Here is a 57,671-nt window from a genome sequence, read left to right on the forward strand (position 1 = left end):
ATGAGCGAATTTTGCTCCGTTTTTCTTAATTAGTTTATTTGGATCAATCTTTATTATCCATGCCATTTTTTCCACGGATCTAATGATGGTAATTCCTCTAACAGTGATAATCTGGACTTGCTTCTATTACGTGGTCAAAAAGAAACCGAAAAAATTTGTAGAAGAAGCGAAAATTTACTTTCAGCAAAATATGACAAATCAATCATATCAGCTTAGCATTATGCTCGGTGCAGGAGTATTAATTTATGCGTTAAATCAAACAAATTTTGGTGATTATGTAGTGGATGGTGTTTATGCGTTGCAAGAGATGCTACCATTTATTAATATCCTATATCTTCTTCCATTTATTGTGATTTTCCTTGGGTTTATTGGAATGGGACCATTAACCGTGATGGTTTTAGTAGCAGGAATATTAGAAAATATCGCTCTACCATATCCTCCTGAGTTAATTGTATTAGCAGTCACATCTGGTAGCGTCATCTCTATTTTAATTTCACCTCTGATAATGCCAGTAATTATTTTAAGTGCCTCGAACGGTTTAAATGGTTTTAAAAATGGGATTCGCTTTAATTTTAAATATGCAATCGTATTTTATATTATGGTACAGATTTATGTACAAACGATGATACATCTATGGTGAACAACTGCTGAATTCGTTGGCTACGAATTCAGCAGTTTTTAAAATAAAAGGCTGTAGTGTTTTAAATAATCATCGCTTTATAACTTCTTTACTTTAGTTAGTTATTAAAGAAGCCCTGTTTTTCATAAATATAAAGGAGTAAAAGCCCTTTTCAGTTCCATCATTTTACAATGATGTTTATATAGTAACTACCACTAATATTCTGAATGGGGGAGAAGAGATGACGATTCGACTGCTCGTTATGTTTCTTTTCGGTTTACTTGTAATATCCATTCCGTGTTATGTAGCAGCACAAGCAAAAGGTATAGCTAGTCCACGACTTGTAGGCAAGGGTGACGACATAACGGTATTTGGAAAAGGAAATAACGGTAACGATGAAACACCAGGAGAATGGTTTGTTGGGGAGACACCTGAACATCCACAAGAGGGAGCACCTGTCTTACTATTTGTCCCAGGATTAAATAATGTGGCTCAGATCTTTTGGGAAGACAATGGTTTGTATGAGGCAGCCTATGAGGCAGGCTATCATACGGCATTTGTTCAGCTATACGATGCTGGTGGGGCTTCGGCTGATATGTGGGATAACGGAAGACTACTTGCTGACAAAATTGAAGAAATAGCCGCGCATTTTAATGGCCAGCCAATTACATTAGTTGCCTATAGTAAAGGAGGAGTTGATGCTCAGGCTGCAGTAACATATTATGATGCATGGCAATATGTAGATAATATTATTACGCTTTCTAGTCCACATCATGGCTCACAGCTAGCAGATTTGGCAAATAGCTCCTGGGCTGGTTGGCTGGCAGATTTACTCGGTATGCAAGGGGAAGGCACTACTGCAGTGGAGACAGGATATATGGAGCATTTTCGCTCCATCACTGATTCTGAACCATATGCATACTACAACGATATTTATACGCTTGGAGGAACGGATTGGGGGTCCATATTCTCTGCTACTTGGTATGGTGGCGTCTATCTCTCTAGTTATGGAGATAATGATGGTGTAGTAACAGCTGTTAGTAGTAATTTACCGGGTGGTCAAGAAATTGCTATAGGAGACTGGAATCATACTTCAGTTCGCAGTGAAGTCATATTTCCTGTCTTTGAGAGCTTCATAGCGGATGAATTGGTGCCTGGAAGAAGCTTCTCACCAAGCTCCTATAGAATGCCATTACCCACCTCAGACCATTTAGTACGTGGTAATTCGCTAGTTCAAAATAAGAGCGATCAGCTTTCTCTACCGATTGAAGATGGTGTAGACGAGATAACAGTGCAAGTTTATGCGGCTCATGAATTACATCAGCTTGCATTAATAGATCCATCGGGCAAATCGTATATAGCTACGCAAGCAACAACTCAAGAATCCGGAGGGATATTTACAGGAGCTACTGCATATACAATTCCAGTAAAAAATCCTGTCTCTGGAGAATGGATGGTTGAACTAGGGAGTAAACAGGATAGTGCCTATTTGCTTGTTGCCAATTATGATACTCCAAGGAAGTGGAATCTAGTATCGAATATGAATAAGAATAGTAAAAATAAATCATTTTATTATCAATTAAAGACTGATGATTCCTTCATTCAAGAAGATAGCTTAAAAGCCAGCTATAAAATAGTGGAGTCTGGAACGATGAACGAAGTAAAGTCATTTTCAACGAAAGGAAATGTAGATATGTCTACAAATCTAACATTTCCAAAGAAAAATCAAGCTTATAATATTACCGTAGACATTAGTGGAAAAACAAAGAAAGGTTCTACTTTCGAACGAACCATTATCGATTCTGTATATATTGAGGATTGATGCAAGGAGGCTGGGAGAGACGAATTTTATCCAGATCCTAACCCGAACGGTTTCATTACTTAAAATAGGTTCTATCGTCGCACCATTAAAATACTATGATTTCCGCGGGCGAGGTTTTGTCTCTAGTAAAGCATACTGACTCTTAGGGCTTCACAAAATTTTCTTCTCCCATAGCCTTTTCTATACCAGTCCCTATAAATTGTTTATTTAAGAGGTATATCTTTCTCGGTTTTCTGTAATATTTTTCGAGTTAAGCTAATGAATTAGTTGAAAGCTGATGAATGTTACTAGTCGTTCTAATAATAATTTGTTGTAGCTATGAATAATATGGTAGCAAGCATAAAAAGGAGATGAAACTTTGCATAAACTATTACTATTGCTTTTTATACTTGCTATTGCTGTTGCGGGCACCATATATTTTGTTGTTGCATCATCACCAGAGCATCAAGCAGAGGAGGCTGCCGAGGAATTTTACGCCTATGAGCAAAGAGGAGCTTTTTCTGAGTCCTGGGAAATGTTGCATCCAATGATGAAAGAAAAATTTCCAAAAGGAACGTATATTCAGGATCGATCAGATGTCATTATGAATTATTTTGGAGTACTCCATTTCACATATAGCTTTGGAGATATCGAGGAAATGAAGAATTGGCTTCCTACAGTAGAGGGAGAACCAATTCCGACCGTTTATCGAATCACCGTCTCTCAACATTTTAACGGGAAATACGGTAATTCTACCTTAATACAGGATGTTTATATGGCAGAGGTTGATGGAGAATGGAAGTTGCTATGGGATTATCAAAATATGGATAGTTAATGCATGGAAATGGAGAATAGTCCTGTATATATACTGCTCACTAGAAATCACACATTTCATAAAAGGTCGCGCAGCTCTGCCGTTGAGCTTGCGCGATTCCACTAATCTACATGATAAAGCCAAATCTTCCATGCAGCATTAGGGTGTTCGAATGTCTTCTCTAGTGTGAGATGAAGTTCCTCTGCATTATTAATAGGTACAGCTGCTAAGATATACTCTCCTCCCAGATCTTTCAATGCCTTCGTATTTATATCCAGATCTTCAATTGGGTCATTCCGATTTTTGGTATAGAGATAATTTTCACCGTGTTCAGCTACATACATATATAATCTACCGCCCCACGTATCAAAATAATTCTCTAACACTGGATTTTTTTCAAGTTCGTCCGCAATAATTCTCCTAAACGCTTGTTTATAACCCAAAGGAAAACTGTTATTGTATGTATCCAGCGTATAAAACCCATTGTACTGTGCGATAGTTGGATGCATTCCAATACTTACCACTCGGTAATCTTCGAGATTCTTACCAATATATAACTGAATTTCAGTAAACAATTCTTCAGAATAAAATTCTTTAAATGTCGGTGTGCCAATGGAATTATATTTACTTTCCTCATTTAATGGAAATAAAACCAGCCCGCATTGAGCAATAATTAAAATAACAGCAATGAATCTACCAAAGCGAAGGTGTTTCCAAATAATTGCCAATGCTAAAGCAAAGCAGATGTACCAAATAGCTGGATCGAAAAAGTGAATCCGGGCAAAATTGAAGGTGTTGGCAATCATAAAATTATCCTTCACTACACGCCATCCCTCCCAATACCAAAATGCATACCAGATGGAAAGGGAAAAATTAATAAAAAATAATCCTAATAACCATGTTGGTTTAATAGACCGATAGCCTGCAATGATAAAGGCAAACCCAATTACCGGTATAATAATCCAGTAATGCTGTGCCATATCATGGGTATGACCATAGAGGAAATTTTCAAATGATAACTCTACACTTCGTTGCAAGGAATTATGCCCTAAATTTAATGCGTCGCGATGAGAAGTGAATCCCGAACTAAAAAACATGGACGTGATTAATAGGTAATTTTTTAGTACATAAATACTTGTCATTGCTGCAATTGCCCCAAAAAACGGCCAATGAAACTGCTTCAAGCGAATCCAATCGATAAGCCAAATTAGACCCATGATGGTTAAAAAGAAAACAAAGGTTAGCACAAAACTAGACAGAAATGGGATAAGCAATAGGGTTAGCCAATAATACCAAGGTGTTGCTTTCCCATATTTCCGAATGGATAAAAATAAGAACAAGGCTAGTGGTAATCCAGCAATCGATAGCATACCTGATGGCCAATAGGGTAATAAAGCAAACCCTAACGAGGAACCAACAGTAATGATTGGTATCTTCCTACCAAACGAAGTGAAATGCTTTAATAATAGATACATACCGAAAAAAGCCACGAACCGCATGATAGTTTGCCCAATGCTGTACGCTGTCATGGGTTCAAACATGGTATATAGCCATACCATTGCATCTAATCCAGAAGGTAGGGAACTTCTTGGTAACCCATTAATGATGTTGGGAAATGTCGTATCCGTTAAGCTAAAAATTTGGCCACTTTCTGCAAGCAAGTGATACCATACGATATTGGAGTCTAAATTATCGTGTACACGAATATGTGTGTCTTCACCTAGAATGTAATACGGCATCAGGTAGGTAACGATAACTAGACAAGCAATGCCTACCAGAAGCTTATGGTTGGAAAAACAGTTGTATTTTGTTGACCACATCATTAATTGCCTCTTCTCCTATCCCATAGTAAAGCGGTAAGCGTAATAAGCGATTACTTTCCGTTGTAGTATGCGTATCCTCACCAATAAATGCACCGAATTGTTTCCCAGCATGTGCGCTATGTAAGGGAACATAATGAGTAGCTGTCACAATCTCATGTTCGTCTAAAAACTGTTGCAATTGATATCTTTCTGACTGGTTTTTCATTTTAATATAATACATATGTGCATTATGTTCACATGGATTGGGAACGGTTGGTAAATCAATCTTTCCAGCCAGCTGTAAGTTTAGTAAACCGTGATTGTATTGGTTCCAACTATGTAGACGATCGTGATGGATCTTACTAGCGTGTTCAAGCTGTACGGATAAATAGGCAGCATTAATTTCACTTAATAAATAGGATGAACCAACATCTCTCCATGTATATTTGTCGATCTCTCCACGAATAAATTGAGAACGATTCGTTCCTTTTTCCTGGATCATCTCTGCCCGTTCGCTAAGGGAAGGATCGTTAATGAGTAATGCACCGCCCTCACCACACGTATAATTCTTAGTATCATGAAAGCTAAGTGTTCCCATGTGTCCAATCGAACCAAGTGCTTTTCCTTTATATGTACTCATTAAGCCTTGTGCGGCATCTTCAATAACCCATAAATTATGGCTGTTTGCTAACGTTAATATTTCATCCATATCACAGCTTACACCAGCATAGTGAACGACCACAATGGCTTTGGTCTGATCGGTAATCGCCCGTGCCACTTCCTTTGGATCAATATTCATGGTGCCTGGATCAATATCAACAAATCGAATCGAAGCACCGCGTAATGCATAGGCATTGGCAGTAGAAACAAATGTATAAGAAGGCATAATAACTTCATCATCTGGTTGAACATTCAATAATAAAGCGGTCATCTCTAATGCTGCGGTACAGGAAGGGGTCAGTAATGCTTTATCACAAGTTAACTGGTTCTCTAACCAGTTCGTACATTTTTTTCCAAATGAACCATTACCCGAAATTTTGTTGGACGTGATAGCTTGTTGGATAGCGGTCATCTCTGAACCAATCACACAAGGTTTATTAAACGGAATCATAGAATCACCTCATTATAATAATACCTGCAATTACAAGGGAAAATCCGACTATTTTTGGAGGAGATACTGGTTCCCCAAATAGTACAGCAGAAAGTATAAATACAAGTACAAAAGAAAGACTCATAAAAGGATATGCATAGCTAATATCAAACTTAGTCATCGCTGCCATCCAGCATAGCGCTGCTAGAAAAGCAGAAAACAAGCCAGATAGAATCCATGGATTTAGTAATAACTGTAGTAGGAAATTGATTTTCCCCATAAATGCATTTGGTAAACTTCCATATTGATCAATTTTCCATTTTAGAATTAATTGGCCATAAACTGTGAACCCAATGGTCCCAAGAATATACAGATATCCCATTGTTACACCCCAACTGGTAAAGAGCCATTTAATTTATGATAGACATCTACAGCACCATTTAATCGGAAGCCTAATGAAATAAAAACATTTAATGATGCCGGATTCGAAGGAGAAATCGATGTTCTGACTTCCTCATAATTGCCAATACGAAACAATTCATCAACACAATGGCTGGTAAACGATTTTGCAAGACCTCTCCCGCGATAGGATTTATCCATCGCTAGTAGAAGGACTTTATTAGAATCATAAGCAAAGAAGCCAGCTAAATGATTTCCGTAGATTAGCGCAACAATTTTATCTGCTTGAATTAAATCATTTACCCAGTTTTTATAGCGATGATCAGCCATGAAATTAGGAATATTAAAGTCACGATGAAATCGTCCATTTGTAAAGACTTCACCAGCGATTTCTAAAATATGTGCTTTATCATAATCTCTAGAAAGCTCCATACCATCTTGTTTGAATAATTTCAATTTGCTTTTTTGGCATACTGGTTCTATTAACGTATCTGTATAATAAAAGCCGTATTTATACAACTTCTCTGTATTGATAGTTGGATCAATCTTTAGAGTGAAATGTCCTTCTATTTGATTCGTTTCCTGTAAGGCTTCCTCTGAAGCGCTGGTGAGCTCATACGTATTAATATGAAAATTCCGTTTATCCCAAGGGGTTGGTTTTAAGTATGTGTCCATGCTATCAGCTCCGTTTGTTTGTTTCATATTCTTTACTGTCTGTTGTTTCTCTTATCAAATAAAGCGGCCGATCTTTTGTTTCATTAAATACCTTTCCGATATATAATCCTAGAATTCCAAAATTAAAGAAAATCAATCCACCAATGAAATAGATAGAAACCATGACACTTGTCCAACCTTGTACAGGTTCAGCAAGGAAAAAATATCTACCAAATAAGTACATACCGTAAATAAAGGATACAGAAGAAATAAGAAATCCGAATTGAATGGATAGCCTCAATGGCTTATTAGATTGGGAAATAATCGCATCCGTTGCTAACGTAATTAATTTCTTTAGATTATAGGAAGATTTCCCTTCTTTTCGTGCGTCATGTTCAATTGGAATAGAGGTGCTTTCATATCCCATCCACTGCAAAAACAAGGGAAAAAAACGATTTTGTTCTCGCATTTGTCGATAGCCTACTACTACTTTTTGAGATACGATACTGTAATTGGCAATTGTATAATCAGATGTCCCACCAGAAAAATAATCATAGATGCGGTAGAAAAATTGTGATGACTTCTTCTTCAACCAATTATCTCTGCGTTCCATACGTTTTCCGAAAACCACCTCATAACCTTCTTGACTCTTTTCATACAATTTTTTTATTTCTTCTGGTCGATCTTGTAAATCACAATCCATGACGACAACCCAGTCTCCGTTTGTGTAATCAAGTCCTGCCGTTATTGCATGGTGTTGTCCAAAATTTCGAGCTAAGTTCAATCCTCTAATTTGTTTATCTTTATTATTCAAATCTTTAATGGTCTGCCAAGCATTATCCGGACTAGCATCATTAACTAGAATGATTTCGTATTGGGCTGGAATCTCTTCTATCGTAGTTTTGATTCGACTGCATAATTCACGGAGGCATTGTGTACAGCCGTAGACCGGAATAACGACAGAAATTAATGGACTTTGCTTTTCGCCCATTGCCTTATATACCATTTTATAGTCTTCTGAAGGCCGGTATGAAAGTCCTCTACCGGTTTCCAGCCCAATTCTGTTCGTATTTTTTGATCGTCAACGGCATAACGTTGATCATGTCCAGGGCGATCTTTTGTATACGTGATAAGCTCCCCATGCGAAGAAAGGCCATTTTCCCTTTTAGACTCAGGAGTTAGCTCATCTAAAATGTGACAAACCTTCTTAGCAATTGCTATGTTTGTCTGTTCATTGGAACCACCAATATTATATTTTTCCAAAGATTTCCCATGATGAAAAACAAGATCGAGTGCACCACAGTGGTCTGACACATATAACCAATCACGAATATTAGATCCGTCACCATAAATAGGAATTGCTTCCCCTTTTAGTGCTTTTCGAATAATGGTTGGAATTAATTTTTCATCATGCTGTTTTGGACCGTAATTATTTGAACTACTCGTCACCACTACATCCATTCCGTACGTGTATCCAAAGCTTTTAACGAGCATATTTGCCCCAGCTTTTGATGCACTATAGGGATTTCGAGGATTATAAGGTGTTGTCTCCGTAAATTTCCCTTTTTCACCTAATGAACCGTAAACTTCATCTGTAGAGATATGATGGAATCGTCTGTGTTGTAATTGCCGCTTTCTTTGCCAATCATTTTTGGCAATTTGTAGTAACACCATGGTTCCAAGCACATTTGTTTGAATAAAATGGTTAGCATCTTCAATAGATCTATCTACATGTGATTCAGCTGCAAAATGAATAACACCACCGATATCATAGCGATTGAATATAGTTGTAACAAGTTGTTCATCCGTAATATCTCCATGAATAAAATGGTAGTTAGGTGAATCACTTACCTCGGTTAAATGTAATAGATTACCTGCATACGTCAGTTTATCGAGATTGATAATAGTATAGTCTGGGTGTTTTTTCATGAAATATGGAATGAAATTAGCACCGATAAACCCTGCGCCGCCAGTAATTAAGATAGTAGATTTATTTGTTTTCATTATTCAACCAGCCCTAGCATTGGATTACGATCAATAGTATCCCAATATTGTTGTGTGTGTTTACGGTCAGCGATTTCTAATAGATAGGCTCCATAATCGTTTTTTTTCATCGCTTTTCCTTTTTTATATAATTGCTCCCTAGAAATATACCCTAGGTAATAGGCGATTTCCTCGAGACAAGCTAACTTAAACCCTTGACGTTGTTGAGTAATTTTAACAAATTCCGATGCGTCAAACAGTGATTCATGGGTTCCAGCATCCATCCAAGCAAATCCTCTGCCAAGCAGTTCTACATCTAGCTGCCCTCGTCTTAAATATGCTTTATTTAAATCTGTGATTTCGAGTTCTCCTCTTGCTGATGGTTTTAATGTATTTGCTAGTTTCACAGCTTGATTGTCGTATATATAAAGTCCAGTCACGGCAAAGTCAGATCTTGGCTCCTCCGGTTTTTCTTCGAGTGATATTGCCTTTTGTCGATGGTCAAATTCTACGACACCGAAACGACCTGGGTCCTTTACACGGTAACCAAAAATAGTTGCATGCTTATGATTTCTAAGCGCATGGCGAAGTAGTGTTGTAAACCCTTGTCCGTAGAATATATTATCTCCTAGAATTAACGTGACAGCGTCATTCTTTAAAAAATGTTTAGAAAGTGTTAAAGCTTCTGGAATGCCATTAGGTTGTTTTTGTTCACTATACTTCAAGGTAATACCTAGTGATGAACCATCTCCGAGCAGTTCTTCAAATCTTGGCTTAGCTTCGGGTGTACTAATAATCATGATTTCCTTAATACCCCCAAGCATGAGAACAGATAATGGATAGTAGATCATTGGCTTGTCATAGACTGCTAGCAAGTGCTTATTTATACTGTCTGTGCTAGGAGAAAGTCTTGAACCACTTCCCCCAGCTAAAATGATTCCCTTCATGTACGACACCCCTTATCTCGATATCAATGCATCCATATTTTAACAATAGTATCTTATATAGTATTACCTCAAATGTCTTCATTCTAATCTTACATTTTTATTTCAAAAGTATGTCAAAGATAAAAAAGGGGGAATGAAGGAGTTGAAGAAGTAGAGAAATAAGTATATCATTTGATAATTAGCTAGATTTTAAGTTTTTATTTCGAACAACAAACTAGTATCACATATCTACAAGTGAAAGCTAAATTGTTTTAAATGGTTCATTTTCTATACGTAGTAGTCTGTTATGAAGTCGTTGAAAACTAGAAAAGATTGCCTCTCATCTAGCCTAGAAGGTCAAGAGAGGGGCAATCTTTTCATGTATCTCGTAAATTGCTATAAGCGTGGCATAGAAATAGTTTATCTAAAAATAGAAAAACAGAAGCTCTGAAAGAATCGTAAAATAAACATGTTCTTTGCTAGTGTACGAATGACTTTTAAAATAATTATAGGTTGTTTCTAAATTCGCTTATACTTTTTGATGCTAATTGTATAATGGTCATATCATCCATTGGTGGATTATGCAATCCAGCACGAACATCTCTATAGTATCGTTGAAGTGGGTTACTGCTAGATAGGCTACGCGCTCCGTTAATTCGCATCGCTAAATCAACTACTTCAATGGCTTTATTAACAACGGATAGTTTTACTGCGCCTAACAGAGGTTTCATTTCTGAGCGCTGATCTATCGTAGCATGGTCCCATTTTTCTGATACACCATAGAGAAAGTATTCGCTTTCCATTAATAGAAGTTCCATTTCTCCTAGTTTTTGCTGTACGTTTGGTAAGTCGGAGATGGTCCCCTTAATGCTATTTGGAGAGTAGCTAGAAGCAAATTGTAGGGCAGTTTCCTGGGCTGCTCTAGCAATACCTAAATAACATGCAGGAATATGGAGCAGCCAACCAGCTGCTGGTTTTTTCTCTGATGAAAGCTCCTCGACAAAATCGCTGTCGTCCAATTTCACTTGATCTAAAACTAAGTCGTGACTTCCTGTACCTTTCATCGCAATAGAGTCCCAAGTCTCATCAATAGATACACCGTCACGTTCGCGTTCTACTAAAAAATTCCCTGTCTTATCCGTTCCCTTTATAGAAGCACTTACTATAAAATATGAAAGCACTGGTGCTAATGTTGTAAATGTTTTTCTTCCATTAACAAGCCAGCCGTCATTGGTTCGTTCTGCTGTAGTTTCTGGTCGCCCACCCCTAGTAGGACTACCAGTGGCTCGTTCAGACGCTGCATTATTTAATAATGCACTATTTGTCAATACATCTTTCATAACGGATTCATACTTTTGAGGTTCCCAAGCGTCTGTTTCTCCTAAATGCTTCGTAATTCCCATATGCCAACCTATTCCTAAAGCCGTTGAGCCATCCATTTTAGCAATGATTTCTTGCATCTTGAGCATTTCAGTTAGTGAAATGCCTAATCCTCCATACTTTTTTGGAATGGTTAGTGAAGGGTAGCCAATTTCTTTTAAATCGCGGAAGTTTTCGAAAGGAAATACATCATCCTTATCCAGTTGGTATGCACGCTCAGCAAACACGCTTACCTTATCTTGTAAGATTGCTACCCTTTCCTCTGCCGTTTTAAAATCTGCAAGCTTCATTATAATGCCTCCTCATGTTTTGTTGCCTGGAACTGCCTTTACATTGTATAGTTCCGTTAAAATTCATGGGCTATTTTCACTTATTAGCATTCAATGGTTGATTTTTGTGCTTATCTTTATTATTCCATTAATCAAAACATCCTGTAAAGCAATCAGAATAGTAAGGATTTAGAAAGGAAGCTTCCATTTACTATTAGATATAAACGAAAATAAAGAAAAGTAATATTATTTAAATTTTTAAATAATATATATCATAGTCAACTATTACAATTACGTTACATTTCCATAACAGCAAAAAGGGGGCAATATCATTGATGAAAAATAATAAAACACTACTAGAAATAAAAAATTTACATACTGGTTTTTCAATTAATGGACAAATATATCATGCTGTTGATGATGTGAGCTTTGAGATTCAAGAGAAGGAAGTTATTTGTGTTGTTGGTGAATCTGGCTGTGGAAAGAGTGTGATGTCCTTATCCATTATGCAATTACTTCCGCAAGAAAATGCAAAAATTACAAAAGGAGAAATAAGGTTTAATGGGATGCCATTAACAAATAAAACGGATAAAGAGATGAATAACGTCCGCGGAAAAGAAATAAGTATGATCTTCCAAGAGCCTATGACAGCGCTTAATCCGGTTTTTACAATTGGTTCACAAATACAAGAGGTACTACATAATCACTTAGATATCTCTAAACAAGCAGCACGTAAAAAATCGATTGCATTGATGAAGCAGGTTGGAATTTCTAGACCAGAGAAGGTAGTAGATGAATATCCCCATCAATTATCTGGGGGAATGAGACAGCGTGTGATGATAGCGATCGCCATTGCTTTAAATCCGAAATTATTGATAGCTGATGAACCTACAACTGCGCTAGATGTAACTGTTCAAGCACAAATATTAGAATTGCTTACATCCATTCAGCAAGAAGCGAATACAGCAATTATGTTAATTACACATGATTTAGGAGTTGTAGCTGAGATGGCAGATAGCGTAATGGTTATGTATGCAGGGCAGATTGTAGAAACGAGTACTACAGTAGAATTATTTTCTAGCCCAAAACACCCTTATACAGAAGCCTTATTACATAGCATTCCTAAAATGGAAGAAGATGTTGAACGTCTCCATACAATTGGAGGAATAGTGCCTTCGTTAACGAGTATGCCGCAAGTCGGCTGTCGATTTCGTGACAGATGTCCAAAGGCTTTTGCGGATTGTAGGTCTATAACACCAAAGCTCGCTCCTGTAGGTGATGGTCATTTGGCCAGATGTCTCCTTTATCATTCATGCTATCCAAAGCAGCATAGAACAGCAGAGGAGGGAGTTGAAAAATGAAGGAGCTAAAAAAAATAGAAGAGGACCATGAACTACTGCGAGTCAAGAATCTAAAAAAATATTATCCAATTCATGGAGGATTCTTTAAACGGAAGATTGGTGATGTAAAAGCGGTTGACAGAATCTCCTTAACATTAAAGAAAGGCGAGACTTTTGGGCTTGTAGGTGAATCAGGCTGCGGAAAATCAACTGCTGGTAGGACCATACTACGTTTGACAAATGCAACAGACGGCGAAATTATTTTTGATAACCAAGATATTACAAGGTTAAGAGGTAGAAAGCTTAGAGAAGTTCGTCGGCATTTTCAAATGGTTTTTCAGGACCCTTATGCATCCCTAAATCCCAAAATGATGGTTGGTCATATTGTTGATGAGCCAATACGGAACTATAGTTCGAACAATCACCGTGACATACGGCCAAAAGTGAAACAACTTTTAAATAAGGTTGGCCTTCGGGAAGAAGATTATTATAAATATCCCCATGAGTTTTCTGGAGGCCAAAGACAGCGAATAGGTATTGCTAGAGCATTGGCTTTAAATCCAAAATTAATTGTAGCAGATGAACCAGTCAGTGCATTGGACGTTTCCATTCAATCACAGGTTTTAAATTTATTAAAGGATATCCAAGAAGTATTTGATCTAACTTATCTTTTTATTGCGCATGATCTAAGTGTTGTGAAACATATGAGTGATCGAATCGGTGTTATGTATTTAGGGAATTTAGTAGAAGTAGCTACAAAACAAGACATGTATAAAAATCCAATGCATCCCTATACACAAGCGTTAACGTCAGCTATACCTAATCCGAATCCACTTCGTAGAAAGGAGCGAATTATCTTAAAAGGAGATGTACCTAGCCCCCAACATCCGCCAAGTGGTTGTGTTTTCCATACACGTTGTCCAATGGCGATGGAGGCCTGCAAAAAGGTAGTTCCTGAATTGAAGGAGGTGAGGCCGAATCATCAGGTCGCATGTCTTTTATATGATAGATAGACTTTCTTATTTTAGGGGGGAGCTAATTTGAAGAAATATTGGTTTTCATTCATGTTATTGCTTATGTTAACAATGTTATTAGTGGCTTGTTCAGAAGAGGAGGGCGATAAGGAAAAGGAAAATAATGAGACGCAATCGGAGGAAGGGGATAAGGAAGAAGCTACAGGTCCAGTTGATGGTGGGACATTAGTTTATGCACTTGATTCGGCTCCTGAGGGATTATTCAACATTAATTTCTATGGAATAGCAGTTGATGCCGAGGTGATCGATTTTTTAGATGATGGATTAATTACGTATGATGAGGAACTAAAACCACAACCAAATGTGGCGGATTGGAAAACAGAAGATAATCAGCATTATACATTTACCTTCCAAAAAGGGGTGAAGTGGCATAACGGCGAAGAATTAACTGTACATGATTGGGTTTTTGCGATAGAAACACTAGCACACCCTGATTATGATGGACCACGATATACTAATGTCCAAACCATAAAGGGTGTACCAGAATTTAAAGCCGGAGAAGCTGATGAAATCGAGGGAATACATGTAGTCAATGATTATGAAATCGAGATTACATTTGATAAAGCTCGTGTTAATAACCTAGAAAACTTGTGGACATATCCTCTCTCTAGAAAGGAATTTGAGGGTATTCCAGTAGCCGAAATGTCGGAATCTCCGCAAGTGCGTCAAAAACCTATCGGAATTGGACCTTTTAAAGTAAAAGAGATTATTCCTGGTGAATCTATTCAGTTTGAGTCGTTTGACGATTATTGGCAAGGGAAGCCTCATTTAGATAGTATCGTGTTAAAAGTTATTGACCCAAGCTTAGTAGTTGGCGAGCTGGAGAATAATCAATTGGATATGACAGCTTTTCACCCAAGTAATTTTGAGTCTATTCAAGCACTTGATAATACGGATGTAATAAGAGCACCAGGACTCTCTTATTACTATGTTGGGTTTCGATTAGGAACGTGGGATGGAGAAAAAAATGTCATGGATTATGAGAAGTATCATGATAAGCAACTTCGGAAGGCGATGGCTTATGCTATTGATCGGGAGTCGTGGATTAACGAATTTTTCTTTGGTTTAGGTCAGCCTGTAAATCGACCAATTCCAACTGCTCACTGGATTTCAGCGGATGATTCTGATGTAACAGTGTACAATTATGACCCTGAAAAGGCAAAGGAATTATTAGATGAGGCAGGATATGTGGATGTAAATGACGATGGTATTCGAGAAGATCCAAATGGTGAAGAATTTAAAGTCAAGTTCAGTCATTATGCTACACAGAATCCGACGTTTGAAGCTCGTGCAAAAGCACTAACACAATATTGGAATGATGTCGGATTAGCTACAAAGTTAGAAATGCCAGAAGCGAACCTTTATTATGAGCAACTTGAAGAAGCAGATGAATCTATGGAAGTATTCTTTGGAGGATGGAGTACGGGGACAGATCCAGATCCGACAGCCTTATGGGGCAGTGACCAATTATGGAATTACCCACGTTGGGTAAACGAAAAAAATGATCAATTGCTTGCAGATGCAATTGATATCAATGTAGTGGGTCAAGATCAAGAGAAAAGAAAGCAAATCTATATGGAATGGCAAAAAAATGTAAGTGAAGAAGTTCCAATGATAACGATTGCTGAATTGGAAGAGGTAATGGCTGTTAATACAAGAGTACAAGGTGTTGAGATGGATGTATCAGGATTAAATAGTTCCCATGAATGGTGGATTAAACCTAACTAAAGGCTAGATTTTTAATCTGTAATAGATAAGGAGTATGGCACTATGTGGAAGTATTGCTTAAGAAGAATATTAGGTATGATTCCAATGTTGTTCCTTATCTCCATTGTGGTATTTACCCTGGCAAAAATGATGCCAGGGGATGCCCTCTCTGGAGAAATAGATCCGCTTAATACAGATCCAGTTTATATTGAAGATATGAGAGAAAAGCTTGGGTATAATGATCCGTATCATATCCAATATGGTCGTTGGATTTCTGATTTTATTCAGGGTGACTTTGGTCGTTCAGTACGTTATAAAATGCCGGTATCAGATTTAATAGGTGAAAAATTAGAAAATACTATTTTTTTAGGAATAAGCGCATTAATTATTACGTATTTCCTATCCTTTACGATGGGGATTTTCGCTGGTAGGAAACCTTATACAATAGGTGATCATATTATTGGTGCTGCTAATTATTTTGGAATGGCAATTCCATCGTTTGTTGCCGGAGTGTTTGCTATTTATTTCTTTTCTTTTCATTTAGGTATATTTCCTTCCAATGGTTCTGTTGACATAACCTTACAAAATGGAACAATGGAATACTGGCTTAGTAAACTACATCATGTTATTTTACCTGCACTCGTTTTAGGATTATTGAGTACTGCGAGCTATACACAATTTTTACGAAATGACATTATTGAAAATAGCCGAAAGGATTTTGTACGGACCGCGCGTGCTAAGGGAACAAGTAATAGAAAAATCTATCATGTACATATTTTGAGGAATTCTATTATTCCGCTCATCACGTTTTTAGGTTTTGATATTGTTTCCTTAGTTAGTGGTGCTATCATAACCGAAACTATTTTTACCTATCCTGGAATAGGACAACTATTTGTACAATCTGTTCAAACGAATGACTATGCGGTATTAATGGCATTAACAATGATGTTTTCATGTTTAGTTTTAGTTGGTAATTTAGTAGCAGATATTCTATATGGAGTCGTCGATCCAAGAATTCGATTAGATTAGGAGGGGGAGTTTGTCATGATCAATTCTCCAAAGCATTTGAAATATAGTAAGAAAATGTCACCATGGGCAATGGCAAGAAAGAAATTTATGAAAAATAAACTTGCTATGGTAAGCACATGCTTCTTATTGTTTGTGATTGTTATTTCTTTTCTTGCACCTTATATAACTACTACGGATATAACTAGAGTTAATATTGGTGAAACTTCGTTACCACCCTCCTCCGATCACTGGTTAGGTACTGATAAGAGTGGAAGAGATGTATACACACGTTTACTTTACGGTGGAAGGGTTTCTTTAATGGTAGGCATATCCGTTACTTTCATTGTTATAAGTTTTGGTTCTTTAATTGGATCTATTGCAGGCTACTTCGGTGGTGTCGTTGATAACCTACTTATGCGCTTTACAGATTTTGTCCTGAATTTTCCTTTTCTAGTATTCGTTATTGTATTAAATGCAATATTATTTGGTACAGTTTCTGGCGTATGGGTGTTAATTATTGTTATTAGCCTTCTAAGCTGGGGAGGAACAGCAAGAATTGTGCGAAGTAAAATTCTTGCTGAGAAAGAAAATGAATATATTATAGCAGCTCAATCAATCGGAACTTCATCTGCAAAGGTTATCATTCGACATTTATTACCAAATGTTATTTCGGCAATCATTGTGCAAGCAACATTATTATTTGCAGGCATGATTGCCGTTGAGGCTGCCTTGAGCTACTTAAATTTTGGAGTGCCACAAACAGTTCCTAGCTGGGGGAATATGCTTTCATCAGCTAATGAACCAGATGTACTACAAGGAAAACCATGGATTTGGATCCCACCTGCACTTGCGTTAATAGTTACGATTTTATCCATTAATTTTATTGGAGAAGGATTAAAGGACGCACTAAATCCAAAGTCCACGAGGTGATTGTTTTTCTTGAGAAAAACTTATCCATAACGGAAGTTTTGTAATTGTCAATTATGAATTTGCATATAATGGCTAGGTAAATGTAAAGCATCAAGAGAGGGGGACATCATTTTGTGTGGAATTACAGGTTATATCGATTGGCAAAAAGACGTTAGAGAAGATAGCGAAATGCTTAAGAATATGACGGAAACATTGTCATTCCGTGGACCAGATGAGTCAAACATATGGTTGGATCAGCACGTTGCCTTTGGACATAAGCGGCTTTCCGTTGTTGACCTCATAGGGGGGAAACAGCCGATGCAAAAAACTAAAGATAACTATTCTTACACAATTGTTTATAATGGCGAGTTATATAATACGGAGGAATTACGGCAGGAATTACGGAAAAAAGGATATGTGTTCCGTACGATGTCCGATACGGAGGTTTTGCTTACAGCTTATATCGAATGGGAAGAAGCTTGTGTTGATTACTTGAATGGAATTTATGCTTTTGGCATATGGGATGGAAAAAAGGAACAGTTATACATGGCAAGAGATCGACTTGGGGTTAAGCCATTGTTTTTTTATGAATCCGAAGGTCAGTTTATTTTTGGTTCAGAGTTAAAAGCGATACTAGCACATAACGATGTGAAATCAGAGGTTGATCTATCAGGTTTGGCGGAAGTTTTTGGATTAGGTCCATCTCGAACACCTGGGCATGGCATATTTAAAAATATGAAGGAATTACGTTCCGCGCATGCGCTTACCTTCTCAACGAATGGTTTAAACATATGGAGATACTGGAATGTAAAAAGTCAAGAACATACAGATTCTATTGAAGAAACGACACAGAAGGTAAGGGAATTATTTGTTGATGCGGTAGAACGACAGCTTGTTGCAGATGTACCTGTATCCACGTTTTTATCTGGTGGTCTAGACTCAAGTGCAATTACCGCTATTGCTTCGAACTATTTTACAAAGCAAGGAAAAGCACCGTTAACAACGTTTTCTATTGATTATGAAGGAAATGCAGACTATTTTGAAGCAAGTAAATTTCAACCTGCGATGGATCAGCCGTGGATCGATAAAATGGCGGCTACGTTTAAAACAGACCATCATGATGAGGTGATTTCTGGCCGAGAACTTGCTGATCATCTCAAGGAGTCTGTTTATTTACGTGATCAGCCGGGGATGGCAGATATTGACTCCTCCATGCTATGGTTTTGTAGGCGAATAAAGAAGCGTACAACGGTAAGTCTTTCTGGAGAATGTGCGGATGAAATTTTTGGTGGGTATCCTTGGTTCCATGATCCGACTACAGCCAGTGGAGCAGGGTTTCCATGGATGCGTTCATTAGATTCACGTATTGACCTCCTCCATCCTGAGTGGCAAGAAAAATTAAATCTAAAGGATTATGTTTTCCAACAATATCAGGAAACGATTGAAGAAACACCTCGATTGGACGGTGAATCAGAAATTGATGCACGTAGAAGAGAGTTATTCTATTTAAATATGCATTGGTTTATGGCACAACTCCTCGATCGTAAGGATCGAATGAGCATGGGAGCAAGTTTAGAAGTTCGTGTACCCTATGCAGACCATAAATTAGTAGAATATGTATGGAATATTCCATGGGATATGAAAATGCTTGAAGGAAGAGAAAAAGGTATTCTTAGGAAGGCAATGGAAGGGATTCTTCCTGATGAAGTGCTATACCGAAAGAAAAGTCCGTATCCTAAAACGTTTCAACCAGAATATACGAAGGCAGTAAAAGCCTGGATGGAGCAAATATTATCAGATAAAGATGCCCGTTTATTTGAATTTTTAAATCGTGATAAAGTAGAAGCTATTTTACAAAGCGAAGGGCGTGAATTCAAGGACCCGTGGTATGGTCAATTAATGAAAGGACCACAATTAATCGCTCATCTTTGTCAAATTGATTATTGGTTGCGAACATACGATATAACGGTAAGTGAATAAGTAATAGAGATATAAGGCTTTGTTAATGGAAAACAGCTTTCTAGAGACTGGGACAAAAGAATTTTTAGCAATGTAAAACCCAAACCTTATCTGAAATATTTTAGATAGGTTTGGGTTATTATTTTGGAGATAGGTAGTTCATTCATCGCTTAGTCAACATGCTTCGCTTTCCGCGGGCACGTCTGGGCACATCTTCAGGTCGAACTTTTTGCCGTAGGATAAAGAAAGCTTCGGCAACGATACATCATACGCAGAAAAAGCGTTCTTCTTTTTCAAGGAGTCTACGTATTTTGGCTGCGCTTCGTATTAACAATTATTTTATTAAATTAGAGGCTTTGCTACTGTGGTTAACGCTTTTTCTATTAGGAACCAAAACTTTGCCTTATAGGATCTTCCATTATTCGTGCCATCGAATGGTTTCCCCAATTTATTTACTTTCTCTTCAAGTCAAGTTCAGCTTGTTGTCTAGTTAAAGTCAATCAAGCCAATTGTCAAACATTATCCTTGTTTCTCTATGGATAGAATTTCATCTTTACCTGCGGAAACAAATCGTGATTCCATTTGCGAAATTCGCTGCATATCAGCGGTATTCGTAATAATAATTGGAGTAATGGCACTTGCGGCTTTTTCTTTAATTAAGTCGACATCAAAGGAAATTAATTTCTCTCCTAATTGCACGTTATCTCCTTCTTTGACAAAAACCTTAAAGCCTTCTCCTTTTAAGCTAACAGTCTCAAGACCTATATGTATGAGGATTTCTATATTATTCACGCTTTTAAGACCAATTGCATGTTTAGTAGGAAAAACCTGTATAACCTTCGCATCCACTGGTGAAACTAATATCCCGTTACTTGGCTTAATAGCGACACCATCTCCCATCATCTTCTCAGAAAATACAGGATCTGGAACATCTGCTAACTTTATTAAATTACCATCAGTTGGAGCAACTAATTTCAATTGGCTACTCCTACTATTAAAAAGTTTTTGAAACATATAATTCCCTACCTTCTATAAAAATTCAACCACAAAATTAGCTAACTTTTTTGAAAAAGCTGTCTGTAAGCGGTAAAAAACACTTGATAAAAATAGTTTACACAATTAAAATTAAAATGTAAATTATTTTCATATCAAAGAAATGAGGTGGATCGTATGAAGAATGCTTTTTTTGAAAAGGCACAACGGTTTGGTAAGTCATTCATGCTACCAATTGCCGTTCTTCCAGCTGCTGGGCTGCTACTTGGAATAGGTGGGGCATTTAGTAATCCTGCAACCATTCAAGCATATCCAATTCTTAATCATGCATGGCTACAAGCAATTTTTACAATTATGAGCTCTGCTGGAAATATAGTTTTTGCCAACTTAGCATTAATTTTTGCGGTAGGGGTAGCTATTGGACTGGCTAGATCTGATAAAGGTACAGCTGGCCTAGCTGCAGTATTAGGTTATTTAGTAATGAATGCAACGATTAACGCAATGTTAACGATTACTGGAAAGCTAGCTGAGGAAAACCTTGCAGAAGTAGGGCAAGGAATGGTGCTTGGTATTCAATCATTGGAAACGGGTGTATTTGGTGGTGTAATTTTAGGCTTGATGACGTATTGGTTGCATCAAAAATATAATAAGGTAGAATTACCAAAATTTCTCGGATTTTTTGGAGGATCACGATTTATTCCAATTATCACTGCATTTATGTCAATTATATTAGGTGTCATCTTATTTTATGGTTGGCCAGTTATCCAATCAGGAATTTTCTCTCTCGGTGGACTTGTAGAAGTAACAGGATATATAGGTACATTTATATACGGATTCATTCTTAGACTACTTGGACCTTTTGGGTTACACCATATATTTTACATTCCATTTTGGACAACGAGTTTAGGTGGATCAATGGTTATAGATGGTTCACTGGTAGAAGGAACACAGCGGATTTTCTTTGCACAGCTCGCACAACCGGATGTCGAACAATTTTTTATTGGAACAGCTCGATTTATGGCTGGTAGACATATTACTATGATGTTTGGACTTATTGGAGCATGTTTAGCAATTTATCATACTGCAAAACCGAAGAACAAGAAGAAAGTCCTTGGTCTAATGCTATCAGCGGGGTTAACTTCTTTCTTAACCGGTATAACCGAACCGATAGAATTTTCATTTTTATTTATAGCTCCAGTTTTATATGTTATCCATGCGTTTTTTGATGGACTAGCATTTATGCTAGCACATATTTTTGAAATAACGATTGGCCAAACATTCTCGGGAGGTTTTATTGATTTCCTATTATTTGGAGTGCTGCAAGGAAATGAAAAAACAAACTGGATTATCGTTCCTATCATTGGTATAGTTTGGTTCTTCCTATATTACTTTACGTTTAAGTTTATGATTAAAAAATTTAATTATAAAACAACTGGACGTGAAGATGAAAATACAGAAACACAGACTTATACAAAAAGTGAAAGAGCAGAGGCTATTATTTCAGGATTAGGTGGCGAAGCAAATATTAAAGATGTAGATAATTGTGCTACTCGCTTAAGAGTTAGTGTATTTAAAGCGGATTTAGTGAAGAAAGACGACTTAATGAAAACTGGTGCCAAAGGTGTCGTAGCTAGCGGAAATGGTGTGCAAGTTATTTATGGCCCTGAAGTATCCACCATTAAAAATCAAGTAGAAGAAGCGTTAGGAGAAATTGAGTAATGAATGTTTTAAACCAACTAGAAAAACAATTAATTGTATCATGTCAAGCTTTAGAGGAAGAGCCACTTCATTCTTCAAAAATCATGGGAAAGATGGCTATCGCTGCTCTAGAAGGAGGTGCTAAAGGGATACGTGCTAATTCCGTAGCGGATATCTTAGAAATTAAAAGTCTGGTAGACCTTCCAGTTATAGGGATTATTAAGCAGGAGTATGCAGATAGTAACGTCTATATTACTCCTACACGAAAGGAAGCAGAGGCATTATTGGCAGCGGGAGTAGACATTATTGCAATGGATGCAACAAATCGTAAAAGACCAAAGAATGAAAAGCTAGCTGATATTATACAACTGGTGAAGTCTCAATCTGCAAATGTAACTCTCATGGCAGATATTTCTACAGTTGCAGAGGCAATTCAAGCTGAAAAGCTAGGATTCGATTGTATATCGACAACACTAGTAGGGTATACCGAGGCCACTCAAGGAGCGAATATTGCCGATGATAATTTTGCGTTATTAAAGCAAATGATTCGGTCAGTTTCAATCCCTGTAATTGCTGAAGGAAAGGTCGATACGCCATTGAAGGCGGTAAAAGCATTGGAAAATGGCGCCCATTTTGTTGTGGTGGGAAGTGCGATTACAAGGCCACAAATAATTACCAAGACTTTCACAGATGCTTTAAAAAAAGGTTAATCAAGACATAGGACCGGTAATCACCGGCCCTATATTTTTTTATACTCATTTAAGGCATGTAATGTTAAGTCATGTTTTTCTTGTGCATCTTCTTTATGTAAGAGAAGTAGCATGCTTAATATATCTAATGAGAGTAGAATGGATAGTTGGCTATTCATAAAACCAATTTCCTGATATGTTTTTAAGTTTGAAGTATATAATATAAGGTCGGAACTGTTTGCTAATTTTGTTTTGGAAAAATTTGTAACAGCTATAATTTTTGCATTGTTTTTTTGGGCGAGCTTTACACCATCAATAACTTCCTGCGTTTTTCCTGAACTGGAAATCGCAATGACTAGATCCTCACTTGTAAGAATAGAAGCATTAATAATCATATCATGTGAGTCCGTGTGTGTATCTACTGTAAAACCCATTCTCGCCAGCCGAAGCTTTAATTCCTGTGCTGATAATCCTGAGCTCCCTAGTCCATAGATATGGATAGCTTTTGAAGAAACAATCCAATCACAAGCCGTTTCATACTTCTGTATAGATGTAAGAGAGTTTGTAGATTTAATGACGGAGTGATAAATTTGATCTACTTTCTCAACCGCATTATGAGTTTCTAAAGTTTCCTCTACGGCGTCTCTAAGTAAGATTTTAAATTCAACAAAGCTAGTTGCACCTATTTTTTTACAAAAACGGGTAATAGTAGCGATGGACACATTGATTCTATCGGCTAATTCCTGTATATGTATATTTAATAATGTTTCACTATGGTGTATTATATAATCAGCTATTTTCTTTTCTGTTTTACTTAGTGTTTGGTACTTTAGTTGAATTTCATCTAAAATTGACCTCATTTTCTACCTCCAGCATTTTTCCCCACTTCTAATATATACTAATTTTATTATATAGAAGAAATAAATAAATGAAAATATAACAATGCTTGGGAAAGGTGTTTTTCGATATTCCTCCCGTAAAAAGAGTGGCTGTAATTATTTGGAGAGAGGATAATAATCCATGCTTGGCGAATAGTATTACATAAAGGAAGGTGGTTAATAGTGGAAGAAAGAATACCTAAAGAACAACCAATGAAAAGAAAAAAAAGAAATAAGAAGAAAATTGTCTTATTTAGTTTTAGTGTGCTATTAATAGTGAGTATATTTTTATTTTTGTTTGTAAACGCATACATAAATCGGTCATTGGCTCTGGTGGAGGGGAAGATTGAGTTGCCAATGCTGAAAAAGGATGTTCTTGTACGTACGGATGATAACGGAGTTCCGCATATTCAAGCTGCTAATGAGCATGATTTATACATGGCACAGGGTTATGTACAAGCACAGCATCGTTTATTCCAAATGGAGATGTCGAGAAGACAAGCATCTGGTACATTAAGTGAAGTAGCTGGAGAGTCAGCAATAGATCATGATAAATATTTTCGTACTTTAGGTCTGCGAAGAGCAGCTACTAAGTCTTATGATGTATATAGTACTGAGGCCAAGCAGGTACTTGATGCATTTGCTGCTGGGGTCAACGCGTATTTGACAGAAGCGATAGAAACGAACAGTTTGCCTATTGAATTTACATTAATGGGCTTTAAACCGGAAAAATGGACGCCGATAGATTCACTTACAATAGGTAAATATATGGCTTTTGACTTAGGAGGACATTGGGAGCGGCAAGCGTTTAATTATTATTTATTACAGAATTATAATAAAGAAGAAGCATATGAATTATTTCCAAGCTATCCATCTGGAAAACCAGTTATTATGAATGAACAACCTGTTTCTGTTATCGATAGTTTCGAGAATGCAATTATACCTCATGCGTTTAATGGTAGTAATAATTGGGTTGTAAGCGGTGAAAAAACAGAATCAGGATTACCATTATTAGCTGATGATCCTCATTTAGGATTAGCAACACCGTCTATTTGGTTGCAAATGCATTTAGAAACGGAAAGTCAGAATGTTAGTGGCGTCATTTTTGCTGGTGTACCCGGTATCATATTAGGTCATAACGATCAGATTGCATGGGGGGTTACTAATACAGGTCCAGATGTCCAACAACTATATCTTGAAAAAAGAAACCCTGAAGATACTACAGAATTTTTATATGAGGAGGAATGGGAGCAAGCTAAAATTATTGATGAACCAATTAAAGTAAAAGATGGTGAAACGATCGATTATCAAGTAATTGAAACAAGGCATGGTCCAGTAGTTTCAGAGTTTGCTAAAGATAGTGGAAAAGATAACGTATTATCATTAAAATGGACTGCTTTAGAGCCTACGACAGAATTAGAAGCAATCCTTGAAATAAACCGTGCAAATGATTGGAAATCCTTTGAACAGGGCTTAGAAAAATTTCTTGTTCCAGCTCAGAATTTTGTGTTTGCCTCAACGGATGGAACAATAGCTTATAAAGCAAATGGTAATATACCAATTTATCAGAATGGCAATGATGCTTTATTACCTCTACCTGGATGGAAGGAATCTTATGAATGGAAGGGCTATATTCCATTTGATGAGCTTCCAATTATGATCAACCCCAAAAAGGGCTATATAGCAACAGCTAATAATAAAATAACTACAGATGACTATCCGTATCATATTAGTAATGTGTGGGCACAACCTTATCGTTATGAACGAATTGCAGAAGTACTAGATGCTAGTCATTCACTGACAGTGGAAGATATGAAAGGGCTGCAAATGGATGATATGAATTTGCAAGCAAAAGAATTTTTACCTCTTTTTTTAGAGGCTTTAAACCAATTAGAATTAACTACGCAAGAGGAAAAAGCTTTAGAAATACTTCGTAATTGGGATTATCAGGATGATTCTACTGCCGCACAACCGCTACTATTTCATTATTGGATGGATAAAATCGAAGCAATCATTTATCAGGATATTCCTGAAGAAATGATGGATTTGTTTGGCTCACGTGGCCAAACGACTGATCAATTGCTTAGAAAAGCTTTACATGGTGAGTCTACTTTTTGGATTGATGAACAAGGTGGAATGGAGCGTTTATTACAAGAATCCTTACGTAAAACGTTGAAAAAATTAAATGAGGATTATGGAAGTGATATGAAAAATTGGCAGTGGGGAGATTATCATCAAGTACAATTTGTTCATCCATTATCAGGAATTCATCCCGTCTTAGAATTTTTCTTTAATAATCAAGATCCTGTCCCTGTGGATGGAAGTGCAGTAACTCCAATGGCAGCTAGTTATGAAGAAAACGGCCTAGTTGATCATGGAGCATCATGGAGATTTGTCATCGATATGGCATCCCCGAAATCCGGGTATCATATTGTTGGCCCTGGACAATCTGGACATTTCAAAAGCGATTGGTATCATGATCAGGTGGATGACTGGGTGACAGGAAATTATCACAAAACGCAGTTAGATGATGTAAAAGGTAAAACACTAATACTGCAGTCGGTCAAAAATGACTGAGTTTTATAAACATAATTCGATAAAATAGGACAAATTTATTACCCGGGAAATAAATAAGAATTACTGTGATCAATACGATAAAATGTAAACGCAATAAAGTGAAACTTCAATCAGTGGAGAGGTGATGATCCCTCACTGATTGTTAGTACCACAAGGGTATGATTTAAAGGCCCTAGAACCAACTGGACCTTCACTGCCAGTTGTATACGGGATAAAGCTATATGGTAAATGGGTAATATTACCATGAATTGGTTAACTGGAGAAACCACAGTATATTCAGAGACAATTTTAAAATGTTGTTGACAGCGTTTCCATACTAAAGTAGAATAAAACTACAAGTTAATTATGTGGCGGAGAATAGGAGATCCACACTTTAATTGCAACTTCCTTGGGGAAAGTATGTCTATTAAAGTGTGGATCTTTTCGTGTCAATTGCTTTCTTTTATTTCTCAATCTGCATACCATGTGGTTTAGCTATTGATGAATTGCTAGTTATTTTGATGGGAGAGGTTGAATCAGCATCAGTTGGCCAAATCTTCGGTTTTCCATGATTAACTTATAGAATAATAGAATAAGGGGTGTTATACATGTCTGAATTTTTAGCAGAACTTATTGGAACAATGATATTAATTATCTTTGGTGGCGGTGTTGTTGGAGGCGTTGTTCTAAAACAAACCAAAGCTGAAGGTGCTGGCTGGGTAGTCATTACGATCGGCTGGGGACTTGCTGTAGCAATGGGGGTATACGCAGTTGGTAACTTTTCCGGAGCACATATTAACCCAGCAGTTACATTAGGATTTGCTGCGATTGGCGAATTTCCATGGTCCAAGGTTCCTTTGTATATAACGGCACAGATGATTGGAGCAATTATTGGAGCAGTAATTGTATTTTTAAATTATTTACCACATTGGAAAGAAACAAAAGATCAAGGTGCTAAGTTAGGTGTTTTTGCTACTGACCCTGCCATACGTAGTCCTTTTTCTAACTTGTTAAGTGAAATTGTTGGTACTTTTGTTCTTGTAATGGGACTTTTATTTATAGGTGCAAACGAATTCACAGAAGGCTTAAACCCTATTATTGTTGGCGCTTTAATTATTGCTATCGGTATGTCGCTTGGTGGAGCAACTGGATATGCAATTAATCCTGCGCGTGATTTAGGTCCAAGAATTGCACACGCTTTACTTCCTATACCAGGCAAAGGTGGATCTGACTGGGGATATTCCTGGATTCCAGTGCTTGGCCCAATTATCGGTGGAATTTATGGTGCGTTATTCTACAATGCTTTCTTCACAGGTAGTTTCTCGACTGGTTTTTGGATTATGAGTGTAATGATGGCTGTCATCATAATAGGTGCAGTTAGTGCGGAATTAAAGAAAAAGGAAACGCTTGCTGATAAAATGGAAAATAAAGCTATATAGGAGGAATGGATGATGAATAACCAATTTATTTTATCTATTGATCAAGGTACTACAAGTTCTCGAGCGATTATTTTTAACCACAAAGGAGAAATTGTCCAGACAGCGCAAAAAGAGTTTGAACAATTCTTTCCACAGCCTGGTTGGGTTGAACATGATGCCAATGAAATTTGGACCTCCGTTCTAGCTTGTATTGCAGAGGTATTACGCAAGGCTGATCTAGAACCAAATCAAATTGCTGGTATTGGTATTACAAATCAACGGGAAACAACGGTAGTATGGGATAGAAATACGGGGAAACCAGTATACAAAGCGATTGTCTGGCAGTCTAGACAAACGGAGGCTATTTGTAAAGAGCTAAGAGAAGCTGGCTACAATGAACTATTTAGAGAGAAGACAGGATTGCTGCTTGACCCTTATTTCTCTGGTACGAAGGTTAAATGGATTTTGGATAATGTGGAAGGTGCAAGAGAAAAAGCAGACAACGGTGACTTAATGTTTGGCACAATAGATAGTTGGCTAGTATACCGTCTGTCTGGTGGTAAAACGCATATTACTGATTATTCCAATGCTTCTCGAACATTAATGTTTAATATTTACGATTTAAAATGGGATGACGAGTTATTAGATATACTAACTATTCCGAAAAGCATGCTACCAGAAGTAAAACAATCCTCAGAGGTTTATGCTCATACGGTTTCTTATCATTTCTTTGGAGAAGAAGTACCAATTGCCGGTATTGCTGGGGACCAACAAGCAGCGTTATTTGGGCAAGCTTGCTTTGAGAAGGGTATGGCGAAAAATACTTATGGTACTGGATGTTTTATGTTAATGAATACAGGTGAAGAAGGAGTTGCCTCTGAGCATGGATTATTAACAACACTCGCATGGGGAGTCGATGGTAAAGTTGAATATGCATTAGAAGGAAGTATTTTCGTAGCAGGCTCTGCTATCCAATGGTTACGAGATGGCTTAAGATTAATAGAAACTGCTCCAGAAAGTGAGAGCTATGCAACAAAAGTAGAGGGCACAGATGGTGTATACATGGTACCTGCGTTTGTCGGTTTAGGCACACCGTATTGGGATAGTGAGGCAAGAGGTGCTGTATTTGGACTTACCCGTGGTACAACAAAGGGTCACTTTATCCGGGCTACACTAGAATCATTAGCATATCAAACAAAAGATGTTTTAAATGCAATGATTGCGGATTCAAAAATAGATCTAAAGACATTACGTGTGGACGGTGGTGCAGTCAAAAATAATTTCTTAATGCAATTTCAAAGTGACATCATCGGTGTCCCTGTAGAGAGACCAGTTGTTCAAGAAACAACTGCTTTAGGATCTGCATATCTAGCTGGGTTAGCCGTTGGTTACTGGAAGGATAAGGATGAAATTGCAAAACAGTGGAATATAGAGAAAACATTTACGGATAATATGGAGGAAGAGAAGCGTAAAGCTCTATATGGCGGCTGGAAGAAAGCTGTTGAAGCAACTCGAGCATTTAAATAAAGCTTTAGCAAGAAAGGGGTCATGACTATCTAAGGATAAGAATGGCCCTTTTTTATAAAAAATTTCTAAGAAATAGTATTTATTTGTGTGATTAGGCTATAAACAGGGTATTTTTATAATAAGAAGATGAAAGGGGTAGTAAAATGAAAAAAATTATTAACGATCCAGATCAAGTTGTTCAAGATATGGTGAATGGGTATATTGCTGCTTACCCTGAGAAAGTTAGGTTAATACCTAATACGTTAGTGTTAGCAAGAAAGGAAGCGCCAATTAAAGGTAAAGTAGGATTAGTAAGTGGTGGTGGTAGTGGACATGAGCCTGCTCATGCAGGATATGTTGGAAAAGGTATGCTTGATGCAGCAGTTGCTGGTGAAGTATTTACTTCACCAACTCCAGATCAAGTGCTCGAAGCGATAAAAGCTGTAGATGGAGGTGAAGGGGTTTTTTTAATCATTAAAAACTATACGGGTGATGTATTAAACTTTGAAATGGCTGCAGAAATGGCTGAAGCTGAAGGTATCCAAGTCGAAAAGGTAATTGTTAATGACGATGTTGCAGTTGAAGATAGCTCCTTCACTACTGGTCGAAGAGGGATAGCTGGGACAGTATTGGTTCACAAAATAGCTGGAGCTAAGGCAGAAAGCGGTGGATCACTGAAGGAAATCAAGCAAGTAGCGGACAAGGTTGTAGCAAATGTACGCTCGATGGGAATGGCACTCACCTCATGTACAGTACCAGCTGCTGGAAAGCCAAGCTTTACATTGAAAGAGGATGAGATGGAGATTGGGATCGGAATTCATGGAGAACCGGGAATTGAGAGGAAGCCAATTACTTCTGCTGATGAAATTGCAACAGAATTAACAAATAGAATTCTCGAAGATATCGAAATATCAAAAGGAAATAATATTGCTGTAATGATTAATGGTTTAGGAGCTACTCCAGAAATGGAATTGTATATAGTAAACGAGAAAGTTCAGGGAATACTTCATGATAATGGCATTCATGTATATCGAACATTTGTCGGAGAATATATGACATCATTGGAGATGGCTGGTATTTCCATAACTTTATTGAAATTAGATGATGAACTAAAGACATTATTAGATGCTGGATCAGAAGCACCCGCTTTTCGCAGCTAGGAGGGATTTAATATGGAATTGGATGTATCACGTACTATAAAATGGATAAAACTTGCAAATGAAAAAATACAAATGAATAAAGATTACTTAACTACACTGGATCAACCTATTGGCGATGGTGACCATGGAATTAATATGGCTAGAGGATTTCAAGCTGTGGTAACTAAGTTGGATGAAGAGGATTATCAAGAGGTATCTGACGTTTTAAAGGATGTAGCGATGACCATCATGTCAAAGGTAGGTGGTGCATCTGGTCCTTTATTTGCAACAGTCTTCTTGAAATTAACGAATGCTTTAAAGGGTGAACAAATTATTAATCAGAAGCAGTTTGCAATAGGATTAAATGAAGCTGTTAGTGGATTAAAGCAACGTGGTAAAGCAACAGAGGGAGAGAAAACAATGGTTGATGTATGGTCCCCCATTGCTGATTTATTTCAGACAAATGAGGAAGTCGATCATTCTTCCATTTTACAGACTGCAAGCAATGCTTTAGAAAAAGTAAAAGATATGATGGCCACAAAAGGACGGGCCTCCTATTTTAAAGAAAAGTCGATTGGACATTTGGATCCAGGAGCTGTGTCATCATACTATATTTTTGAAGCATTGGCTGAAGTATGGAAAGGAGCATCTAAGTAATGGCTTATGTAGGTATTGTACTTATTTCCCATAGCTCAAAAATCGCTGAAGGAGCAAAGGAGCTTATCCGACAAGTAATAAAGGACGTACCAATTGAAACAGCTGGAGGTACAGAGGATTTAGAGATTGGAACAAGTATAGAAAAGATTAATGCTGCCATTGAGCAAGCTAATCAAGGTAATGGTGTGTTGTTATTTTATGATTTAGGTAGTGCAAAGATGAACGCTGAAATGGCAATCGAAATGACAGATCTTAAAGCGATAAAGTTAGTAGAAGCTCCTATTGTAGAAGGTGCTTATGTAGCAGCAGTAGAAGCTGGTATGGGCAAAAATTTAGAAGATGTATACGACTCGGTAATACAAGCTTTCGAACATAAATAGAAAAAACCCTTTACGGTTTGAAATACTCCGTAAAGGGTTTTTTCAATCTGGTGTTAGTATATAACTTGGATTATCAGCAAAGTAGAGGAAACTATTGCTATGCTGTCTGTTATACTTGAAAGTACAAGGCATGATGGGAGGATTTATATGATTACGGTAAATGATATTTACAATGCGAGAGAAACTATTACAGATACAATAAATAATACGCCCATTTTAGAATCTACACAGCTATCTTCTATCTGTAAGAATCAAATGTTTTTTAAAGCTGAGCACCTACAACAAACAGGGTCTTTTAAGATTAGAGGTGCCACGAACAAGGTTAAACGTGCGGCTCAAGAAGGGTCATCATTTGTTACGGCAGCATCATCAGGAAATCACGGCCAGGCAGTAGCCTATATTGCAAATCAGTTAGGAATACCAGCTACGATTGTCGTTCCTGAGGATGCTAATGAAAGTAAGGTAAATGCAATTCGTTCATATAAGGGGAAAATTGAAAAATGTGGAATGACTTCCTCTGAACGGCTTCCACGTGCAGTGGAAGTCGCAAAAGAAAATAATGGTATGATTATTCCTCCTTATGATGATCCATTAATCATTGCTGGCCAAGGTACAGTTGGATTAGAGATATTAGAACAAATAGATCATGTTGACGTTGTCGTAGTACCAATTGGTGGTGGTGGATTAATTTCCGGGATACTAACTGCTATTAAAGAAACGAAGCCATCGATTAAAGTTATTGGAGTGGAGCCTGAAACTGCTAAAGATACTTTTATTTCCTTACAGGAAGGAAAAATAACGAGTATACCACCAACGATAACAATAGCGGATGGCTTACGTACAACGCACCCAGGAACCCTTACCTTCCCCATTGTGAAGCGATTTATAGATGATATTGTTCTTGTAAGTGAAGTACAAATTAAACAGGCGATGACCTTTGTTTTACAGCGTATGAAGCAGTTGATCGAGCCTTCTAGTGCTGTAACGGTTGCAGCAGCTATGTTTGATAAACTTGGTGTCTATGATAAAAATGTGGTCTGTGTATTATCTGGAGGGAATGTTGACATCCAGCTGTTGAATGCATTCATTGTCCAGTAGTCACCTATATATGTATAGATAAAAATCTATTTATCCATCGATTTCTTCGTCGTAAAAGGATCGATGGATGTTTTTAATCTATTATCCAATTCCTCCATAAATTAATAAATCTATCCATTCTTTTATGTTACAATAATTTGATATTTTTAATTATTTGTACCGTCTGTTAATATAAAAATTACGTTTCTCTACCACTTCGATTGATTCCGCATATAATTTTGCAGTAAGTCCCCACTCCGGCAATAAAGTGAACCGTTCTGGAATGAGTGGGGGCGACTGCAATAAATGTCCGATTGGTTCGAGGGCCTTTAGGTCATACCCTTAGTGGTACTAACCATCCGTGGGGCTAAACAAAAACCCCCAACTGATTGAAGTTTCACTTTTATTATTTGCAATTATTTATGCTCTTCCTAAAGGCAGCTAATAGTACTATCCCATTCATTCCGTTGTGTTCTGTGTTTAAGGAGGGGAGATATGCTTCGTGTTTCATTACAAACAAAGATACTTGTCCTAATCTGTGGATTAATTATTTGTATAACTATACTACTGACTGGGATAAATGCTTATTTTGAATCGCAAGATATTGAAAAACAAATAGGGGAAAGAGCTTTAAATGTAGCTATTACATTTTCTCATATGCCTTCGGTAAGGAGTGCTTTTGATGAGGCACATCCAGAAAAAACGATTCAACCAATTGCTGAGGAGGTTCGAGAATACATTGGTGCAGAATTTATTGTAGTAGGAAATAAGGATAGTATACGTGTAGCTCATCCTGATACAAAGAAAATCGGAAAACATATGGTTGGGGGAGATAATGATAGAGCATTAAAACATGGTGAATATTATACATCAAAAGCTGTAGGAAGCCTAGGCTATTCGTTACGTGGAAAAGCGCCTATTTTTAATAAAGATGGTGACATAATTGGGATCGTTTCTGTTGGGTTTATGGTTGAAGATATTAAGTCGATTGTTTTCAATAAATTATTAAAACTAGGTGGAGTATCGTTATTGGTATTGTTGGCTGGTATCGTTGGTGGGGTCTTATTAGCAAGAAATATTAGAAAGGATACGTTTGGTCTGGAACCATATGAGATAGCAACTCTTTATCGTGATCGGAATGCCATCCTCTCTTCGATAAAGGAGGGGATTATTGCAATTGATCAAACTGGTAGAATTAATTTAATGAATGAGTCTGCGCAAAGAATTTTAGGAATTAATAATAACAAAGCGAATCAAAAAATAGAGGATGTTTTTCCAAATACAAAAATGTACGATGTACTTCAATCGGGAAACGTAATAAAAGATGAAGAAATAGCTTTAAATAATCGACAGGTTATTGTTAACCGTAAGCCAATCATAGAAAATGAACAAGTAGTAGGCGTAGTATCAAGCTTTAGGGATAAAACAGAGCTAAATGAAATGATAAATACATTGTCCGAAGTTAGGCAGTATTCCGAAGATTTACGTGCCCAAACACATGAGTACACCAATAAACTATATGTGCTTTCAGGGTTATTGCAATTACAACATTATAAAGAGGCTATTGAGTTAATTCAAAAAGAATCAAAGATACATGCGGATCAAAATAAAATTTTGCTTGATCAAATAAAAGATCAAACCGTCCAAGCTATCTTGTTAGGAAAAATAGGAAAGGCGTCAGAAAAAAAGATTGCGCTTACAATTGATCCGAATAGCTACTTACAGCCATTGCCGAAGCAAATGGATATGGCAAAATTAATTACAATTGTTGGTAACTTAATTGATAATGCTATGGAAGCAGTTGAACAACAAAATGTTAAAGAGGTTGTAATTTTTGCAACTGATATAGGTCAAGATATTGTATTTGAAATTGCCGATAGTGGCGAAGGCATCAATGATATGGAGGTTCAGCAAATTTTTCAACAAGGCTATTCTACAAAAGGAATGAAGGATCGCGGTTATGGATTAGCTATTGTTAAGGATACAGTAGAAGAACTTCAGGGAACTGTTGAAGTACATAATCAAAAACACAAAGGAGCAGTGTTTTCTGTTTTTATTCCTAAACAGACAAAAAGTGATTAGCAGAGGGGGGATGGAATGATACGTGTCATTATTGCAGAGGACGATTATCGAATTGCAAATATTCATGAAAAGTTTTTAGAGACAATCTCAGGTATAGAGGTTGTTGGAAAAGCGTTAAACGGAGAGCAAACACTGGATATGGTTAGCAAAACTGCAACTGATTTAATATTACTAGATATTTATATGCCTGATATGTTAGGTAGTGATATTATGCTAGAAATTCGTCATCGTAATCCTAACATTGATTTTATTATGATATCTGCAGCAACGGAGACAAAGATTGTTGGTAATGTCATACGCAATGGAATCTTTGACTATATCATTAAACCAGTTAAAATGGAACGGTTTATAGAAACTATCAAACGCTATAAAAATATGAAACAACAATTAGCAGCAAAAAATGAGGTAGATCAGTCATTTTTAGATGATTATTTTGGACAGAAGCTAAGTACTAGAGAACCAACACCAAAAGGAATAGACCCATTAACGCTTGAAAAGGTTGAAGGAATATTACATCAAGTAAATACTGGTATTACTGCTGAGGAAATGGGTTCTAAAGTTGGCGCCTCACGAACAACAGCAAGGAGATATTTGGAGTATTTAATATCCATTAATAAGGTTACGGCTGAATTAGAGTATGGTATCGTAGGAAGACCAGAGCGAAGATATCATTTAAAGTAGGAATTATGATGAAGGCTAGGCTCCGATAATTGATAATCTAAGGAAGCAGCAATGCACAAAGAATGAACTAATCATATAGTGTAACATGTTAGTTGTATAACACTGCTGGAAGTATGATGGAAGCAATCCCCATATGTATACGCCTGAGAAGGCTTGCCACTCATTTTGAAATAGCCACCATTCAGCAGTTGATAAATTCCCTCTCCGTTATTATGCTTGTCTGTATCGAAGAGGGAATTTTTGTCATCTTTTCGATAAACAGCTGATAAAAGATGAATAAACAATACATAGAAGTTAATCTCCTATTCCCGTGAACAAAATGCTCAAAATAGACAAAAAATTCTTATTGCATCTTATTTTGTAAACGGTTACATAAAGAAGGGATTTTATTAGAGTAAATAGTAGAAAGCAAACAATGATTTAAAACAGGGAGGAATGAGGAGTGAAACGGTGGATTACGCTTATCGGGTTTCTTGTGATCATACTTACAGTAACAGCATGTTCCGGTAAAGATGAAAAGGCAACTGGCTCATCAGGAGATTGGACACCTGAGAAACCCATTGAAATTATAGCACCAGCAGGAGCTGGTGGAGGCTGGGATACTACAGCACGCATGGCTGCTAAAGTATTCACAGAAGAAGGATTGATTGATCAGGACATTGGGGTTGTAAATAAACCAGGTGGTGGAGGTGCGGTAGGTTGGGCGTATATCGCAGGCAAACAAAAAAGTTCATATAATTTATTTGTATCCTCACCTCCAATTGTTTTAATTCCGTTAAATGGGCAGTCGGAATATGGACACGAGGATTTTACACCACTTGCTAATATGATAGCAGACTACGCTGCATTTGCGGTGTCAGCAGATGCAAAATGGGATAATCTTAATGATTTATTTGAGGATATGAAGAAAGATCCTGCTAGTATTACAGTTGTTGGTGCCTCTTCACCGGGGAGTATGGATCATATCCAGTTCATACAGATTGCAAAGGCTGCAGGGGTTGATGTGACAAAAATTAAGTATGTATCTGACCAAGAAGGTGGGGGACTGACGCAAGTGCTAAATGGAAGTGCAGACGTTTACTCAACTGGAGTGGCAGAAACAGTAGAACAAGTAAAGGCTGGGAAAATAAAGGTATTAGGAGTGTCTTCTGAGGAGAGATTAGAGGGTGAAGTTATAGAAGATTTTCCAACCGCTAATGAACAGGGGATTGATGCAACCTTTGTAAACTGGCGTGGATTTTTTGGACCTCCGGATATGGACGATGCAGCTGTGAAATATTATGAAGAAAAATTTAAAGAATTAAGTGATTCACAGGCTTTTGCAGATATCAGAGAGCAATATGGTTGGGATGAAATGTATATGGACAGCAAATCATATAAGGCATTTTTAGATGAACAGAAAGAAGAGATTCAGTCTTTACTAGATGAATTAGGTCTATCGAAATAGACCATTTCCTAGAAGTCAATGGCTAAGGTCATTGGCTTCTATCTTTACAATAATGAATAATTATATATGTTTCCTTACAGTTGGCGTATATCATTCACACAAATTAATAAAGCGTAGCGTCTAAATTAGGTTTTAGCAATAAGGTATTTTAAATTATAGGTGGTGAAGGCATGTTTAAAGCATTAAATCAACGTATCAGCATTATTCTACTAATTATAGCAGTAGCTTATTTAGTAATGGCATATCAACTACCTGCTTATCCATACACACCTGTTGATGCGGATGTTGTTCCAAAAGGATTGGGTTATTTGCTAGTTTTTTTATCGATTTGTTTATTTTTTGCTAAGGATTCAGAAACAGAAGAACAGCGATCGCGTAGAAATATTCCTTTGAAAGATATTGGTACATTAATTGCTGTATTCTTATTTATTTTGCTTTATATTACACTATTGGAATTCTTAGGATTTATTATAACTACAACACTGTTTATCTATTTTTGTTCATGGTTCTTAGGATATAAAAAACATCTTACAAATGGGGTGGTTGCTCTTATTTTTCCAATTTTTATGTATATAACGTTTACAAAATTTTTGCAAATAAGTTTACCCCAAGGATTATTACCGTTTTAGAGGAGGTTCCGTATGGATTCTATTGAAGGAATTATAACTGGCTTTCAGGTTGCATTTAGTATGCAAGGGTTACTTTTCGTTTTAATTGGTGTTTTTGTTGGTACATTCATCGGTATGTTACCAGGGCTGGGACCAATCAGTGCTATTGCTGTCATGATACCAGTGACGTTTGGAATGGAACCAACCGTTGCATTAGTGATGATGGCAGGTGTTTACTACGGTGCCGTTTTTGGTGGATCTACATCTTCCATATTATTAAATGCACCTGGGATCTCTGGAACGGTCGCAACAGCATTTGATGGTTATCCGATGGCACAACAGGGAAAGGCAGGCAAAGCACTTGCTATAGCTGCTACGTCATCTTTTGTTGGAGGTACTGTAAGTGTCATTTTATTAATGCTTTTAGCACCGATACTATCAAGTGTTGCAGTCTCCTTTGGTCCACCTGCTTATTTTGCTTTAATGTTTATGGGATTAACCTTAATAACAAGCTTATCCGAAGGGTCAACGATTAAGGCTTTAATCTCAGCTGTTATTGGATTTATGGTGGTCACAATTGGCATCGATGCCCAGACGGGAACACAACGATTTACGTTTGGAAATGTGAATTTGTTGGAGGGCTTAGACTTCCTGGTAATTGCTTTAGGTTTATTTGCATTAGCAGAGGTTTGTACATTAATTATAAATCGTAAAGATTTATCAATGGATAATGCTCATAAATTAGGTAGTTTAAAGATAACCAAGCAGGAGTTTAAGGAAATGCGTGGTCCAATGTCACGTCAATCCATCTTAGGTTTTTTACTTGGAGTACTTCCAGGGGCAGGAGCAACTATTGCCTCATTTATAGCTTATATTACTGAAAAAAGAATTGCCAAAAGTCCTGAAGCGTTTGGAAAAGGCTCAGTAAAAGGACTTGCTGCACCGGAAACTGCTAATAATGCTGCGACTAGTGGTGCTTTTGTTCCATTACTAAGCTTAGGTATACCAGGATCCGGAACAACAGCTGTTATGTTGGGCGCTTTTCTTGTGTTAGGCGTTCAGCCTGGTCCATTATTAATGACCGATAGACCTGAGATTTTCTGGGGGATTATCGCTAGCATGTATATAGGGAATGTATTTCTACTAATTCTTAATTTACCGCTAATCCCTTACATAGCGAAAATATTAAAAATTCCCCGTCCATTGCTTATTTCATTAGTCATTATGTTTAGCATTATTGGGGTTTATGCGATTAGTTTTAATACGTTTGATTTATACATGCTTCTCTTATTTGGTGTAATTGGCTTTTTTATGCGACTATTTTCGTTTCCAGCTCCGCCATTAATTTTAGCATTTATCCTAGGAGGGATGATGGAACAGGCGTTTAGACAGTCATTGACCATATCAAATGGAAGTTTGATGATCTTTGTACAAGACCCATTAGCTTTAACACTACTAATTATTGCATTATTGTCTCTTGCTTTTCCTTTGATTCAACAAATAAGAAGGAGCAAGAGAGCATAAATGCGAATCATCAGAAGTGTTTACTATAAAAGCTATAAGAAAATATACTGGCTGTCTTTTGTACTGGTAATATGTTGTTTAGTACTATTGCTTGTAAAAGACGCGATGGCTACACACTTCACAGCTGAACAACTTCGTACATTGTTTGTACTAGGAATAGCGGTTTACTTATGGGTGGCGGATCCAATTCCTACTGGAGCTGGTAGTATATTAATTATTGCATTATTGATGGTTTTTCAGTTAGCTGATAGTATGGAAGAGGCAGTAGTAGGATTTTTATCACCAGCGATTTACTTTATTTTTATGTTATCAATTATCAGTCAGGTGCTTATTAAGGCGGGTGTTGATGGCATAGTGGCTCGATTTTTGTTGAAAATGAGTAAAGGGGGACCGAAATTTATTATTATCGGTCTGCCTCTATTTAGTTTACTGCTACCTGTGCTGCTTCCATCAGCTGTAGCACGTTTCAAAATGCTATTACCTTTGATAGATCGATTAAATGACTATTTTGCTCTAGGAGAGCAAAGTCCATTTCGTAAATATGGCATTCATGTTATTGGAATGATAAACCAGCATGCAACAATGATTGTTTATACTGGTGGGGGATTTCCGATTTTGGCTTCTCAACTCTTAAGGGATTATCAAATTGCTGATTTAGGATGGTTAGACTGGTTTTTACTTATGGCCCCTCCAATATGGATTGGCTCCATTTTGACCCTTCTTTTTGTTTATAACTATATTTCGAGGCAATCCCGTAAAATTAGCTATTCTAACGTACCCAGTTCTACTTCTAGTATATTGAAGGAAGATCAAGGAGAGCCTTCGAAGCAAATGTGGATAGTTAGTATAAGCTTTTTCGTAATGGTATTGACGTGGGTCGTTACTGATCCCCAGCAAGTACCTTTATTATTGCCACCTATGCTCTTAGTTGTTTTTTACGCCATTCCGAAAATTGACTTAGTAACAAATAGTGATATACGTAAGCTTGACTGGGAGAATTTTTTGTTGCTGGGAGCTTCTTTTTCATTAGGTTCTGTCCTTGAAACTAATGGAACTGCATCTCAATTAGCGCAACTATTAATGAAAATCGTACCTGAAGGAGCAGGAGTAGTATTAAGTGTTAGTATTATTGCAATAATGGTGTTCATATTACGCTTCTTTTTTATCGTACCATCATCGGCAATTATTGTTATTTTTCCAGTTGTTATGTCTTATTCTCACCAGGTTGGACTTCCTCCTGTTCCCTTAGCACTTTTAATTATTATGATTGTCGGTAGTATGATTATTTTACCTATTCATACAACTACGACCTATTTGGCGAGTCAAACGCTTGCGTACTCTAGGAAAGAGCAAGTGTTTATTGGATTATTTTCTAGTACCGTATTTTTTATCACTGCGATCTTGGCAGCACTATATTTTTGGTAATACGAAATAAAGGTGATTTCATAAAGGACATCACCTTTATTAGGTGTGACTACAATTTAAACCCAGTTCTACTTTTAAATCGCTTTAGGATAATTGAGCTTTCTACTCGAGTTATTCCCTCAACAGAATATAGTTCTTCGTTAATGAATACTTCAAGATTTTGAAAGTTTTCTACAAGTACATGCATATGTAGTGTACTGGGTCCTGTCATTTGATAAATACTTGCTACCTGAGGGTGATCAGCTAAATTTTGAGCAACTCGTTGAAGCTGTTTTGGTTCCACATCTACTTCAAAAAAAGCGGATACTTGCTTTCCGAATTTCTCTGAGTTAATGACAACTGTAAACTTTTCAATAACGCCTTTTTCCTTTAAATTTTGAATTCGATCCTTAACAGCCACACGCGATAGTCCAACTTTATCAGCTAATTCAACATAAGATAATCGGCCATCTTCAGCAAGTTCCTCTAACAATTTTACATCAATGTTATCCAGTTTCATCGTTTCTGCTCCTACGATTTATTTAAAGCTAAATATAGTTTAACAGATAACTTTCCTGAGAAAAACAATGTAATACTCAAACATTTGATAAATACAAATGGTAAGATTTTTTATGCTTTGATTTTATTTTGTAAGGTTTTATCATTATTTTTATTTGTTTTTGACATAATAAATTGTTGACAGCTAAATATTTGTTTATTAGTATAGAATTTAAATTGGTGTAAGAGTAAGAAAATACAGATTTTCCGAACGGGCAAGCCCACTTCTTGAGACGTGGGATGAATATTTAGTGTAAGCTACATTATCGAAAAGGTACGTGAGCCATGAGGAATCATTGGAATATCTTTATAGCATTTTTTCGAGTTGGAATTTTAGGATATGGTGGTGGACCAAGTTCTATACCACTTGTCCATAAAGAAGTGGTAGATAATTTTAAGTGGATGAATGATGAGGAATTTGGTGATTTACTTGCATTGGGAAATACACTACCGGGCCCAATAGCTACAAAGCTTGCCGGTTATATTGGTTACCGGGTATCAGGGGTTTTGGGAATGATTAATGCGGTATTAGCAACAATATTACCTACCATTTTTCTGATGATTTTACTTCTTTCATCCTTATCCTCCATAAAAGAGTACGATTGGGTTCAGGGGATGACGGCTACAGTCATACCAATAGTTGGAGTCATGCTAGCAACGTTAACATGGCAATTTATTCATAAAGCAGGAAAAGGAATGGGGTGGCTACAAACAGGACTAGTACTGTTAATTGTCTTCGTTTTATTGCAAGTTCTACATATACACCCAGGACTTATTATAGCGGCTTTATTAATCCTAGCACTCGTAAAGAAGGATAAAGCGCCAAATACAGAAGAAAACATCACCGGTAGGGAAGGTGATCCGTCATGATCTATTGGGAAATATTTCTTGCGTTTTTCATACCGGGAATACTGGGGTATGGAGGAGGACCAGCCTCGATACCGCTTATAGAAAATGAAGTAGTTACTCGTTATGGATGGATGAATGTTCAGGAGTTCAGTGAAGTTCTTGCATTAGGAAATGCACTACCCGGACCAATAGCTACAAAAATGGCCGGCTATATTGGCTATGATGTCGCGGGAATCCCAGGGGCTGCAATAGGTGTTTTTGCTACGGTAGCACCGTCCCTACTATTAATTATTGTATTGTTAAGTATACTGTATAAATATAAGAATTCACCGAAAGTAAAGCGAATGACGCTCTACATTCGACCAGTTATCGGTATCTTACTAGGTGTAATGGCATGGCGCTTTTTTAGTGAATCTTATGAAGGTATCGGTTTATGGCAAACAGTTATATTGATGCTTGTAAGTTATTTATTACTGGAGCGTATGAAAGTACATCCAGCATTTGTCATCATAGGTGCGCTTATTTACGGTGGATTTTTCTTATAAAAAAGAGGGCAAGCAGATGTGTACCCTTTGTAAAGGATATTTTAATGACCTGGCTTCCCTTTTTTTCATTCACTTCACTAGACCTAACTGTTTCAGCCCATTGAAGATACCAGAATTCTGTACGGATGTGGTTTGGTGTTTTGCAAATGGTAGAAGATTAGGATCACCGTTCTCCATAATAAAACCCTCTCCTACAGCTTGTAGCATTTCTTTATCATTCATACCATCTCCAAATGCGATAGCCTGTTCTTTTTTTATTTGTAGATGCTCTAGGACTCCCTTAACTGCTTCTCCTTTATTCACTTGTTTGCGAATGATATCATAACAGTTTTCGACTCCCTCTACATTTACCTTAGATAAATGAATACCTTCTTCCATTGCCTCATACAATTTTATTTGGTCTGGACTGACGTTCATAATTGAAGCGCCAAGTATCTGATCAAGTACATGATCTGATAGCCTTTCGTTTTGCTTTAACTGAAAAACTTCTGCAAAATCTTTCGTAATTGAATTAAATAAAGTTGTAAAATAGTTTTTTTCACTTGTATAGCAAACGAGTTCATGATGATGCTTGCTTGCAAGTAACAGAAAACTTTCTAATGTATGCTGTTTCATAGGTTCATTGACAAGTGGCTTATCTTGATATGCGGCATAGGCACCATTATAGCCAATGTATGCATCAATTCCCAGGTCATGAGCTAAGTCGTTTACTTCGTGAAGGGGCCTTCCTGTACAAAGGAAAACAAGTATTCCTTGCTGTTGTACTTGGACGATTGCCTCTTTTGTAGAAGGTGAGTATGTATGGTCTGGTTTTAATATAGTACCGTCGATATCGAGGAATAGAATTTTATAGTTCATGGACTTCTCCTTTGTTTGCATATTCAACCTTATGCTACCTATTATTCAAATACGAAAGCCATTTGTCAATTCCGTTGAAAGTGGGAAGGTTATCTAATAGTATTATCTATTAAAATTTAAAAAATCTGTTTATTGATATTAGAAAAAAGAAGTGAGTTTTTTAATCCCACCTCTTATGTTTCATTCGTAATAATGGTATCTATACGATATTCGTTTAACTTGTTTAAAAATGGTGACTCGATTGGCTGATCTGTAATTAATCGATCAATCTGTTCAAATTTGGCAAATACCGCACTGGAAGATTTACCGATTTTGGAGGAGTCAACTAAAGCAATTACTTTTGAGGCTCGTTTCACAATCTCCTTTTTAATTTGTACTTCATATAAGTTAAAATCCTCTAAACCATTTTCGAAGGAAAATCCATTTGCAGATGTAAACATAATATCAATATTTACGTAATCCAGAATATCAATTCCTAATGTGCCTTCAATTGAAGTTGATTTTTTAGTTACGACACCACCAATTAATATTACAGTAATATCTGGATTATCCTTTAATTCAATTGCTGTTTGCAGTCCACTCGTAACAACGGTTAAGCGTAGTGATGCCGAATTTAATAAGCGAGCCAACTCTAATGCCGTGGAACTTGCATCGAGTAAGATACATTGTTTTTCTTCAATGAGTTCAATTGCTTTTTTAGAAATTTGGATTTTTTCTTCTTTATTCTTCTTTTGTCTTACGTTGAAGCTATTATCGTTTTCTTTATCTTCATTAAGCACTGCCCCACCATGAGTTCTTGTTAAAAGCCCCTCATGCTCCATTTTATTTAGATCAGCTCGCAATGTAGCTTCGGATACCCCAATCTGGGAAGCGATTTCTTTAACAGTAATCCGCTTTCTCTCATGAAGAAGATCAATAATCTTACTCCTTCGTTCACTAGCAAACATTTTCATGAAGTTTCACCCTTATATATATTCTATCCTTAATCTTATTTCATTTATCGGTATTTATCAATATCTAACCATATATATTTTCGTTTTATGTTAATTAATAAAAAATACTTATTTAAATAAGTAAAATTGAAAAAAATCAAAAATAATATTGACAATACGAAAATGAATGATAATATATAAATAGAAATTGAAAACGATTTCAAAAAAATTCGTGATTCATTTCTACGAAAATAATGCTTTACGGATACGAATTGAAAGGGAGATGGGAGTATGGAAAAGGCATTAGAAAAAAATGTTAGTAAACAACAAGAAATTCCTGAACATATGAAAGCGATTGTAGCATATAGCCCGAAAAATTATAAACTTGAGGAAAAGGTTAAATCACCGAAGTTAGAAAATGAAAAGGAAATAATCATTAAAGTAGAAGCATGTGGTATTTGTGCTGGTGATATTAAGGCTTATGAAGGTGCTCCGAGTTTCTGGGGAGATGAAACACAGCCCGCCTATATAAAAGCTCCAATGATTCCAGGTCATGAGTTTATTGGTCGCATCGTGCAAAAGGGGGAAGCAGTTACTGATTTCGAAGTTGGTGATCGAGTGATTTCCGAACAAATTGTTCCTTGTTGGGAATGCCGCTTTTGTAACCGCGGTCAGTATTGGATGTGTGAAAAGCATGATTTATATGGTTTCCAAAATAATGTAAACGGTGGCATGGCTGAATATATGAAGTTTACAAAAGAAGCTATTAATTACAAAGTACCTGAAGATTTGCCGATTGAAGATGCTATCTTAATTGAACCGTATGCTTGTAGTCTTCACGCTGTACAACGCGCTCAAGTGCAATTAGGTGATATTGTTGTACTTTCTGGTGCAGGAACTTTGGGGTTAGGAATGGTTGGTGCAATTAAAAAAGCTGGACCCAAAAAATTAGTCGTATTGGATATGAAAGAAGACCGTTTGAAATTAGCGAAGCAGTTTGGTGCAGATATTGTTTTGAATCCAAGTAAAACAGATGTTGTAAAGGAAATTAAAGATATGACCGATGGATATGGCTGTGATATTTATATTGAAGCAACAGGTCATCCGAAATCAGTGGAACAAGGTCTGCATGCTATTCGAAAACTTGGGCGATTTGTGGAATTTAGTGTGTTTGGCGAGCCGGTTTCCGTGGATTGGAGCATTATAAGTGATCGGAAAGAGCTTGATTTATTAGGTTCTCACCTCGGCCCATACTGTTACCCTTTAGTGATAGAAGGTATTTCCAACGGAGACTTTCCAACAGCGGGGGTTGTTACACATCAACTACCACTAGAAGACTTTGAAAAGGGCTTTGAATTAATGAAAAAAGGCGATAAGTCGTTAAAAATTATTTTACAGCCATAACGATGTCTAATACAAGGGGGAGAATCATGCCAAATTTAAATCAAAATCAAACATTTTTAGACAGAATAGGTATTCCAGCAAATTTAGCCTGGGGGTACTTTGGTGTATTGATTTTTATGATGGGAGATGGTCTAGAGTTAGCCTGGATTAGCCCATTTCTTGTAGATGAAGGGTTATCCGTTCAGCAAGCAGCATTTCTTACAACATCTTATGGGGTAACAATTGCTATTGCAGCTTGGTTATCCGGGGTCTTAGTGGAAGCATTTGGTCCTAGAAAAACGATGACCACTGGTCTGGTTCTATATTTAATTGGGCATATCCTATTTGTCGGCCTAGCCATACCGAACCTTCATTATGAATTGATGATTCCAACATATGCGTTACGTGGGTTTGGTTACCCATTATTTGCCTATGCATTTCTTGTTTGGATAACGTATCGTACACCACAATGTCAACTAGGAACTGCCGTAGGTTGGTTTTGGTTTGTGTTTACCGGCGGCCTAAGTGTGCTAGGGGCGTACTATTCAAGCTGGGCAATTAAAGCAATTGGACATATACCGACGATGTGGAGTGCGGTTTTATGGGTATGTGTTGGAGCATTTTTCGCAATAATTGTTAATCGGGATAAATTTGAATTAGAGGCGAAAAATAGTGCGGATAATAAATTAAAAGAATTAGTAAATGGAATAACGATTTTAAAAAGGGAGCCAAAGGTTGCTATAGCTGGTATTGTTCGTATTATCAACCAAGCATCTCAATATGCTTTTCCGTTATTCTTACCTATTTATCTAGCAGATCAAGGCATCCAAACTACCGTTTGGCTAAATATTTGGGGAACCATCTTCATTTCCAATATAGCATTTAACTTAATCTTTGGCTATGTGGGAGACAAATTTGGTTGGAGAAATACTGTCATGTGGTTTGGGGCAGTTGGTTGTGGGATCTTTACCCTGATGATGTTTTATGTCCCACAGGTTTTTACAGGGAATATTTTCTTAATTGGATTAATTGGTATGCTATGGGGAGCTTGTTTAGCTGGATTTGTACCACTTTCTGCTTTAACACCTTCATTAGTTGGAGATGGTGACAAAGGAGCCGCCATGTCTATTCTAAATTTAGGGGCTGGCTTATGCGTTTTTGTAGGACCTGCATTTGTTGCATTATTCTATGATTTAATAGGCACGCAAGGTCTAATGTGGTTATTAGCTGGATTATATTTTGCTGGAGCAATTATGACTATGTTCTTAAAATTACCTGAGCAAGAGGTTGAAATAGAAGAAAAAGATAGAGCACGCTCCGTTGTTTAATAGCATGTGAATACGTATGAATAGTCCACAGAAGCATGGGCTATTCATAAGCTAATGTAACGGTTTATTATGATAGAATGAAAAGTGGGAAGTTTCTAATTTTTTGAGGTTACTATTAAATGAGAGGTGTGCATCAATGAAAAAGCTAATAAATAATCCAACCAATGTAGTAGAGGAAATGATTGAAGGATATATGAAAGCGCATTCTGATTACATAAGGCAATTACCAGAAAACAACCGTTCATTAGTTACTGCTAGACAAACAAGGGATAATAAAGTAGGTATTCTAATCGGTGGCGGTTCAGGGCACGAGCCCGGTTTTATGGGATATGTAGGTGATGGAATGGCTGATGGTGTAGCTGTAGGAAATATATTCGCTTCTCCGTCACCAGATCCTATTCTAGAAGTAACAAAAGCTATTGATAAAGGAGCAGGAGTAGTATACTTATACGGAAATTATGCTGGGGATGTTATGAATTTTGGAATGGCAGCGGAAATGGCTGATTTAGAGGAAGATATTCAAGTAGGATCAGCGCTCGCAACAGATGATGTTGCATCTGCACCAAAAGAAGAAATGGAGAAGCGTCGTGGTATAGCGGGAGAATTCTTTATTTATAAAGCAGCTGGAGCAGCAGCAGATTTTGGGTATAATTTAGAAAATGTAGTACGTGTTGCTGAAAAAGCGAATTCTAACACCCGTTCGATGGGAGTTGGTTTATCACCATGCTCCTTACCTCAAACGGGGAAACCTAGTTTTGAACTAAGAGAGAATGAGATGGAAGTTGGTTTGGGACATCATGGAGAACCTGGAATTGAAAAGGGTCCACTTGAAACTGCAGACCATGTTGCAGATCGACTTGTTAAGGACATATTACAAGATATTCAGATTAACAAAGGGGAGCAGGTGGCAGTATTAGTTAATGGTTTAGGTTCAACTCCAAGAATGGAACTATATATTGTTTATCGTAGAGTAGAGCAATTATTAAAAGAGCAGGGTATAGGGATTTACCGTTCTTATGTAGGTGATTACATTACTTCACTTGAGATGGGTGGTTGCTCTGTAACAATTATGAAGTTAGATGCTGAATTAAAGAAAACAATGGACCATCCAGTAAATTGCCCGATGTTTGTACAAAAATAATTCTATGTCCTAAATGGGGGGATCAAAAATGGAGATAACAGCTAGAGATTTTAAGGATTATTTTATATTGATTGTAAATATGATTGAAGAGCAAAAAGATTACCTTTGTGAACTTGACCGAAGGATTGGTGATGGAGATCACGGAGTTACGATGTCTATTGGCTGGCAAGCTGTACATGAAAGGCTGTTAAATGAGCTCGCTGAAGAAGAAGACAGTGCAAAAATTAGTCTAATTGTTGGAAAGACATTTTTAAATGCAGTCGGTTCTTCTGTCGGTCCTTTATATGCAACAGGTTTTATGAGAGGTGCTAAAACAATTAAAAATAAATCGACGGTTCATACTGATGATCTGGTAGCATATTGGCTTGCTTTCGCTAGAGGAATTAAGGAACGGGGAAGGTCTGAAGTTGGAGACAAAACAATGGTTGATACACTTGAACCATTTGCGAAGATGTTGGAGACGAAATATAAGGAATCGAACGACTTTATTGCAGCATATAGTGAGGCAATTGCTGCGGCAAAAGAAGGTATGGAATCTACGAAGGATTTAGTATCGAGAAAGGGGCGTTCTAGTAGATTAGGAGAAAGATCGGTAGGTGCTCTAGATCCAGGAGCTACTTCTGCCTATTTCATACTTGCTACGTTTTTAGACTTTGTGGAAGCGAAAAAAGTAAAAGCAAGTTAAGGGTAATAAAAAAAGAGTAAAGGATCGAAAAAAATAGGATCAGATACTTTTCTCTGATTCTATTTTTTTGTAATTATTATCGCGCATTTTATTGGAAGTAAGATCCCCATTTTATTTTAAAAACAATACAATAAATAAAAACGAAAATAAATATTGAAAAATAATAAAATATGAAATAAAATGAAAATAAATGAACAGAAATATGGGGGCTTTGTAACATGAAAATTGGGATTGGCAGTGATCATAATGGATATGCATTTAAAGAATCTATAAAAGAATTTTTGAAGGATACAGAACATGAAATGATTGATTATGGATGTCATTCCTGTAATGCTGTTGACTATCCAGATGTAGCCTTTGAAGTTTCGCAGGCGATTCGAGCAGGAGAATTAAATAGGGGAATATTAATTTGTGGAACAGGCATTGGTGTATGTATAGCTGCAAATAAATATCCGGGAATTCGTGCTGCCCTTGCTCACGATACGTACTCTGCAGAACGTGCCCAGTTAAGTAATAATGCACAAATTATAACAATGGGTGCACAAATTATTGGCATTGAAATTGGAAAAAAGGTGGTTGAGGCCTTTTTAAATGTTTCTTGGGCAAATGGTTCAAAACGAAAAGTAGATAAAATTATTGAAAATGAAAAGAAATTTTTAAATCAAAGTTGTGAAGAAGTAGCTGCAGGTAATCATTGCAGCTAAACTAGGGGGAGTATCTAATGCAAGCATTGTTATTAGATTTTTTGAAGGTTACTGAAGCAGCTGCGATTGCATCAAAGCCTTGGGTTGGGAGTGGAGATAAAATTGCAGCTGATGGAGCAGCAACATCCGCTATGAGAGAGGAATTGAATCGACTAAAGATGAGTGGGACTGTTGTAATTGGTGAAGGGGAAATAGATGAGGCCCCCATGTTGTACATTGGTGAAAAGGTAGGTATTGGAACAGGTCCTGCTGTTGATATTGCAGTGGATCCTATTGAAGGAACAACACCAACCGTCAATGGACAAAGAAATGCCATTACAGTGATCGCCGCAGCTGAAAGGGGCTCGTTACTTCATGCACCAGATATGTACATGAAAAAGCTAGCTGTCGGCTCAAAAGCAAAAGGGAAAATTGATATTGAAGCCCCGTTAGAAGATAATTTACACACGTTGGCAAAGGCGTTAGATAAACCGATGGATCAATTAAATATTCTTATTCAAGATCGACCAAGACACAGAGAATATATTAATCGTATTCGGAATTGTGGTGCAAACGTACTTTTATTCAATGATGGAGATGTTATTTATGCGACTGCGACTTGTATGGAAGAATTAGATATTGATATGTTTCTGGGGATTGGTGGAGCACCAGAAGGGGTGTTGGGAGCTGTTGCAGCACGATGTCTTGGTGGAGAGATGCAGGCAAAGCTAATGCCCAGGAATAGCGAGGAAATACAACGATGTTTACAAATGGGAATAGTAAACCCGGAACAAGCATTAACTCATCAACAATTAGTAAATACGGATAATTGCATTTTCGCTGCTACGGGAATTACCGCAAATTTATTTCTAAACGGAATAAAGACGGTCAATGGGAATTATATTACACATTCTATTTTAGTGAACGGAAAAGATAAGCAATTACGATATGTTGAAAGTACGTATCCCATTTTAACGACTGCATAAACATAGTGTTGATAATTTTTGTGGTATTAACAATCAGTGGGGATAACAAACCCCCCGCTGATTGAAGTTTCACTTATAAAGCTTGATCATCTATAGAAGACAACCAATCCTTTATGGTTTCTACAACAGATTCTACCGTCCCTTCACTAAAAGGTGAAGAGAGATTCGCTGATTTAACCAGTTGTAAGAAAGGTATAGAACCTCCAAGCTTGCATAGTTTGATGTAATCTTTCCATGCTGATTCATGATCTTCACGTGATCGTTTCCAAAATTGGAAGGCGCAGATTTGAGCTAACGTATAATCAATATAGTAGAAAGGGCTATCATATATATGTCCTTGGCGCTGCCAAAAACCACCAGATTCAAGATAATCATTGCCGTCATAATCACGATGTGGTAGGTAAATCGCTTCGAGATTCCTCCAAGCTTGTTTTCGCTCTGCAGGTGACCATTGTGGATTTTCGTATACGAGATGCTGGAATTCATCCACTGCTACACCGTATGGTAAAAATAGCAGACCTTCAGTTAAGTGAGCATATTTATATTTTTCAGTATCCTCTCCGAAGAAATACTTCATCCATGGCCATGTGAAAAATTCCATGCTCATTGAATGGATTTCCGCAGCCTCTGATGTTGGAAATAAATATTCAGGAATTCTAAAATGACGACTTGCGTATGCTTGAAAGGCATGACCAGCTTCATGTGTAAGAACATCTATATCTCCTGACGTTCCATTGAAATTAGCAAAAATAAATGGAGCTTGATAATCTTCTATTATCGTGCAGTAGCCTCCAGCTTCTTTTCCCTTTTTTGCTTCCAAATCCATTAAATGTCGATCCAACATAAATTGAAAGAATTCGTTAGTCTCAGGAGAAAGCTCTTTATACATTTTTTTACCATTCTCAATAATCCACTCCGGATTGCCCTTTGGTGTTGCATTTCCGCTTTGAAAACGGAAATTTTCATCGTAAAATTTTAATGTATCCACACCAATACGTTTTCCCTGCTGGTTATATAGCTCCGAAGCTAAAGGAACAATGACATCTTTTACTTGCTTACGGAAATTATGGACCATCTCAGCATCGTAATCGATGCGCTGCATCCGTAGATAGCCTACCTCCACAAAATTTTTATACCCCAGTGTTGTCGCTATTTCATGTCTGATTTTTACTAATTGATCATATATCTCATCAAATTGCTCGCGGTGTGTGTTAAAAAATTCTGCACTAGCTAAGCTTGCTTCTTTTCGAACATTGCGATCTTTATCCTGAGCAAATGGTCCAAGTTGTGCAAGTGTATAAGTTTCTCCTTGAAACTCGACTTCAGCGGATGCTACTAGTTTTGCGTATGCGGAAGTCAATCTATTTTCTTTTTGAAGCAATGGAATAATTTCTTGTGAAAATGCTTTTAATTCGCATTCTGCAATGTGAAAAAGTTGAGCCCCCCATTGTTTTTCTAATTCATCTCGGTATGGAGAAGCTACTAATTCTTTATAAAAATCAAAGGTAAGGCCTCTTATTTCTGGCTCTGCCTCGTCAAAGAAATCCCTCTCATTTTGATAGTATTCATCATTTGTATCAATAGAAGCTCGAATATAGACCAAATTGAACATAGTTGATAATCGATTTCGAAAATCGTTAATTGCTGTTAAGGATTGATTTGCCTGGTCGAGTGATTGAGCTTGTGTAAAAGCAGTTACTAACTTTTTGAATGTTAGCTTTACTTGAGGTAAATTAGGGCGTTCATATGTATAATTTTCAAATGTTGTTTGCATGATTATCCTCCTTATCTTTCCTAATATATATTATTCAACATAAATGCCAAAATGTCCTTTTAAGTATTGTAAAAGACTATTAAAGCTAGTCAAAATATCTATGTACCTCCTATAATAAAGCGAGTAGACAATAATTATGAAACTAACTGTAAAATAAAACAGAGAAAACTGGAAAAATCTATCTTGTGTAGTATAATAGTCATATGCTGATTTTACTGAAAATTTAAATTCTTATCATTATATTATTGAGTAAGGTGATGGTTGATGGCAAGCGAGAGAATATTAATTGTTGACGACGATTTAGACATGCTAGAGGTCTTGGGATTATATTTGACGAAAAATGGATTCTCGGTTCATTTAGCAGAAGATGGTTACCAAGCAATCGAATGTGTGGATAAAATAAATCCTGATTTAATATTATTAGATGTCATGATGCCTTATTTAGATGGATATGAATTTTGTCAAATGATCCGAAAAAAATCAGAAATTCCTATATTATTCCTTAGTTCGAAGGAAGAGGATGTAGACAAGATCCTTGGTCTTGGAGTTGGTGGAGATGATTTTATCCCAAAGAGTACAAGTATGCCAGTTATTGTAGCGAAGGTTAAAGCACATTTACGACGTCATCGAGTATTATCGACCAAAGTTGAAGGAGAAACTACCTATGCAACGGCTAAGCAAATTATCTATCCTGGAATTTTGATAAAACCCGAAAGTATTGAAGTGATAGCGCACGGAAAACAGGTGAAATTATCTGCAAAAGAATTTCAACTACTGTATTTGATGGCAAGTAATCCCAATCGCGTTTATAGTGTGGAGCAGTTATTTGAATTGATTTGGGGAGTGAACAGTCTTGGGGATCATCGAACAGTTATGGTCCATATAAGTAATATTCGGAAGAAAATAGAGCATAATCCAGAAGACCCCCAATATATACAAACGATCCGAGGTATAGGATATAGGTTTGCTAGTGAGCAGCGTAATTAGTAGTCTTTTTCTTTTATACATTTAATGAAGAAACGTACTTCGTTTGTAGTAAACCCATAGAATTTAGCTAAGGAAATTAATTGAATCCATTCTTCATCGTATTGACATTGATTCTGAGTAATCTCCTGTTTTTTCATTCTAACTCCCCCTTTATTTATAAGATTAAATAATCATGTATAAAGGGAGTTTAAAATTAATTAAATTTTCATTTAAATATAGTTAAAGAGTCAAATGTGTTCTTTAACGTACTTCCGAAAGAAGTCTCCATTTACGAGAAAGTTTACGTTGTTCTTTTGCTAATTTATTAAGTATTTGTCGATAAAACTTACCAAAGCTTGTTCGAGTTGCGGAAATATCCAACCAATGCCTATAGAAATTAGAACATACGCTTGTTCGTGTGGGTTAAATCTCGATAGAGATTATAATTCAGCTCTCCATATCAAAAAAGAAGGCATTCGCTTATTAGCAAGTGCCTAATGAAAATATAAACTCTTGGAACAAGAGGGTTAGCTTGGTCCATTTCGTCAGCTACCAAAAGTGGCGATTACCCAAGAAGCCCCCACTTCAAGCAACCCGTAAGGGTGGTAAGTGGTGGGAGTAGTTCACGAAGCAATTCTTGAAAATAGGGAGAGATGTTTTCATGATAACATTACCAGGGTACCGAATAGTAGATACGGTGATTGAAGCAGATACTTGGGATTTATATAAGGCATTCTCCATGCAAGATAAAGCGATAGTCTGTATAAAAAAAGACACTAAAAGTACAAATTACGCTCAACGCAAGGCGGAGGTGCTTCATGATTTTTATATGGCAAAGCAGTTAACGAGTAATTATGTTCTTAAACCCTTGCAACGAAAGAATCATGGTGGCGATATATATATAGTGATGGAGCCGTTTTCTGGTAGAACGCTAATGGATTGGTATGAAAATAGTAAACCAACTGTCAAAGATTTAATAGCTATTGCCTTAAGAATAGCACATGCACTTGGTACAATACATCAAGAGCGCGTTATACATAAATCTATTCATCCTCAAAATATTTTAATAGCTTCACAAGGGAATGGCATTAAGATAACAGGGTTTTATCAATCAACAACACTTTCGTCTGAGCTTCCACATCCAAATGTAAGTCCTTATCAAATAAAAGATCATATTGCATATATGTCCCCGGAACAAACAGGTAAAATGAACAGGTCGTTGGATTATCGTACAGATCTATACGCTCTTGGAGTCGTTTTATATGAGATGCTTACTGGAGATTTGCCATTTCAAACAGATCATCCCGCAGAAATGATTCATGCTCACCTCACAAAATTACCAATTGACCCAAGTAGTATTACTACAAAAATACCAGTAATGCTATCAACGATCATTATGAAACTTTTAGAAAAAATGCCCGAAACTCGGTACCAAAGCGCTTTTGGTTTAAAAGAGGACTTAGCGATTTGTTTAAATCAGCTAAATCAGACCGGTACCATCGTTCCTTTCATACTTCAACAAAAAGATAAAGCTAGCGTTTATGAAAGACCAAGCGAATTGTTTGGCAGAGAAGAAGCTAGTAAGTAGCTGTTAGAAGGTTTTTACCGTATTAAAGAGGGAGGCACAGAATTTCTTCTAGTACCAGGACCTTCAGGTATTGGCAAGACAGTGTTGATAAATGAGTTACATAAACCACTTGTTAAGGAAAAGGGATATTTTATTTCCGGGAAATTTATGCACCTAAATAAGGAGATACCATATGCGCCAATTATTCATGCATTCCAGATATTATTACGGCAAATTCTATCAGAAGGAGAAGCAAGTACTGCGAAGTGGAGAAGTCGCTTAATAGAAGAATTAGATACGTATACAGCTGTCATTGTCAATTTTATCCCTGAGATAAAATGGTTGATTGGCTCACAAGCAGAACAAAGTGATCTTCCTCCTGAAGGAATTCATAATCGCTTCAGACAAGCAATTAGGAGGTTTATTGGTGTTTTCGCTAAAGGAGATCATCCACTTGTTTTATTTTTAGATGATTTACAATGGGCGGATAGTGCTACACTTGATTTGATTCATTATCTCTTAATCAATCCTAATAATCAGCATTTACTTATTATAGGCGCATATCGTGATAATGAAATATTTGTCGGGCACCCATTTGAAGCAATGCTAGAAAGGCTAAAACAAGAAAAAGTACAGATTACAAAAATTCCAATTCACCCTCTAACGAAAAAGCATATAAAGGAGTGGGTTAGTGAAACCCTTTCTTTAACTAAAATGGACACTTCATATGTTGAGAAGCTAGTTTACCATATAACACAAGGGAACCCATTTTTCATTGTCCAACTATTTCAATCGTTTCATGATGAGGGTGTTATTGGGTACCATCAAGATACGGCAGAATGGAGAATTGATACCGTTGCGTTGAAACAAATTTCGATGTCAGATTCAATTATCGATTTTATTTTAAAACGGATGGGAAAATTACCTATTCATACCATAAAAATTTTACAGTTAGCCTCATGTTTCGGTAACCAATTTGATTTAAAGTCATTAGTTACTATTTCTGAGAAGAGTTATCATGAAGTTGCAGACAATCTATGGCATGGCCTTGAAGAAGGATTAGTCCTCCCGTTAGATGCAAGTTATAAGTGGATATATCCAAACGAAGATATCTCCCTATTAGATAAGCATCCGCCTACGTATCGATTCCTACACGACAAAGTGCAACAAGCTTTCTACACCAGCCTTTCAAAAACGGAAAGAGAAGCATATCATCTCATGATAGGGCTGCAGTTATTGAATAATTATACTAAAAAAGAGCGAGAAGCATATATTTTTGATATTGTTAATCATCTAAACCTTAGTCGAAACCTATTATCAAGGCAGAAACAGCTAGAGTTAGTAGAATGGAATTGGAAAGCTGGGGAAAAGGCTAAGTATCGTGCGGCAACAGATGCTGCTCTTCATTATTTTCATATTGGCTATGAGTTACTTTCGGATGTGAAATGGAAAGAGCAATATTATGCAATTACATATAAAATTATGATTGGGCTTGGTGAAGCTCAGTATTTAAATCAGCAGTTTGATCTAGCTGAAAACACATTAAATGAAACTCTTCATTATGCTACTTCGATACAGGATAAATTACGCATCTATGATCTAAAAATCACGCTGTATACACATATTCATCAAGTAGAAAAGGCTACAGAAGCAGGATTGGAAGGATTACAGCTAATTAATTGGAACTTCAAACGAAATCCAAGTAAGTATGATATTACGAAGGAATATTTGCTGACAAAGCTGGCTTTAAAACGGAAAGAACGTCATCTATTAAACCTTCCAGAGGTAGCAAATAAAACCGTACATTCTATGATGCGAACATTAATTAATACAAATGCACCTACCTATCATGTGAATCAAAACTTAGCAACAATACTGATGTTGCGAGCGCTTCGCTTGACTTTAAAACATGGAGATATGGATGTCACTGCATTGGTTTATAATAATTATGCCTTAATGATGAGTGTGGGTTTAACGATTATGATGCAAGCTACTACTTTGCAAATTTAGCAATAAAGCATACCGAAAAGTATTCGGATAACAGTTTAAAGGCTCCCGTATATTTTGTGTTTGGCAGTTTTGTTAATCATTGGAAAAATCATATTAATGACAACATCTATTATTTAGAACGTTCACAGCAATTATGCATCGAATCAGGTAACCTTCATCTCGCTGGTGCTAATAGCTCATTTATTGGGTTGATTTTATTTATAAAAGGAGAACACTTACTGGATGTAAAAGCAGGAATTCAAAGACAATTGGAATTTGCAAGACGAAATGAGTATATATTGTCCAATGATTTCTTAGATGAAGTGGTGGACTGGATTAATGTGTTATCATCTAAATACTCAGAGGTAAACTGGGAATTTGCCGAATTTACGAATGATCCTTCTGCAACGATTATTCATTATACAATTCGATTGCAGATGACATATTTGTTTCAAAATAAGCAAGAAGCAATTGCTATTATGAAGAAATTAGATCGCCTAGTTGATGACAACCTTATTCTTGTAATTGTGCCGGATTACTATTTTTATGACGCGCTTTGGACGGTAAGATTAATAAGAGATGGTCAGTTATCTAAGCAAAAAGGGAAAGCTATTGTAAAGAAGCGGTTAGCCAAATTAAAAATGTGGTCAACGCATGGAGAAGCAAACTATTTGCATAAGTTTTTACTTGTAAAAGCAGAATTAACATCTATAAAAGATGCGAATGATAAGTCAATTTATTTGTATAATCAAGCAAGTAATTTTGCGAAACAAAATGGTTATATTCAGGATGCTGCATTAGCAAATCTATGTGCAGGTCATTACTATTTGAATAGAGATTTACCGAAGTCAGCAATGGCTTATATGGTTGAGGCATATCAGTACTTCATGGATTGGGGAGCAGTCAACGTAGCATTACAAATATCGCAGGGCCATCCAGAATTATTTGCTGAACGGCAAAAAGAGATGCCGATTATGCAAATGGAGAAGGAAAGCT

The 57,671-nt window shown here is 36.9% G+C and carries 51 protein-coding genes and 1 pseudogene (1 of these 52 running past the window's edge); 37 read left to right on the forward strand and 15 right to left on the reverse strand.

The window, feature by feature from the left end:
• Positions 1-130 precede the first annotated feature (130 nt).
• The 3 genes from JUJ52_RS08280 (at position 131) to JUJ52_RS08290 (ending at position 3,255) form a co-directional block, all read left to right on the forward strand.
• Positions 131-640, forward strand: a complete 510-nt coding sequence (locus JUJ52_RS08280; protein ID WP_228088854.1) for a hypothetical protein — start codon at positions 131-133, stop codon at positions 638-640.
• Positions 641-860: 220 nt separating this feature from the next.
• A complete protein-coding gene (locus tag JUJ52_RS08285; RefSeq protein ID WP_205388863.1) occupies positions 861-2,441 on the forward strand; it encodes an esterase/lipase family protein in 1,581 nt (526 codons plus the stop codon).
• A gap of 358 nt (positions 2,442-2,799) precedes the next feature.
• On the forward strand, positions 2,800-3,255 hold the full coding sequence (locus tag JUJ52_RS08290) for a hypothetical protein (protein ID WP_205388862.1): 456 nt from the start codon (positions 2,800-2,802) through the stop codon (positions 3,253-3,255).
• A 101-nt stretch (positions 3,256-3,356) separates the two neighbouring features.
• Here the strand turns inward: JUJ52_RS08290 and JUJ52_RS08295 are convergent, their stop codons facing one another.
• The 8 genes from JUJ52_RS08295 to JUJ52_RS08330 form a co-directional block, all read right to left on the reverse strand.
• Complete coding sequence (locus JUJ52_RS08295) at positions 3,357-5,057, reverse strand: DUF6044 family protein (RefSeq protein ID WP_308036019.1); 1,701 nt, start codon at positions 5,055-5,057, stop codon at positions 3,357-3,359.
• A complete protein-coding gene (rffA, locus tag JUJ52_RS08300) occupies positions 5,017-6,147 on the reverse strand; it encodes a dTDP-4-amino-4,6-dideoxygalactose transaminase (RefSeq protein WP_121605756.1) in 1,131 nt (376 codons plus the stop codon). The genes JUJ52_RS08295 and rffA overlap by 41 nt, the downstream gene beginning before the upstream one ends.
• Positions 6,148-6,151: 4 nt before the next feature.
• Positions 6,152-6,508: an EamA family transporter gene (locus tag JUJ52_RS08305; protein ID WP_121605755.1), complete on the reverse strand. Its 357-nt coding sequence runs from the start codon at positions 6,506-6,508 to the stop codon at positions 6,152-6,154.
• A 2-nt stretch (positions 6,509-6,510) separates the two neighbouring features.
• Positions 6,511-7,200, reverse strand: a complete 690-nt coding sequence (locus JUJ52_RS08310; protein WP_026680107.1) for a GNAT family N-acetyltransferase — start codon at positions 7,198-7,200, stop codon at positions 6,511-6,513.
• 4 nt (positions 7,201-7,204) lie between these two features.
• Entirely contained in the window at positions 7,205-8,185 is a 981-nt protein-coding gene (locus JUJ52_RS08315) for a glycosyltransferase family 2 protein (protein ID WP_205388861.1), read from the reverse strand.
• Positions 8,146-9,183 (reverse strand): dTDP-glucose 4,6-dehydratase, encoded by a 1,038-nt coding sequence (rfbB, locus tag JUJ52_RS08320; protein WP_026680105.1) that lies wholly within the window; start codon positions 9,181-9,183, stop codon positions 8,146-8,148. The genes JUJ52_RS08315 and rfbB overlap by 40 nt, the downstream gene beginning before the upstream one ends.
• A complete protein-coding gene (rfbA, locus tag JUJ52_RS08325) occupies positions 9,183-10,109 on the reverse strand; it encodes a glucose-1-phosphate thymidylyltransferase RfbA (RefSeq protein WP_121605753.1) in 927 nt (308 codons plus the stop codon). The genes rfbB and rfbA overlap by 1 nt, the downstream gene beginning before the upstream one ends.
• Before the next feature lie 485 nt (positions 10,110-10,594).
• The gene (locus JUJ52_RS08330; RefSeq protein WP_026680103.1) at positions 10,595-11,758 is read right to left on the reverse strand and encodes an acyl-CoA dehydrogenase family protein; all 1,164 of its coding nucleotides are present in this window, start codon (positions 11,756-11,758) and stop codon (positions 10,595-10,597) included.
• A 314-nt stretch (positions 11,759-12,072) separates the two neighbouring features.
• Here JUJ52_RS08330 and JUJ52_RS08335 point away from each other — a divergent pair, with 314 nt between their 5' ends.
• From JUJ52_RS08335 to asnB, 6 genes are all read left to right on the forward strand, one after another.
• Complete coding sequence (locus JUJ52_RS08335; protein WP_166530515.1) at positions 12,073-13,098, forward strand: ABC transporter ATP-binding protein; 1,026 nt, start codon at positions 12,073-12,075, stop codon at positions 13,096-13,098.
• Complete coding sequence (locus JUJ52_RS08340; protein ID WP_121605751.1) at positions 13,095-14,090, forward strand: ABC transporter ATP-binding protein; 996 nt, start codon at positions 13,095-13,097, stop codon at positions 14,088-14,090. Before JUJ52_RS08335 ends, JUJ52_RS08340 begins: the two co-directional genes overlap by 4 nt.
• Positions 14,091-14,117: 27 nt before the next feature.
• Positions 14,118-15,839 (forward strand): oligopeptide ABC transporter substrate-binding protein, encoded by a 1,722-nt coding sequence (gene opp4A / locus JUJ52_RS08345; protein ID WP_226983547.1) that lies wholly within the window; start codon positions 14,118-14,120, stop codon positions 15,837-15,839.
• 42 nt (positions 15,840-15,881) lie between these two features.
• Positions 15,882-16,847, forward strand: a complete 966-nt coding sequence (opp4B, locus tag JUJ52_RS08350; RefSeq protein WP_121605750.1) for an oligopeptide ABC transporter permease — start codon at positions 15,882-15,884, stop codon at positions 16,845-16,847.
• A 15-nt stretch (positions 16,848-16,862) separates the two neighbouring features.
• Positions 16,863-17,756 (forward strand): oligopeptide ABC transporter permease, encoded by an 894-nt coding sequence (gene opp4C / locus JUJ52_RS08355; protein ID WP_026680098.1) that lies wholly within the window; start codon positions 16,863-16,865, stop codon positions 17,754-17,756.
• A gap of 111 nt (positions 17,757-17,867) precedes the next feature.
• Positions 17,868-19,715, forward strand: a complete 1,848-nt coding sequence (asnB, locus tag JUJ52_RS08360) for an asparagine synthase (glutamine-hydrolyzing) (RefSeq protein ID WP_205388860.1) — start codon at positions 17,868-17,870, stop codon at positions 19,713-19,715.
• 498 nt (positions 19,716-20,213) lie between these two features.
• On the opposite strand, the gene JUJ52_RS08365 is transcribed toward asnB, so the two are convergent.
• Positions 20,214-20,672 carry a PTS sugar transporter subunit IIA gene (locus tag JUJ52_RS08365; protein WP_308036020.1) on the reverse strand — a complete coding sequence of 153 codons (459 nt, stop codon included), beginning with the start codon at positions 20,670-20,672 and terminating at the stop codon, positions 20,214-20,216.
• A 192-nt stretch (positions 20,673-20,864) separates the two neighbouring features.
• Here JUJ52_RS08365 and JUJ52_RS08370 point away from each other — a divergent pair, with 192 nt between their 5' ends.
• Both JUJ52_RS08370 and JUJ52_RS08375 read left to right on the forward strand, forming a co-directional pair.
• Positions 20,865-22,406: a PTS transporter subunit EIIC gene (locus tag JUJ52_RS08370; protein WP_205388859.1), complete on the forward strand. Its 1,542-nt coding sequence runs from the start codon at positions 20,865-20,867 to the stop codon at positions 22,404-22,406.
• The gene (locus JUJ52_RS08375; RefSeq protein WP_026680094.1) at positions 22,406-23,095 is read left to right on the forward strand and encodes an N-acetylmannosamine-6-phosphate 2-epimerase; all 690 of its coding nucleotides are present in this window, start codon (positions 22,406-22,408) and stop codon (positions 23,093-23,095) included. Before JUJ52_RS08370 ends, JUJ52_RS08375 begins: the two co-directional genes overlap by 1 nt.
• Before the next feature lie 29 nt (positions 23,096-23,124).
• On the opposite strand, the gene JUJ52_RS08380 is transcribed toward JUJ52_RS08375, so the two are convergent.
• The gene (locus tag JUJ52_RS08380; protein ID WP_026680093.1) at positions 23,125-23,934 is read right to left on the reverse strand and encodes a MurR/RpiR family transcriptional regulator; all 810 of its coding nucleotides are present in this window, start codon (positions 23,932-23,934) and stop codon (positions 23,125-23,127) included.
• Positions 23,935-24,165: 231 nt separating this feature from the next.
• Here JUJ52_RS08380 and JUJ52_RS08385 point away from each other — a divergent pair, with 231 nt between their 5' ends.
• The 13 genes from JUJ52_RS08385 to JUJ52_RS08445 all read left to right on the forward strand — a co-directional run bounded on the left by JUJ52_RS08385 (position 24,166) and on the right by JUJ52_RS08445 (position 40,452).
• Positions 24,166-26,529, forward strand: coding sequence for a penicillin acylase family protein (locus JUJ52_RS08385; RefSeq protein WP_121605949.1), 2,364 nt, complete (start codon positions 24,166-24,168; stop codon positions 26,527-26,529).
• Positions 26,530-27,116: 587 nt separating this feature from the next.
• The gene (locus JUJ52_RS08390) at positions 27,117-27,947 is read left to right on the forward strand and encodes an MIP/aquaporin family protein (protein WP_026680091.1); all 831 of its coding nucleotides are present in this window, start codon (positions 27,117-27,119) and stop codon (positions 27,945-27,947) included.
• A 12-nt stretch (positions 27,948-27,959) separates the two neighbouring features.
• Positions 27,960-29,453 carry a glycerol kinase GlpK gene (glpK, locus tag JUJ52_RS08395; protein WP_121605747.1) on the forward strand — a complete coding sequence of 498 codons (1,494 nt, stop codon included), beginning with the start codon at positions 27,960-27,962 and terminating at the stop codon, positions 29,451-29,453.
• 143 nt (positions 29,454-29,596) lie between these two features.
• Positions 29,597-30,592, forward strand: coding sequence for a dihydroxyacetone kinase subunit DhaK (dhaK, locus tag JUJ52_RS08400; protein ID WP_166530518.1), 996 nt, complete (start codon positions 29,597-29,599; stop codon positions 30,590-30,592).
• A gap of 12 nt (positions 30,593-30,604) precedes the next feature.
• Positions 30,605-31,228: a dihydroxyacetone kinase subunit DhaL gene (dhaL, locus tag JUJ52_RS08405; RefSeq protein WP_121605745.1), complete on the forward strand. Its 624-nt coding sequence runs from the start codon at positions 30,605-30,607 to the stop codon at positions 31,226-31,228.
• Complete coding sequence (gene dhaM, locus JUJ52_RS08410; RefSeq protein WP_026680087.1) at positions 31,228-31,608, forward strand: dihydroxyacetone kinase phosphoryl donor subunit DhaM; 381 nt, start codon at positions 31,228-31,230, stop codon at positions 31,606-31,608. Before dhaL (JUJ52_RS08405) ends, dhaM begins: the two co-directional genes overlap by 1 nt.
• Before the next feature lie 147 nt (positions 31,609-31,755).
• Positions 31,756-32,706, forward strand: coding sequence for a threonine ammonia-lyase (locus JUJ52_RS08415; RefSeq protein WP_121605744.1), 951 nt, complete (start codon positions 31,756-31,758; stop codon positions 32,704-32,706).
• A 474-nt stretch (positions 32,707-33,180) separates the two neighbouring features.
• Positions 33,181-34,767 carry an ATP-binding protein gene (locus JUJ52_RS08420; RefSeq protein WP_121605743.1) on the forward strand — a complete coding sequence of 529 codons (1,587 nt, stop codon included), beginning with the start codon at positions 33,181-33,183 and terminating at the stop codon, positions 34,765-34,767.
• 15 nt (positions 34,768-34,782) lie between these two features.
• A complete protein-coding gene (locus tag JUJ52_RS08425) occupies positions 34,783-35,448 on the forward strand; it encodes a response regulator (protein ID WP_205388858.1) in 666 nt (221 codons plus the stop codon).
• A gap of 442 nt (positions 35,449-35,890) precedes the next feature.
• The gene (locus JUJ52_RS08430; RefSeq protein ID WP_205388857.1) at positions 35,891-36,895 is read left to right on the forward strand and encodes a tripartite tricarboxylate transporter substrate binding protein; all 1,005 of its coding nucleotides are present in this window, start codon (positions 35,891-35,893) and stop codon (positions 36,893-36,895) included.
• A 170-nt stretch (positions 36,896-37,065) separates the two neighbouring features.
• The gene (locus tag JUJ52_RS08435; protein ID WP_205388856.1) at positions 37,066-37,524 is read left to right on the forward strand and encodes a tripartite tricarboxylate transporter TctB family protein; all 459 of its coding nucleotides are present in this window, start codon (positions 37,066-37,068) and stop codon (positions 37,522-37,524) included.
• A 12-nt stretch (positions 37,525-37,536) separates the two neighbouring features.
• On the forward strand, positions 37,537-39,027 hold the full coding sequence (locus tag JUJ52_RS08440; RefSeq protein ID WP_121605741.1) for a tripartite tricarboxylate transporter permease: 1,491 nt from the start codon (positions 37,537-37,539) through the stop codon (positions 39,025-39,027).
• Positions 39,028-40,452, forward strand: a complete 1,425-nt coding sequence (locus JUJ52_RS08445) for an SLC13 family permease (RefSeq protein WP_205388855.1) — start codon at positions 39,028-39,030, stop codon at positions 40,450-40,452. It begins immediately after the preceding gene.
• Positions 40,453-40,501: 49 nt separating this feature from the next.
• Here the strand turns inward: JUJ52_RS08445 and JUJ52_RS08450 are convergent, their stop codons facing one another.
• Entirely contained in the window at positions 40,502-40,951 is a 450-nt protein-coding gene (locus JUJ52_RS08450) for an Lrp/AsnC family transcriptional regulator (protein ID WP_026680079.1), read from the reverse strand.
• Between the two features lie 323 nt (positions 40,952-41,274).
• Here JUJ52_RS08450 and JUJ52_RS08455 point away from each other — a divergent pair, with 323 nt between their 5' ends.
• Positions 41,275-41,859: a chromate transporter gene (locus JUJ52_RS08455; protein ID WP_205388854.1), complete on the forward strand. Its 585-nt coding sequence runs from the start codon at positions 41,275-41,277 to the stop codon at positions 41,857-41,859.
• A complete protein-coding gene (locus JUJ52_RS08460) occupies positions 41,856-42,383 on the forward strand; it encodes a chromate transporter (RefSeq protein WP_026680077.1) in 528 nt (175 codons plus the stop codon). The genes JUJ52_RS08455 and JUJ52_RS08460 overlap by 4 nt, the downstream gene beginning before the upstream one ends.
• A 69-nt stretch (positions 42,384-42,452) precedes the next feature.
• On the opposite strand, the gene JUJ52_RS08465 is transcribed toward JUJ52_RS08460, so the two are convergent.
• Positions 42,453-43,241, reverse strand: a complete 789-nt coding sequence (locus JUJ52_RS08465; protein ID WP_121605739.1) for an HAD family hydrolase — start codon at positions 43,239-43,241, stop codon at positions 42,453-42,455.
• 173 nt (positions 43,242-43,414) lie between these two features.
• The gene (locus tag JUJ52_RS08470; protein WP_121605738.1) at positions 43,415-44,194 is read right to left on the reverse strand and encodes a DeoR/GlpR family DNA-binding transcription regulator; all 780 of its coding nucleotides are present in this window, start codon (positions 44,192-44,194) and stop codon (positions 43,415-43,417) included.
• Between the two features lie 270 nt (positions 44,195-44,464).
• Between JUJ52_RS08470 and JUJ52_RS08475 the strand changes: the two genes are divergently transcribed.
• From JUJ52_RS08475 to glpX, 6 genes are all read left to right on the forward strand, one after another.
• Positions 44,465-45,577 (forward strand): MDR/zinc-dependent alcohol dehydrogenase-like family protein, encoded by a 1,113-nt coding sequence (locus JUJ52_RS08475; protein WP_026682980.1) that lies wholly within the window; start codon positions 44,465-44,467, stop codon positions 45,575-45,577.
• Between the two features lie 26 nt (positions 45,578-45,603).
• Positions 45,604-46,884, forward strand: coding sequence for an MFS transporter (locus JUJ52_RS08480; protein ID WP_205388853.1), 1,281 nt, complete (start codon positions 45,604-45,606; stop codon positions 46,882-46,884).
• 136 nt (positions 46,885-47,020) lie between these two features.
• Positions 47,021-48,025, forward strand: a complete 1,005-nt coding sequence (locus tag JUJ52_RS08485) for a dihydroxyacetone kinase subunit DhaK (RefSeq protein WP_205388852.1) — start codon at positions 47,021-47,023, stop codon at positions 48,023-48,025.
• A 28-nt stretch (positions 48,026-48,053) separates the two neighbouring features.
• Complete coding sequence (gene dhaL / locus JUJ52_RS08490; RefSeq protein WP_205388851.1) at positions 48,054-48,710, forward strand: dihydroxyacetone kinase subunit DhaL; 657 nt, start codon at positions 48,054-48,056, stop codon at positions 48,708-48,710.
• Between the two features lie 218 nt (positions 48,711-48,928).
• Positions 48,929-49,414, forward strand: coding sequence for a ribose 5-phosphate isomerase B (gene rpiB, locus JUJ52_RS08495; protein ID WP_026682984.1), 486 nt, complete (start codon positions 48,929-48,931; stop codon positions 49,412-49,414).
• A 17-nt stretch (positions 49,415-49,431) separates the two neighbouring features.
• Complete coding sequence (gene glpX / locus JUJ52_RS08500; RefSeq protein ID WP_026682985.1) at positions 49,432-50,379, forward strand: class II fructose-bisphosphatase; 948 nt, start codon at positions 49,432-49,434, stop codon at positions 50,377-50,379.
• 73 nt (positions 50,380-50,452) lie between these two features.
• On the opposite strand, the gene JUJ52_RS08505 is transcribed toward glpX, so the two are convergent.
• Positions 50,453-52,153: a M3 family oligoendopeptidase gene (locus JUJ52_RS08505; protein ID WP_205388850.1), complete on the reverse strand. Its 1,701-nt coding sequence runs from the start codon at positions 52,151-52,153 to the stop codon at positions 50,453-50,455.
• A gap of 264 nt (positions 52,154-52,417) precedes the next feature.
• Here JUJ52_RS08505 and JUJ52_RS08510 point away from each other — a divergent pair, with 264 nt between their 5' ends.
• Entirely contained in the window at positions 52,418-53,140 is a 723-nt protein-coding gene (locus JUJ52_RS08510; RefSeq protein ID WP_034679847.1) for a response regulator transcription factor, read from the forward strand.
• Here JUJ52_RS08510 and JUJ52_RS08515 read toward each other — a convergent pair.
• Complete coding sequence (locus tag JUJ52_RS08515) at positions 53,137-53,277, reverse strand: hypothetical protein (protein WP_161629299.1); 141 nt, start codon at positions 53,275-53,277, stop codon at positions 53,137-53,139. The genes JUJ52_RS08510 and JUJ52_RS08515 overlap by 4 nt on opposite strands.
• Positions 53,278-53,467: 190 nt before the next feature.
• Between JUJ52_RS08515 and JUJ52_RS08520 the strand changes: the two are divergent.
• From JUJ52_RS08520 to JUJ52_RS23580, 4 genes and pseudogenes are all read left to right on the forward strand, one after another.
• Positions 53,468-53,617 (forward strand): annotated as a pseudogene (locus JUJ52_RS08520) (zinc ribbon domain-containing protein); the annotation flags it as partial.
• 163 nt (positions 53,618-53,780) lie between these two features.
• Positions 53,781-54,707 (forward strand): serine/threonine protein kinase, encoded by a 927-nt coding sequence (locus JUJ52_RS08525; RefSeq protein WP_205388849.1) that lies wholly within the window; start codon positions 53,781-53,783, stop codon positions 54,705-54,707.
• Between the two features lie 21 nt (positions 54,708-54,728).
• Entirely contained in the window at positions 54,729-56,696 is a 1,968-nt protein-coding gene (locus JUJ52_RS08530) for an ATP-binding protein (RefSeq protein ID WP_228088855.1), read from the forward strand.
• A gap of 56 nt (positions 56,697-56,752) precedes the next feature.
• Positions 56,753-57,671 carry the beginning of a GAF domain-containing sensor histidine kinase gene (locus JUJ52_RS23580; RefSeq protein ID WP_205388848.1) on the forward strand. It continues 1,274 nt past the right edge of the window, so 919 of the gene's 2,193 nt are visible here — the first part of the coding sequence; its start codon is at positions 56,753-56,755; its stop codon lies beyond the right edge, outside the window.

The organism is Virgibacillus sp. AGTR (genome assembly GCF_016919725.2).
Taxonomy (GTDB): Bacteria; Bacillota; Bacilli; order Bacillales; family Amphibacillaceae; genus Virgibacillus; species Virgibacillus salarius.

Coding starts and splice junctions, on each gene's coding strand:
- JUJ52_RS08515 (WP_161629299.1), bottom strand. CDS start 53,277: ATGAAAAAACAGGAGATTACTCAGAATCAATGTCAATACGATGAAGAA.
- JUJ52_RS08380 (WP_026680093.1), bottom strand. CDS start 23,934: ATGAGGTCAATTTTAGATGAAATTCAACTAAAGTACCAAACACTAAGT.
- JUJ52_RS08510 (WP_034679847.1), top strand. CDS start 52,418: ATGGCAAGCGAGAGAATATTAATTGTTGACGACGATTTAGACATGCTA.
- JUJ52_RS08415 (WP_121605744.1), top strand. CDS start 31,756: ATGATTACGGTAAATGATATTTACAATGCGAGAGAAACTATTACAGAT.
- JUJ52_RS08340 (WP_121605751.1), top strand. CDS start 13,095: ATGAAGGAGCTAAAAAAAATAGAAGAGGACCATGAACTACTGCGAGTC.
- opp4B (WP_121605750.1), top strand. CDS start 15,882: ATGTGGAAGTATTGCTTAAGAAGAATATTAGGTATGATTCCAATGTTG.
- JUJ52_RS08440 (WP_121605741.1), top strand. CDS start 37,537: ATGGATTCTATTGAAGGAATTATAACTGGCTTTCAGGTTGCATTTAGT.
- JUJ52_RS08435 (WP_205388856.1), top strand. CDS start 37,066: ATGTTTAAAGCATTAAATCAACGTATCAGCATTATTCTACTAATTATA.
- JUJ52_RS08425 (WP_205388858.1), top strand. CDS start 34,783: ATGATACGTGTCATTATTGCAGAGGACGATTATCGAATTGCAAATATT.
- JUJ52_RS08485 (WP_205388852.1), top strand. CDS start 47,021: ATGAAAAAGCTAATAAATAATCCAACCAATGTAGTAGAGGAAATGATT.
- JUJ52_RS08285 (WP_205388863.1), top strand. CDS start 861: ATGACGATTCGACTGCTCGTTATGTTTCTTTTCGGTTTACTTGTAATA.
- JUJ52_RS08505 (WP_205388850.1), bottom strand. CDS start 52,153: ATGCAAACAACATTTGAAAATTATACATATGAACGCCCTAATTTACCT.
- rfbB (WP_026680105.1), bottom strand. CDS start 9,183: ATGAAAACAAATAAATCTACTATCTTAATTACTGGCGGCGCAGGGTTT.
- dhaK (WP_166530518.1), top strand. CDS start 29,597: ATGAAAAAAATTATTAACGATCCAGATCAAGTTGTTCAAGATATGGTG.
- JUJ52_RS08305 (WP_121605755.1), bottom strand. CDS start 6,508: ATGGGATATCTGTATATTCTTGGGACCATTGGGTTCACAGTTTATGGC.
- JUJ52_RS08335 (WP_166530515.1), top strand. CDS start 12,073: ATGAAAAATAATAAAACACTACTAGAAATAAAAAATTTACATACTGGT.
- JUJ52_RS08480 (WP_205388853.1), top strand. CDS start 45,604: ATGCCAAATTTAAATCAAAATCAAACATTTTTAGACAGAATAGGTATT.
- JUJ52_RS08470 (WP_121605738.1), bottom strand. CDS start 44,194: ATGAAAATGTTTGCTAGTGAACGAAGGAGTAAGATTATTGATCTTCTT.
- JUJ52_RS08450 (WP_026680079.1), bottom strand. CDS start 40,951: ATGAAACTGGATAACATTGATGTAAAATTGTTAGAGGAACTTGCTGAA.
- JUJ52_RS08385 (WP_121605949.1), top strand. CDS start 24,166: ATGAAAAGAAAAAAAAGAAATAAGAAGAAAATTGTCTTATTTAGTTTT.
- JUJ52_RS08445 (WP_205388855.1), top strand. CDS start 39,028: ATGCGAATCATCAGAAGTGTTTACTATAAAAGCTATAAGAAAATATAC.
- dhaL (WP_121605745.1), top strand. CDS start 30,605: ATGGAATTGGATGTATCACGTACTATAAAATGGATAAAACTTGCAAAT.
- JUJ52_RS08455 (WP_205388854.1), top strand. CDS start 41,275: ATGAGGAATCATTGGAATATCTTTATAGCATTTTTTCGAGTTGGAATT.
- glpK (WP_121605747.1), top strand. CDS start 27,960: ATGAATAACCAATTTATTTTATCTATTGATCAAGGTACTACAAGTTCT.
- JUJ52_RS08295 (WP_308036019.1), bottom strand. CDS start 5,057: ATGATGTGGTCAACAAAATACAACTGTTTTTCCAACCATAAGCTTCTG.
- opp4C (WP_026680098.1), top strand. CDS start 16,863: ATGATCAATTCTCCAAAGCATTTGAAATATAGTAAGAAAATGTCACCA.
- JUJ52_RS08375 (WP_026680094.1), top strand. CDS start 22,406: ATGAATGTTTTAAACCAACTAGAAAAACAATTAATTGTATCATGTCAA.
- JUJ52_RS08310 (WP_026680107.1), bottom strand. CDS start 7,200: ATGGACACATACTTAAAACCAACCCCTTGGGATAAACGGAATTTTCAT.
- JUJ52_RS08475 (WP_026682980.1), top strand. CDS start 44,465: ATGGAAAAGGCATTAGAAAAAAATGTTAGTAAACAACAAGAAATTCCT.
- JUJ52_RS08420 (WP_121605743.1), top strand. CDS start 33,181: ATGCTTCGTGTTTCATTACAAACAAAGATACTTGTCCTAATCTGTGGA.
- rffA (WP_121605756.1), bottom strand. CDS start 6,147: ATGATTCCGTTTAATAAACCTTGTGTGATTGGTTCAGAGATGACCGCT.
- JUJ52_RS08390 (WP_026680091.1), top strand. CDS start 27,117: ATGTCTGAATTTTTAGCAGAACTTATTGGAACAATGATATTAATTATC.
- JUJ52_RS08525 (WP_205388849.1), top strand. CDS start 53,781: ATGATAACATTACCAGGGTACCGAATAGTAGATACGGTGATTGAAGCA.
- rfbA (WP_121605753.1), bottom strand. CDS start 10,109: ATGAAGGGAATCATTTTAGCTGGGGGAAGTGGTTCAAGACTTTCTCCT.
- JUJ52_RS08460 (WP_026680077.1), top strand. CDS start 41,856: ATGATCTATTGGGAAATATTTCTTGCGTTTTTCATACCGGGAATACTG.
- dhaM (WP_026680087.1), top strand. CDS start 31,228: ATGGCTTATGTAGGTATTGTACTTATTTCCCATAGCTCAAAAATCGCT.
- JUJ52_RS08330 (WP_026680103.1), bottom strand. CDS start 11,758: ATGAAGCTTGCAGATTTTAAAACGGCAGAGGAAAGGGTAGCAATCTTA.
- rpiB (WP_026682984.1), top strand. CDS start 48,929: ATGAAAATTGGGATTGGCAGTGATCATAATGGATATGCATTTAAAGAA.
- JUJ52_RS08370 (WP_205388859.1), top strand. CDS start 20,865: ATGAAGAATGCTTTTTTTGAAAAGGCACAACGGTTTGGTAAGTCATTC.
- JUJ52_RS08315 (WP_205388861.1), bottom strand. CDS start 8,185: ATGGTATATAAGGCAATGGGCGAAAAGCAAAGTCCATTAATTTCTGTC.
- dhaL (WP_205388851.1), top strand. CDS start 48,054: ATGGAGATAACAGCTAGAGATTTTAAGGATTATTTTATATTGATTGTA.
- JUJ52_RS08465 (WP_121605739.1), bottom strand. CDS start 43,241: ATGAACTATAAAATTCTATTCCTCGATATCGACGGTACTATATTAAAA.
- glpX (WP_026682985.1), top strand. CDS start 49,432: ATGCAAGCATTGTTATTAGATTTTTTGAAGGTTACTGAAGCAGCTGCG.